This window comes from Nocardiopsis oceani (assembly GCF_054777395.1).
This window is the reverse complement of record NZ_BAAHAR010000005.1, coordinates 1-57,671: the sequence shown is the minus strand read 5'-3', so window position 1 is coordinate 57,671 and position 57,671 is coordinate 1. Positions and strand designations below refer to the sequence as shown.

Annotated in this window: 49 protein-coding genes (1 of these 49 running past the window's edge); 42 read left to right on the top strand and 7 right to left on the bottom strand. The window is 69.7% G+C overall.

Translation table 11 applies throughout. From position 1 onward, the window contains the following. Nucleotides 1-133 carry the 3' end of a hypothetical protein gene (locus ACYVDG_RS03960; protein WP_460746896.1) on the top strand. Its footprint begins 527 nt before the window's first position, so the window shows 133 of its 660 coding nt (coding positions 528-660); its start codon lies off the left edge, out of view; the stop codon is at nucleotides 131-133. A 127-nt stretch (nucleotides 134-260) separates the two neighbouring features. Continuing rightward, nucleotides 261-1,148: a hypothetical protein gene (locus tag ACYVDG_RS03955; protein WP_460746895.1), complete on the top strand. Its 888-nt coding sequence runs from the start codon at nucleotides 261-263 to the stop codon at nucleotides 1,146-1,148. Between the two features lie 70 nt (nucleotides 1,149-1,218). On the opposite strand, the gene ACYVDG_RS03950 is transcribed toward ACYVDG_RS03955, so the two are convergent. Continuing rightward, nucleotides 1,219-2,451 carry a DUF349 domain-containing protein gene (locus ACYVDG_RS03950; protein ID WP_460746894.1) on the bottom strand — a complete coding sequence of 411 codons (1,233 nt, stop codon included), beginning with the start codon at nucleotides 2,449-2,451 and terminating at the stop codon, nucleotides 1,219-1,221. Nucleotides 2,452-2,908: 457 nt separating this feature from the next. On the opposite strand from ACYVDG_RS03950, the gene ACYVDG_RS03945 reads away from it, so the two are divergent. Next, entirely contained in the window at nucleotides 2,909-3,586 is a 678-nt protein-coding gene (locus tag ACYVDG_RS03945) for an MBL fold metallo-hydrolase (protein ID WP_460746893.1), read from the top strand. Between the two features lie 264 nt (nucleotides 3,587-3,850). Then, nucleotides 3,851-5,647: an aspartate--tRNA ligase gene (gene aspS, locus ACYVDG_RS03940; protein WP_460746892.1), complete on the top strand. Its 1,797-nt coding sequence runs from the start codon at nucleotides 3,851-3,853 to the stop codon at nucleotides 5,645-5,647. 128 nt (nucleotides 5,648-5,775) lie between these two features. Here the strand turns inward: aspS and ACYVDG_RS03935 are convergent, their stop codons facing one another. Continuing rightward, entirely contained in the window at nucleotides 5,776-5,916 is a 141-nt protein-coding gene (locus ACYVDG_RS03935) for a hypothetical protein (RefSeq protein WP_460746891.1), read from the bottom strand. 573 nt (nucleotides 5,917-6,489) lie between these two features. Between ACYVDG_RS03935 and ACYVDG_RS03930 the strand changes: the two genes are divergently transcribed. Next, the gene (locus tag ACYVDG_RS03930; protein WP_460746889.1) at nucleotides 6,490-8,583 is read left to right on the top strand and encodes a SpoIIE family protein phosphatase; all 2,094 of its coding nucleotides are present in this window, start codon (nucleotides 6,490-6,492) and stop codon (nucleotides 8,581-8,583) included. A gap of 49 nt (nucleotides 8,584-8,632) precedes the next feature. Further along, nucleotides 8,633-9,967, top strand: a complete 1,335-nt coding sequence (locus ACYVDG_RS03925) for a replication-associated recombination protein A (protein ID WP_460746888.1) — start codon at nucleotides 8,633-8,635, stop codon at nucleotides 9,965-9,967. A 99-nt stretch (nucleotides 9,968-10,066) separates the two neighbouring features. On the opposite strand, the gene ACYVDG_RS03920 is transcribed toward ACYVDG_RS03925, so the two are convergent. After that, on the bottom strand, nucleotides 10,067-11,656 hold the full coding sequence (locus ACYVDG_RS03920) for a protein kinase (RefSeq protein WP_460746886.1): 1,590 nt from the start codon (nucleotides 11,654-11,656) through the stop codon (nucleotides 10,067-10,069). A gap of 407 nt (nucleotides 11,657-12,063) precedes the next feature. Between ACYVDG_RS03920 and ACYVDG_RS03915 the strand changes: the two genes are divergently transcribed. From ACYVDG_RS03915 to ACYVDG_RS03860, 12 genes are all read left to right on the top strand, one after another. Then, nucleotides 12,064-12,456, top strand: coding sequence for a DUF948 domain-containing protein (locus ACYVDG_RS03915; protein ID WP_460746884.1), 393 nt, complete (start codon nucleotides 12,064-12,066; stop codon nucleotides 12,454-12,456). Continuing rightward, nucleotides 12,453-12,731, top strand: coding sequence for a hypothetical protein (locus ACYVDG_RS03910; protein WP_460746883.1), 279 nt, complete (start codon nucleotides 12,453-12,455; stop codon nucleotides 12,729-12,731). Before ACYVDG_RS03915 ends, ACYVDG_RS03910 begins: the two co-directional genes overlap by 4 nt. A gap of 410 nt (nucleotides 12,732-13,141) precedes the next feature. Continuing rightward, nucleotides 13,142-13,600: a hypothetical protein gene (locus ACYVDG_RS03905; RefSeq protein ID WP_460746882.1), complete on the top strand. Its 459-nt coding sequence runs from the start codon at nucleotides 13,142-13,144 to the stop codon at nucleotides 13,598-13,600. 151 nt (nucleotides 13,601-13,751) lie between these two features. After that, nucleotides 13,752-14,279, top strand: a complete 528-nt coding sequence (locus ACYVDG_RS03900) for a hypothetical protein (RefSeq protein ID WP_460746881.1) — start codon at nucleotides 13,752-13,754, stop codon at nucleotides 14,277-14,279. 314 nt (nucleotides 14,280-14,593) lie between these two features. Further along, a complete protein-coding gene (gene alaS / locus ACYVDG_RS03895; RefSeq protein ID WP_460746880.1) occupies nucleotides 14,594-17,260 on the top strand; it encodes an alanine--tRNA ligase in 2,667 nt (888 codons plus the stop codon). A 650-nt stretch (nucleotides 17,261-17,910) separates the two neighbouring features. After that, nucleotides 17,911-18,399, top strand: coding sequence for a Holliday junction resolvase RuvX (ruvX, locus tag ACYVDG_RS03890; RefSeq protein WP_460746879.1), 489 nt, complete (start codon nucleotides 17,911-17,913; stop codon nucleotides 18,397-18,399). After that, a complete protein-coding gene (gene mltG / locus ACYVDG_RS03885) occupies nucleotides 18,396-20,681 on the top strand; it encodes an endolytic transglycosylase MltG (protein ID WP_460746878.1) in 2,286 nt (761 codons plus the stop codon). Before ruvX ends, mltG begins: the two co-directional genes overlap by 4 nt. Further along, nucleotides 20,678-21,514 carry a shikimate dehydrogenase gene (locus ACYVDG_RS03880; protein WP_460746876.1) on the top strand — a complete coding sequence of 279 codons (837 nt, stop codon included), beginning with the start codon at nucleotides 20,678-20,680 and terminating at the stop codon, nucleotides 21,512-21,514. The genes mltG and ACYVDG_RS03880 overlap by 4 nt, the downstream gene beginning before the upstream one ends. A gap of 396 nt (nucleotides 21,515-21,910) precedes the next feature. Beyond that, a complete protein-coding gene (gene infC, locus ACYVDG_RS03875) occupies nucleotides 21,911-22,495 on the top strand; it encodes a translation initiation factor IF-3 (protein ID WP_460747000.1) in 585 nt (194 codons plus the stop codon). Nucleotides 22,496-22,680: 185 nt separating this feature from the next. Beyond that, nucleotides 22,681-22,875 (top strand): 50S ribosomal protein L35, encoded by a 195-nt coding sequence (gene rpmI, locus ACYVDG_RS03870; protein WP_460746874.1) that lies wholly within the window; start codon nucleotides 22,681-22,683, stop codon nucleotides 22,873-22,875. A gap of 168 nt (nucleotides 22,876-23,043) precedes the next feature. After that, nucleotides 23,044-23,415 carry a 50S ribosomal protein L20 gene (gene rplT, locus ACYVDG_RS03865; RefSeq protein WP_191273595.1) on the top strand — a complete coding sequence of 124 codons (372 nt, stop codon included), beginning with the start codon at nucleotides 23,044-23,046 and terminating at the stop codon, nucleotides 23,413-23,415. A 25-nt stretch (nucleotides 23,416-23,440) separates the two neighbouring features. Next, entirely contained in the window at nucleotides 23,441-24,289 is an 849-nt protein-coding gene (locus ACYVDG_RS03860; RefSeq protein ID WP_460746872.1) for a TrmH family RNA methyltransferase, read from the top strand. A 92-nt stretch (nucleotides 24,290-24,381) separates the two neighbouring features. On the opposite strand, the gene ACYVDG_RS03855 is transcribed toward ACYVDG_RS03860, so the two are convergent. Then, nucleotides 24,382-24,843 carry a hypothetical protein gene (locus ACYVDG_RS03855; RefSeq protein ID WP_460746871.1) on the bottom strand — a complete coding sequence of 154 codons (462 nt, stop codon included), beginning with the start codon at nucleotides 24,841-24,843 and terminating at the stop codon, nucleotides 24,382-24,384. A 710-nt stretch (nucleotides 24,844-25,553) separates the two neighbouring features. Here ACYVDG_RS03855 and ACYVDG_RS03850 point away from each other — a divergent pair. From ACYVDG_RS03850 to ACYVDG_RS03740, 23 genes are all read left to right on the top strand, one after another. Further along, entirely contained in the window at nucleotides 25,554-26,792 is a 1,239-nt protein-coding gene (locus ACYVDG_RS03850) for a sensor histidine kinase (protein ID WP_460746870.1), read from the top strand. 185 nt (nucleotides 26,793-26,977) lie between these two features. After that, nucleotides 26,978-28,096: a phenylalanine--tRNA ligase subunit alpha gene (gene pheS / locus ACYVDG_RS03845; RefSeq protein ID WP_460746868.1), complete on the top strand. Its 1,119-nt coding sequence runs from the start codon at nucleotides 26,978-26,980 to the stop codon at nucleotides 28,094-28,096. After that, on the top strand, nucleotides 28,096-30,585 hold the full coding sequence (pheT, locus tag ACYVDG_RS03840) for a phenylalanine--tRNA ligase subunit beta (protein WP_460746867.1): 2,490 nt from the start codon (nucleotides 28,096-28,098) through the stop codon (nucleotides 30,583-30,585). Before pheS ends, pheT begins: the two co-directional genes overlap by 1 nt. Nucleotides 30,586-31,069: 484 nt before the next feature. Further along, entirely contained in the window at nucleotides 31,070-32,296 is a 1,227-nt protein-coding gene (locus ACYVDG_RS03835) for an aminotransferase family protein (RefSeq protein WP_460746999.1), read from the top strand. 204 nt (nucleotides 32,297-32,500) lie between these two features. Further along, nucleotides 32,501-32,995, top strand: a complete 495-nt coding sequence (locus ACYVDG_RS03830) for a MarR family winged helix-turn-helix transcriptional regulator (protein WP_460746866.1) — start codon at nucleotides 32,501-32,503, stop codon at nucleotides 32,993-32,995. 197 nt (nucleotides 32,996-33,192) lie between these two features. After that, a complete protein-coding gene (locus ACYVDG_RS03825) occupies nucleotides 33,193-34,614 on the top strand; it encodes an NAD(P)/FAD-dependent oxidoreductase (RefSeq protein WP_460746865.1) in 1,422 nt (473 codons plus the stop codon). A 158-nt stretch (nucleotides 34,615-34,772) separates the two neighbouring features. Continuing rightward, on the top strand, nucleotides 34,773-35,801 hold the full coding sequence (gene argC / locus ACYVDG_RS03820) for an N-acetyl-gamma-glutamyl-phosphate reductase (RefSeq protein ID WP_460746864.1): 1,029 nt from the start codon (nucleotides 34,773-34,775) through the stop codon (nucleotides 35,799-35,801). A 14-nt stretch (nucleotides 35,802-35,815) separates the two neighbouring features. Then, complete coding sequence (locus tag ACYVDG_RS03815) at nucleotides 35,816-36,574, top strand: bifunctional ornithine acetyltransferase/N-acetylglutamate synthase (protein WP_460746863.1); 759 nt, start codon at nucleotides 35,816-35,818, stop codon at nucleotides 36,572-36,574. A 71-nt stretch (nucleotides 36,575-36,645) separates the two neighbouring features. After that, nucleotides 36,646-37,644 carry an acetylglutamate kinase gene (gene argB, locus ACYVDG_RS03810; RefSeq protein WP_460746862.1) on the top strand — a complete coding sequence of 333 codons (999 nt, stop codon included), beginning with the start codon at nucleotides 36,646-36,648 and terminating at the stop codon, nucleotides 37,642-37,644. Next, nucleotides 37,641-38,843 (top strand): acetylornithine transaminase, encoded by a 1,203-nt coding sequence (locus ACYVDG_RS03805; protein WP_460746861.1) that lies wholly within the window; start codon nucleotides 37,641-37,643, stop codon nucleotides 38,841-38,843. Before argB ends, ACYVDG_RS03805 begins: the two co-directional genes overlap by 4 nt. Nucleotides 38,844-38,845: 2 nt before the next feature. Then, the gene (argF, locus tag ACYVDG_RS03800; RefSeq protein WP_460746860.1) at nucleotides 38,846-39,790 is read left to right on the top strand and encodes an ornithine carbamoyltransferase; all 945 of its coding nucleotides are present in this window, start codon (nucleotides 38,846-38,848) and stop codon (nucleotides 39,788-39,790) included. Then, the gene (locus tag ACYVDG_RS03795; protein WP_460746859.1) at nucleotides 39,790-40,323 is read left to right on the top strand and encodes an arginine repressor; all 534 of its coding nucleotides are present in this window, start codon (nucleotides 39,790-39,792) and stop codon (nucleotides 40,321-40,323) included. The genes argF and ACYVDG_RS03795 overlap by 1 nt, the downstream gene beginning before the upstream one ends. A gap of 83 nt (nucleotides 40,324-40,406) precedes the next feature. After that, nucleotides 40,407-41,825, top strand: a complete 1,419-nt coding sequence (gene argH / locus ACYVDG_RS03790; protein ID WP_460746858.1) for an argininosuccinate lyase — start codon at nucleotides 40,407-40,409, stop codon at nucleotides 41,823-41,825. 331 nt (nucleotides 41,826-42,156) lie between these two features. Then, nucleotides 42,157-44,703 carry a sensor histidine kinase gene (locus ACYVDG_RS03785; protein WP_460746857.1) on the top strand — a complete coding sequence of 849 codons (2,547 nt, stop codon included), beginning with the start codon at nucleotides 42,157-42,159 and terminating at the stop codon, nucleotides 44,701-44,703. Between the two features lies 1 nt (nucleotide 44,704). Beyond that, nucleotides 44,705-45,139, top strand: coding sequence for a roadblock/LC7 domain-containing protein (locus ACYVDG_RS03780; protein ID WP_460746856.1), 435 nt, complete (start codon nucleotides 44,705-44,707; stop codon nucleotides 45,137-45,139). Continuing rightward, the gene (locus ACYVDG_RS03775; RefSeq protein WP_460746855.1) at nucleotides 45,136-45,645 is read left to right on the top strand and encodes a DUF742 domain-containing protein; all 510 of its coding nucleotides are present in this window, start codon (nucleotides 45,136-45,138) and stop codon (nucleotides 45,643-45,645) included. Before ACYVDG_RS03780 ends, ACYVDG_RS03775 begins: the two co-directional genes overlap by 4 nt. Next, a complete protein-coding gene (locus tag ACYVDG_RS03770; protein WP_460746854.1) occupies nucleotides 45,626-46,228 on the top strand; it encodes a GTP-binding protein in 603 nt (200 codons plus the stop codon). Before ACYVDG_RS03775 ends, ACYVDG_RS03770 begins: the two co-directional genes overlap by 20 nt. A 148-nt stretch (nucleotides 46,229-46,376) precedes the next feature. Beyond that, a complete protein-coding gene (locus tag ACYVDG_RS03765) occupies nucleotides 46,377-47,294 on the top strand; it encodes a sirohydrochlorin chelatase (protein ID WP_460746853.1) in 918 nt (305 codons plus the stop codon). Between the two features lie 266 nt (nucleotides 47,295-47,560). Beyond that, nucleotides 47,561-49,945, top strand: a complete 2,385-nt coding sequence (locus ACYVDG_RS03760) for a sensor histidine kinase (protein WP_460746852.1) — start codon at nucleotides 47,561-47,563, stop codon at nucleotides 49,943-49,945. Continuing rightward, entirely contained in the window at nucleotides 49,935-50,387 is a 453-nt protein-coding gene (locus ACYVDG_RS03755; protein WP_460746851.1) for a DUF742 domain-containing protein, read from the top strand. The genes ACYVDG_RS03760 and ACYVDG_RS03755 overlap by 11 nt, the downstream gene beginning before the upstream one ends. Before the next feature lie 49 nt (nucleotides 50,388-50,436). Next, nucleotides 50,437-51,654, top strand: a complete 1,218-nt coding sequence (gene lhgO / locus ACYVDG_RS03750) for an L-2-hydroxyglutarate oxidase (protein ID WP_460746850.1) — start codon at nucleotides 50,437-50,439, stop codon at nucleotides 51,652-51,654. Nucleotides 51,655-51,832: 178 nt separating this feature from the next. Then, nucleotides 51,833-52,378 carry a hypothetical protein gene (locus ACYVDG_RS03745; RefSeq protein WP_460746849.1) on the top strand — a complete coding sequence of 182 codons (546 nt, stop codon included), beginning with the start codon at nucleotides 51,833-51,835 and terminating at the stop codon, nucleotides 52,376-52,378. Between the two features lie 170 nt (nucleotides 52,379-52,548). After that, complete coding sequence (locus tag ACYVDG_RS03740) at nucleotides 52,549-53,055, top strand: hypothetical protein (RefSeq protein WP_460746848.1); 507 nt, start codon at nucleotides 52,549-52,551, stop codon at nucleotides 53,053-53,055. Nucleotides 53,056-53,160: 105 nt separating this feature from the next. Here ACYVDG_RS03740 and ACYVDG_RS03735 read toward each other — a convergent pair whose 3' ends face one another. The 3 genes from ACYVDG_RS03735 to ACYVDG_RS03725 form a co-directional block, all read right to left on the bottom strand. Next, nucleotides 53,161-53,877 (bottom strand): HNH endonuclease family protein, encoded by a 717-nt coding sequence (locus ACYVDG_RS03735; RefSeq protein ID WP_460746847.1) that lies wholly within the window; start codon nucleotides 53,875-53,877, stop codon nucleotides 53,161-53,163. Between the two features lie 155 nt (nucleotides 53,878-54,032). After that, nucleotides 54,033-54,614, bottom strand: coding sequence for a TetR/AcrR family transcriptional regulator (locus ACYVDG_RS03730; protein ID WP_460746846.1), 582 nt, complete (start codon nucleotides 54,612-54,614; stop codon nucleotides 54,033-54,035). Beyond that, nucleotides 54,607-55,425: an alpha/beta fold hydrolase gene (locus ACYVDG_RS03725; RefSeq protein ID WP_460746845.1), complete on the bottom strand. Its 819-nt coding sequence runs from the start codon at nucleotides 55,423-55,425 to the stop codon at nucleotides 54,607-54,609. Before ACYVDG_RS03725 ends, ACYVDG_RS03730 begins: the two co-directional genes overlap by 8 nt. 257 nt (nucleotides 55,426-55,682) lie before the next feature. Between ACYVDG_RS03725 and tyrS the strand changes: the two genes are divergently transcribed. Further along, entirely contained in the window at nucleotides 55,683-56,981 is a 1,299-nt protein-coding gene (tyrS, locus tag ACYVDG_RS03720) for a tyrosine--tRNA ligase (protein WP_460746844.1), read from the top strand. Nucleotides 56,982-57,671 lie beyond the last annotated feature (690 nt).

The following is a 57,671-nucleotide window of genomic DNA, read 5'->3' as shown; positions in this document are numbered from 1 at the left end:
TCTGCGCTACCGGGGCACCCGAGGACCGCGGCCGGAGCCGGAGGCGCCGAGCAACCACAGCCCGGGTTCGGTGCCCAACATCCGCACCTTCCCGGGCCGGGCCCCCGTCTACCAGCTGGACGCCCACCGTTAGCACAGAGTGATGGGCCGCACTCGGGAGGGGTGCGGCCCATCACTCTGTGTCAAACATTGCCAGGCTTTTCCATGGTTGATCACATGTCAAATGTCACTCTTGGTAGTTGTCTGTGCACAATTATCGCATGAACCTTTGCTCCGGATACGCGCCCACGGCGCCCAAGTCCACCGTCACCGCACGCGGCCTGATCCGCATGGCTGCTGTCTCGGCCAGTGCCGCGATGGTCGCCCCGTTCCTCTGGGGAATGGCTCCGGCCCTGGCCGACGACGCCGATCGCGTCGGTCAGGCCCACGAGTCGATCTCTCAGCCCGTAGGCCCAGTCAGCACGGATTCCGTCAACAAGGTGGAGACCGAACTGCCGGACGTCGTCGAGGACAGACTGCCACGGCAGAGTACCGGCGAGGTCGGTATTCGAGAGGCCGAGCCCGTCGAGGAGTCCGAGGAAGCGGACGCCCGGGGAACGGGCCAGTACGACAAGGGTAAGGACGAGTACCCGAAGGATCCCGAGTACCCGAAGGATCCGAAGGACCCGAAGGACCCCAAGGATCCGAAGGACCCCAAGGATCCGAAGGACCCCAAGGATCCGAAGGACCCCAAGGACCCGAAGGACCCCAAGGACCCGAAGGACCCCAAGGATCCGAAGGACCCCAAGGACCCGAAGGACCCGAAGGACCCGAAGGACCCCAAGGACCCCAAGGACCCGAAGGACCCGAAGGACCCGAAGGACCCGAAGGACCCGAAGGACCCGAAGGACCCGAAGGACCCGAAGGACCCGAAGGACCCGAAGGACCCGAAGGACCCCAAGGACCCCAAGGACCCGAAGGACCCCAAGGACCCGAAGGACCCGAAGGACCCCAAGGACCCCAAGCCTGAGAAGCCGGTCCTGGCGCAGACGGGCGCTTCGGTCGCCCTCCCAGTGGTGGGCGGTCTCCTGACCTCTCTGGCCGGCATCGGCGCTATGCTTCTCGGCCGCCGTCGCCCGTCCGTGGAGCAGAACGACAACCAGCGCTGACGGTCGCACCAGGCTGAACGTACGTACGGGCCGCCCCCTGATGGGGGCGGCCCGTACGCGTTGGGCAGGGTCAGCTCATCTCGTTGAGGGCCTTCTCCGCCTCGGTCAGCCAGGAGCGGCGGGCCTCCAAGGCGGCCTCGTGCTCCTTGATCCGGCGAGCATCGTTATTGGCCTGGGCCTTCGCCAGCTTCGCCTCCAGGTCCGCGATAGCGGTCGAGAGCTGGTTGACGGTGTCCTTCGCTCGGGCGCGCGCCTCGGGGTTCGTACGATCCCACTCGGCGTCCTCGGCCCGGCGCACGCCCTCTTCGATCTGCCGGAAGGCACCCTCCAGCTGGTCGCGCACGTCGCGGGGCAGGTCACCGGCCTCCTCCCAGGCCTCCTGGAAGTGGCGCAGGCGGGCGCGGGCGCGTCGCGGGTCGGAGATGCTCGGGATCTCCGCCTTGGCCTCCGCCAGAATCTTCTCCTTGGCGTCCGCGTTCACCCGCAACGCGGCATCCCGCTCGGCGAAGACCGCGTTACGGGCGTCGAAGAAGGTGTCCTGGGCGGCCTTGAAGCGCGCCCACAGCTTGTCCTCGCTAGCCCGGTCGGCACGGCCACTGGCCTTCCAGCGCTGCATCAGGTCGCGGTAGGCGCGGGCGGTGGGCCCCCAGTCGGTGGAGTTCGACAGGGCCTCGGCCTCGGTAACGATGCGTTCCTTGTCGGCTCGCACGACCTCCCGCTGCTGGTCCAGGTTGGCGAAGTAGGCCTTGCGCCGCTTGGAGAAGGAATTGCGGGCCGCGGACATGCGCTTCCACAGGGCCTGTTCGGTGGGGCGGTCGGCCCGCGGGGCCTTCTTCCACTCCTCGATGAGCTGGAGCATCCGCTCGCCGCCGGACTTCCAGTGCGTGGTCTCCACCGCGACCCGCTCGGCCTCGGCGACGATCCGCTCCTTGATGTCGCGGGCCTGGCCACGGGCCTGTTCCTGAGCCTGCTTCTGCTCGACCTTGCGCTCCTCGGCCCGGTCGGTCAGCTTGTCCAAGCGCCGCATCAGCGAATCCAGGTCACCGACGGCGTTGGCGTCCGTGACCGAGGTGCGGAGCTTCTCGATGCTGGCCATCGCCGCGGAGGCGGACAGATCCGTGCTGCGCAGCCGCTTCTCCAGCAGCTCCACCTCGGTCACCAGAGAGTCGTACTTGCGCCGGAAGAAGGCCAGGGCCTCCGCCGGCGCACCCGCCTGCCACGATCCGACGACCCGTTCGCCTTCGCTTGTGCGCACATAGACCGTGCCGTCATCGTCTACGCGGCCCCAAGGGTCCGTGGTCACCGTGTCCTCCTGCTGTCATGAGCCCGGCCGGTTGGGGTCGGGTTCGGGTCGTCGCGGCGGTACCGCGCCTGTTCGTGATGGGAACCACCGTGCACAAGCACGATATCCATACGTTTCGGCGGACAACGACGCGCCGTGTTTCACCTAGCAGATCGAGAGTGCTGCTCTCGCTGTCATGCCGTCTGGCCGGGCGCGGCACCCGCTGAGAAATAGGCGCAGGTCGAGGGCTCCGGCTCACTCGACGACGGTGACCAATATGGCATTACCACGCGCTGTGGCAAAGAGCCTGGGCGCGGGCGGTGACCGAATGGTGATCAAAAGCGCTCGCTGCGGACTATTCGGTTCGCCGCCTCTCCCGAGGCTCGGTAGGCTCTGCACCTGAGGGTTTGCGTGCCCCCGCCGCGAACGGCCACGCCCTCAGTGCCAGTAGGAACCACAGGACAGGACGATATCCGCCGTGCTCATCGCCGCACTTCCCACCGGGCCCCTCGCCGCGAACTGCTATGTGCTCGCACCGGCCCCGGGCGGCGCATGCGTGATCGTCGACCCCGGGCAGGAGGCCACCCCGCAGGTGGCCAAAGCCCTTGCCGAGCACGACCTGACCCCCGCGGCGGTCCTGCTCACCCACGGACACTTCGACCACGTCTGGTCGGCGGCCGAACTCGGCGACCTCCACGACATCCCGGTGTATCTGCACGACGCGGACCGCGGCCTGCTCACCGAGCCCGCGGCCGGGGTCGACGCCGGCTTCGCCGCCCAGCTGCAGATGCTTCTGGGGCCGGGGCCCTACCCCGAGCCCGCCCAGCTGGTGGAGGTCGAGGACGGCCAGGCCCTCAGCCTCGCCGGTATGGAGTTCACGGTCGAGCACACCCCCGGCCACACCCCGGGATCGGTCGTCTACCTCACCGCGACGGAGGAGGGCGTTCCCGTCATGTTCGCCGGGGACCTGGTCTTCGCCGGATCCATCGGGCGCACCGATTTCCCCGGCGGCGACGGCACGGCCATGGCGCGCAGCCTCACCAAGACCGTGCTGGGCGGTTCCGACCAGACTCAGATCCTCCCGGGACACGGTCCCGCCACCTCGGTCGAGCGCGAGCGCGCCACCAATCCGTACCTGCGCGATATCGCCGGTTGACCCAGAGTCCGCACCGGCCCATCCCGCAGGAAGCACATGACCGTCCAGCAGTCCCCCAGCGTCGACCGACCCAGTGCGTGCACTCGGGCGCACGACGGACGAGATATCCGCACCGGGCCCGCCTAGGGCGGGTTCCGGTGGGTTCCACGCCGCCCTCCCCGGGTTCGGATCCGGGTGCGCACGGGCGGTGTGCACAGGACTGGCCCGTACCGATGCGCAGGTCGGGCACACTTGACAGGAAAAAGACGCTGAAGGAGAAGTTCGTTGATACGCACGCATGAGGCAGGTGCGTTGCGCGCCGAGCACGCTGGCGCGACCGTCGTTCTGGCCGGCTGGGTCGCCCGCCGCCGGGACCACGGCGGAGTGGTCTTCCTCGACCTGCGCGAGGCCTCCGGTGTGGCCCAGGTCGTCGTCCGCGAGGACGACCTCGCCCACGACCTGCGCGCCGAGTACTGCATCAAGGTCACCGGATCGGTCCGGGTCCGCCCGGAGGGCAACGAGAACCCCGAGATCCCCACGGGTGGCGTCGAGGTCGTCGCAGACGAGATCGAGGTGCTCAGCGAGGCGGCCCCGCTGCCCTTCCAGCTGGACAACGCAGCCGAGGTCTCCGAGGAGACCCGGCTGCGCTACCGCTACCTGGACATCCGCCGCGACGAGATGGCAGAGAACCTGCGGATCCGTTCCCAGGCGACCTACATCGCGCACGAGACCATGCGCGACCTCGGGTTCACGTACATCGAGACCCCGTACATGACCCGTTCCACGCCCGAGGGCGCCCGCGACTTCCTGGTCCCGGTCCGCCTCCAGCCGGGCCACTGGTACGCGCTTCCGCAGTCCCCGCAGCTGTTCAAGCAGCTGCTCATGGTCGGCGGCATGGAGCGCTACTACCAGCTGACCCGCTGCTTCCGCGACGAGGACCTGCGCGCCGACCGTCAGCCGGAGTTCACCCAGATCGACCTGGAGATGAGCTTCGTCGACGAGGAGGACATCTTCGCCGTCGGCGAGAAGCTCTTCACCCGCCTCCTCCGCGAGGTCAAGAACATCGAGTTGCCGGCCCAGTTCCCGCGGATGCGGTACGCGGAGGCCATGGACCGCTTCGGCTCCGACAAGCCCGACCTGCGTTTCGGCCAGGAACTCGTTGAGATGACCGAGTACTTCGCCGACACCACCTTCCGCGTGTTCAAGGCCCCCTACGTGGGGGCCGTGGTCATGCCGGGCGGTGCGGGGCAGTCCCGCAAGGAGCTCGACGCCTGGCAGGAGTGGGCGCGCTCGCGCGGGGCGAAGGGTCTGGCGTACGTGCTCGTCCAGGAGGACGGCACCCTGGGCGGCCCGGTCGCGAAGAACCTGACCGACGCCGAGCGTGACGGACTGACCGCCAAGGTCGGCGCGGAGCCGGGCGACGCGATCTTCTTCGCCGCGGGCAAGCGCACCGAGAGCCAGGAGCTGCTCGGCGCGGCCCGTCTGGAGATCGGCAAGCACGGCGGCCTGATCGACACCTCCCGCTGGGAGATCCTGTGGATCACGGACATGCCGCTCTTCGAGGAGGCCGACGAGGAGGGTGCCTGGAAGCCGGTGCACCACCCCTTCACCGCCCCCGCGGTCGCCGACGAGAACGACTTCCACGACCACCCGGGTACGACCAACTCGCGCGCGTTCGACCTCGTGCTCAACGGCTACGAGCTGGTGTCGGGTTCGATCCGTATCCACCGTGCCGAGATGCAGCAGCGCATCTTCGACACGATCGGCCTGAGCAAGGAGGAAGCGGAGTCGAAGTTCGGTTTCCTGCTGGAGGCCTTCAAATTCGGCCCGCCTCCGCACGGTGGCCTGGCCGTGGGCTGGGACCGCATCATCATGCTCCTGGCCGGTCAGCCGACCATCCGCGAGGTCATCGCCTTCCCGAAGACCGCTTCGGGCGGTGACCCGCTCACCGGTGCGCCGACGCCGATCACGGGCGAGCAGCGGGGCGAGGCGGGGATCGACGTGGACCCGTCGGCGGTGGAGGCCGAGAAGGCGGAGAAGGCCGCCAAGGCCGAAAAGGCTGCTAAGCCCGCGAAGGCTTAGCGGAGCCTACAGGGTTCAGCTTCCTGTCACGGGGCGGTACAGCGGGGCACCCGCGTACCGCCCCGTTTTCGTGTTTGGCTGGTGGGGTGCTGGGGCCTAGCTGTACTCAACCCCTGTGGTCAGTACACCTAGCGCTTGGTGGCACCGCAGCGTTGGCAGCAGATGTCCTCGTCGTCGGGGTTGCTGTGGGTACAGAGCCGACAGGTCCAGTTCCACGTGACTCCGCGGAGGAGGGTGCCTGTCGCGGGGCGGGCACGTTCAGGGGGCATCGTGAATCCTCGGGGTGTGCGGCGGGTTCTCGACTGACCAGTTCGGTGCCCGGGATGAAGGCGCTTTGAACGTGCCACATTCGGCCAGAAAGGGGAAAGTGGTGATTAACAGGTCAAATGCCCCGTCCGTAATAGTGAAGCGGACCGTTCGCGGATGCGATCGGGCCCGTCATCCCCTACCGTTGGGGGCGAATCACCCTCCCATACCGTGAATCGCACGTGTCTTGGAGTGAACACAGTGCATCAACGGGACCCGTTCCATTCCGGGTCGGGGTGGGATCGGAGTGCATTTCTGCGCAACCGAGTCACACGAGCGTAACGATTCGCGCCCTGGGGTCGGCAAGGATCTAGGAACGGATCCTGTCGGTACCCCGCCGCATTGTTGGACCATCAGTCTCCGTGTTCGACGAGGTGGCGCAGCCGACGGGGGCGGGCGCCGCAGTGCCCGCTCCGGCTTCCTACCCGGACCGGGACCGTCGCCGGACACTACAATGAGCCGAATCGGTACGTTCCAGGGGTGACCGCGCCTGTGCGCGGGTGTGACGTCCGAAACGACACGAGGATGAGTCATACGTGAACGGAAAACGCGCTTCAGGCGGTGGCTCCGCGGGCGCTCTCGCGGGGGCGTTCCGCCATGCACCCGAGCCCATGGCGGTCACGGGGGCCGATGGCGCGATCCAGCACGCCAACCACGCGTTCACCGAGCTCTTCGGCCGCGGAGCCGAGGAGCTCACCGGCAAGCCGTGGTTCGAACTCCTGGAGGCCAATGACGTCGAAACCGGATCTCGGGCCCACCGCGACGCGCTCGAAGGCCGCGGGCACCGGCGCTTCCGGCTGAGCCTGTCGGTTACCGACAAGTCATCCCGCCTGGCCGAGGTGGAACTGCGGCCGGTCGCGCCGGACCCCGAGGCGGCTGACAGTGACACGCCCGCGGACCACCACGCGCCGGAGGGACGTGCGGCTGCTGTCGTGCTGTTCCACGTGCTGTCCACCGAGGAGGCGGACCTGCGCGTCGTCGGTGATCTGCGCACCGACAACTCCGACTCCGTCCTGTGGAGCCTGGACCTCAGCAACGGCCGCCTGCGCGAGCTGTTCGGCCCGACCCCCTTGGGTTCCCTCCTCGCCGGGAACGACTGCGACCTCGAGGGCATCCTCGAGCGGATCCATCCGGACGACACCGCCCGGGTCCGCGACGCCATGTCGGCCTCCTTCTCCGGACGCGACTACGAACAGCGGTTCCGGGTCTTCGACCGCCTCGGCGACGAGCGCTCCCTGCACGTGCGCGCCCGGTACGTACCCGGCGCGCCCGACCGCCTCGTCGGGATCGTCGACGACGTCACGGAACACGTCCAACTGGTCCGCAGGCTCGCCGACCGGCGCCGAACCGAGGCTGAACACGGCCGCCTGGTTACCGAACTGTCCTCCAAACTCGTCTCGGCCACCACCGTCGACAAGGTCATGGACCTGCTCAGCGAGGAGTTCCTGCCGATCTTCGGCGGCACCCACGCCATAGCGCTGTACGTCGAGGACGGCCTGCTGCGCGCCTCGCCCAGCGCCAAGGGTCGCGGCAACGTCACCCGAATCGACGGGCGCCGCGCCGACGACACAGACTTCCCGATGGGCGCGGTCATCCAGGACAGGCAGCCCCGCTTCTTCGAGAGCCGCGCCGAGATCGTCAGCCGGTTTCCCGCCGCGGTCGACCTGATGCGCTCGGTCCGCGGCCAGGCCTGGGCCACGGTGCCGATCTTCGGCGACGGCAAGATCGCCCTCGGTGTGTGGCAGATGGTCTGGGACCGGCCCCACCACGCCAGCCGGGACGAACGCGCGCTCATGCTCACCTTCGCGGGGCTGGCCGGCCAGGCCCTCCAACGGATCAAGGCACAGCAGGCGGAGCTGGAGCTGGCCGACGCCGTCCAGCGCCGCATGCTGCCCCGGCAGGTGGCGAGCTTCCCCGACATGGACATCGCCACCAAGTACCTGCCCTCCCGAGCGGAGTGGCGGATCTGCGGCGACTTCTACGACGTCATCGAGCTGCCCGATAACAAGGTCGGGCTCTTGGTCGGCGACGTCCAGGGACACGGTGTCGAGGCGGCCGCGGCCATGGGACAGATTCGTGTGGCCTTCCGCGCCTACGCCACCAACCAGTCCGATCCCGGCGTGGTCCTGGGCGAGACCAACCGCCTGCTCACCGAGACCGGCGAGATCGTCTTCGCGACCTGCGGCTACTTGGTCGTGGACCGCGAGACCGGGGTCATGCAGGCTGCCTGGGCGGGCCAGCCGCCCGCCGTGCTCGCGGCCAAGGGCGCCTACGAGTTGTGGTCCCCCGAGACCGGCCCGCCCTTGGGGGTCCTCCCGGACACCGAGTACACCGTCACCACCCGGGTCCTGGCGCCGGGCACCACGCTGCTCCTGTGTTCGGACGGGCTCGTGGAGAGCTCCGACGTCACCATGCACGACGGTCTGGCCCAGGTGGGCGAGGCACTCGCCGAACATGGGGACACCCCCAAGGCGGCCGCGCACGTCCTCGCAGAGATGGCCCCCGCGGGACGCGGCGACGACATCGCCCTACTGGTCACCCGCATGATCCCGAGAGCGGTGCCCCCGCCGGAACAGGCCGAGAGCCCCGAGAACCTGTCCGTCGGGTCCTCCGACCGCCACGAGGGCTGACTTCGGGGCACGGTCCGCGAACGTCCCCGGTCTCGCCTACCCTGGGTGCGTGTCCGAAACACTGTTCGACGATGCCGGGGCCGAAGCCGCCAAGGGACAGGAGCCGCTGGCCGTGCGTATGCGGCCGCGCTCCCTGGACGAGGTCGTGGGCCAGAGCCACCTCCTGGGCGAGGGCAGTCCGCTGCGCCGCCTGGTCGAGGACGACGCGCCCATGTCCGTGTTCCTGTGGGGTCCCCCCGGGACGGGCAAGACCACCCTCGCCACCGTCGTCAGCCGGGTCACCCAGCGCCGGTTCGTGGAACTGTCCGCGGTCAACGCCGGGGTCAAGGACGTCCGTGCGGTCGTGGACGAGGCGAAGCGGCGCATGGGCATGAACGGCACCCGCACGCTGCTCTTCGTCGACGAGGTGCACCGCTTCAACAAGACCCAGCAGGACGCCCTGCTGCCCGCGGTGGAGAACCGCTGGGTGAGCTTCATCGGAGCCACCACTGAGAACCCGTTCTTCTCCGTGGTCAGCCCGCTCCTCTCCCGCTCCCTGCTGCTGTCGCTGGAATCCCTCGACGACAGCGACATCCACGCCTTGGTGAACCGCGCGCTGACTGAGGAACGCGGGCTGGACGGCCGCTACACCCTCACCGGGGAGGGCGCCGACCACCTCGTCCGGCTGGCCGGGGGAGACGGACGCCGTTCCCTCACCTACCTGGAAGCCGCCGCGCTCGTCTCCGGGGCTCCGGCGAAAGACCCCGTGGAGATCACCGCGGAAGACGTCGAGCGGGCGGTCGACCGCCACGCCGTGCGCTACGACCGCTCCGGCGACCAGCACTACGACGTCATCAGCGCCTTCATCAAGAGCATGCGGGGCTCGGACCCCGACGCCGCCCTGCACTACCTGGCCCGCATGGTCGAGGCGGGGGAGGATCCGCGCTTCATCGCTCGGCGCCTGGTCGTACACGCCAGCGAGGACGTCGGCATGGCCGACCCCACCGCATTGCAGACCGCCGTCGCGGCCGCGCAGGCGGTGGAGCTCATCGGTATGCCCGAGGCCCGGATCAACCTGGCGCAGGCGGTCATCCACATCAGCCTCGCCCCGAAATCCAACGCGGTGATCACCGCGATCGGCGAGGCCATGGCCGACGTGCGCGCGGGCAACGCGGGACCGGTCCCGGCACACCTGCGCGACGGCCACTACAAGGGCGCGGCCGACCTCGGGCACGGGAAGGGCTACCGCTACGCCCACGACTTCCCCGGCGGGGTCGCCCCGCAGCAGCACGCCCCCGAAGGGCTCACTGAACGCGAGTACTACCGCCCGACCCAGCACGGCACCGAGCGGCGCTTTTCCGAGGTCCTCCAGAAGATCAAGAGCGTCCTCAAGGGCGGCGGTTAGGCTCCCGCCCCTGGGGTCCCTGCACAGCCGTCACCCCGAGCCGCCCCGCTCCCAAGCGGCCCCGACATCCGGGAGCCCACCCCGCCCGCAGGGCCGGGGTCAGTCCGCGAACAGCTCGGTGACCTCCACGACCTCGCGGGGGCCTTCGTCGTCCTGGTCCTCAGCGAAGGTGATCTCGACGATCATCACCGGACCCCAGCTCAGGTAGTCGACGAAATCGCTCCCGCTCAGGTCCCAGGTACCGCGCCCGTCCTCGTCGAGGAAGACGTGCTCGGGGGCGGCGCAGAACTTGGCGCACTTCACCTCGGCGTCCGGCAGGATGACGGCCTCGGCCTCGTCGCCGTCCTCATCCCACTGTTCGGCCCAGGCATCGTGGCTGGGGATCCCTTGGTTGCGCGGGATGTCGTCGTCCCGGTCGACCGGGGTGTACACCCAGGCGCGCTCCTCCTCGTTTTCCTCGACGTCCTCCGGTTCGTCCTGCTCAGCGGGATCGAACCGCACGATCAGGGTGCTGGGCTCCTCGTCCGCCTCTTCTTCCTCGGCGGCGTCCTCGTCATCGGCGTCGTCGTCCTCCTCGGCGGCCACCGGACCGGCCTCGGCGCTGCCACCGGTGATCTGGGTGATGCCCCAGACGCCTCCGCCGATGAGCACGACCGCCATCGCGACGGCCCCCGCCACGAAGAGCGTCCGGGTGGGACGGCGGTTGGACATGCGCCCTTCCAACCGGATCACCTCGGGTACCCGGGCGGGCGGCTCCACCGCGTGCCACTCGCGTTCGAGGATCCGGCCGATCTCCTCGCGGTTACCGGACGCCGGTTCCGCGCCCTCCGCGGTGTTCTCGGCCTGCCAGACGGCGATGACGGCACCGATGACCTCGCGCAGACTCGGCCGCCGGTCCGGGTTCGGGTCCAGGGCGCGCCCCACGACGGGGCGCAGGCCCTTCGGCAGGCCGTCCAGATCGAAGTCTCCCGAGGCCACGCGTTGCGCGATCTCCTCGGGCTCTCCGGGGCCGAAGGGCAGGCGTCCGGTCCCGGCGAAGGCCACGATGGCGCCCCAGGCGAACACGTCGGCCACGGGTGTGGCGATCCCGCCCCGGTAGCGCTCCGGGCTCAACCAGGTGGCGCCTGAGCCGCGCAGCCGCTCGGAATCCCCGGCGATGGCGCAGTCCATGATGTGCGGTCCGTGCGATTCCAGGAGGATCTCGCTGGGGCGCAGCGAACCGTGCGCCACCCCGCGTGCGTGTAGGGCGGACAGCCCTTCGGCCAGCCCGGTGCTCAGCGCGATCAGCTTGCCCACACCGAGACCGCCCCGTTTGGTCACGTAGTGGGAGAGGCGCTGGCCGGCCAGGTAAGGCATGGACAGCCACGGGGGGTTGGCGTCCGCGTCGAAGGTCAGGGGGGTGACCACGCGGTGGGGGTCGACCGCGGCCAGGTTCCGGAGCCGCTGGCCGAGGGCCGGGTAGATGTCGGGTGACTCCAGCTCGGGGGACTTGAGGGTCTTCACCGCGACCAGGCGGTCCTCCGAGGTGGTGGACCCGGTGTCCACGGCCGCGTAGACGGTACCGGTGGAACCCTGGCCCAGCCGTCCGAGGACGAGGTAGGGCCCGATCCGTGCCGGGTCGTCCGGGTAGAGGGGTGCCAGGTCCGGTGGTACCAGTACGGAGATCTCTCGGGGAGAACGAGGGCTCATGGGTGTCCTGTCGGTGCTTCTGGGGCCAGCGATCGGTTTCTGGGGTCGCGGTGTCCCGACATCGTAGTGAAGATCCCGCTCTGTAGTTATTCTCGCCGAAGATCTCCGCTTTCGTCGATGCCCGGGGCCTCCACCGGCCATCACGGAATGGGGCTGTTCGGATACGTGACCGCTTCCATCCGTTGCCACACCGTGGTGTCTCCCCGCGTCCCGCCGGTGGACGCGATAGGGTCGTCCGAAACCGTCCCCCGACCCGCATGGGCGGGGTGGCGAACACGGCTCGGGAGTCCCGACCGGGCGCAGTCGCTGGCCCCCCGTACCCACTCTCGGTACCCGGTGCGTGCCCGCGCGCGCCGAGACCGTTCGTACACCCTCGAAGCAACCCTCTATCTGCCTACGGAGCCTTCATGCTGACCGGAGGAGAGGTCGCCGCGCTCGTCGCCGCGGTGGTCTGGGCGGTGCTGGCCACGTTCCTGTGCGTGGCGCTCGTCAAACTGATCAAGCTCATCAACGCGACCACCAAGGTCGTTTCAGAACTGGGGGAGCGGACCCCGCCACTGCTGGACGACGTCTCCTCCACGGTGGAGCGCACCAACACCTCGCTGGAGCGCGTCGAGGAGATCACCGCCAACGTGCAGGCCTCCTCAGAGGACGTCTCCACCATGACCGCGCTCACCCGCTCGGTGTTCACCGGGCCGCTGGTGAAGGTCGCCTCGTTCTCCTACGCGATCCGGCAGGTCTTGGGGCGCCGCAAGGCCCTGGCCGTGATGCGTGGCCGCAAGCGGAAGGCGGAGCGGTGATCGGTCGACTGTTCTACCTCGCCGCGGGCGCCGCTGTCGGCGGCTACGTGGTCCACCGCGTGAACCGGGCCCGCAACGCCCTGACCCCCGGCGGTATCGCCGACCGGGTCGAGGGCCGGGTCTCGGAGTACCGAGGCGCACTCCAAGAGCTCAACGAGGACCTCGCGGAGGCCGTCCGCCAAGAGGAGGCGGAGATGCTGCGCAACTACGCGCCCAAACACCGTGGCCTGCCCGCCGCCGGTGACGCGCCGGACGAGCTCCGGGGACGCGGGTAGCCACCCCTTTTCCGGCCCCGCGGTAGCGGCGGAGCACCGGGGGAGGGGAGCGGGAGCGGGCTGCGCGGGAAGGCTCGACTTGCCGACAGGGTAAGCCTCTGGTAAATGGGCCGCTTCTGTAGGCTGGTTGGTCCGACCACAGAGGGAGGACAGCCATGTACCCGCCTCAGCCCCCGAACGGTCCCGACGAGGGCGGACACCACCAGTACCCGTCCAGCCAGCCCGGTCCGTACGGGGAGCAGCCCTACGGTGGTCAACCAGAGCAACCCCAGCCCTACGGTGCGCCGCCCGGTCCGGTTGCGCCCTATGGTGGCCAGCCCTATGGCGGTCATCCGGATCCTTACGGTGCCCCGCCGGACCCCTACGGTGCGCCGTCCGGCCCCCAGAGCGGCTCCCAGGAACCCGCAAGGATGCCCGGTACGGCCATCGCCGTCCGGGTGCTCATGTTCATCGGCGGCGTCTTCGGGCTGCTGTTCGGCGGCCTCTTCCTGCTCTCGGGCATCTTCCTCACGGGCGACAACGAGGTCACCCGTGAGTTCGCGGAGGTGTCGTCGGAGATGGGTATGGCCGTGAGCGCGGCGGAGGTCGCCGGAGTCCTCATGGTTCTCGGGACCGTCACCTTGGCCTACGGGCTCCTCTCCACCGCGCTTGCCTCGTTCATGGGACGCCGCAGCCCGGTGGTCCTGTGGCTGATCGTCGCCTTCCACGTCCTGGCCGCCCTGACCCTGGTCTTCTCCATGGTCGGCGCGGGAGACGTCTTCTCTTCGATCCCGTTCCTCTTCGCGGTCGGCATGATCATCATGATGGTGCTCCCGGTCACGCGGGCCTACTACCAGAAACCGCCGGCCAACCCCTACGTCGCCTACTGACGGACGGGGCGCCGTAGCGCCGAGGGGCCGGACACCGACCGGCCCCTCGGCCGCGCCCGCCGGGTAGGAACAACACGGTTAGTCCCTTTTCGGGTGCTCTCTGTAGAGTCTGCGACGACAAATTCCAACACGCACCCGTGAGAGGTACGCCATGCACCCCTCTAACCAGCCCGACCCCCAGCAGGGCGGATACGGCTACCCCCAGCCCCCCGTGTCACCGGGGGGTCCACCAGCCCCGATGATGCCGCATGACGACACCGTCCCCGGTCAGGCCACCACGGTCCGGGTCCTGATGTTCATCGGTGGCCCCATCGGCATCGTGGTCGGCTTGGTCATCGGGTTCATCGCCCTGCTCGGCTTCGGTACCGGCCAGCTCGTCGAAGGGCTGAACGAGGGAGACGTCGATAGCGGCGCCTTCAGCTTCCTGGCAGGGGCCGTCGGCCTCTTCGCGTTGATCCCCTTTGTCTACGGCTTCGCCTCAACCCTGCTCGCCGCTCTCATGGGCCGCCGCAAGAAGGGGATCTACTGGGGGACCGTCGCTTTCAACATCGCGGCGGCCCTGTTCCTGGTGCTCTTCGTGATCTCCGGTGACAACCTCATGCTGGTCCCGCTGGCCTTCCACGCGACGATGGCCGCGCTGATGTTCGTCCCGAGGGTCCGGGTGTTCTACGGGGTCTGACCACCTTCGCCGCACCGGGCTGATCCGGTCAGCCCGGTGCGTGGAGGGGCCGGTCACCGACCGGCCCCTCCGCTGCGCCCGGGGCACGGCCCGCCAGCGGGGATCCGTCGGCGGCCAGCGGCGATAACCTGGGAACAACCGGGCCGCCGCCCTTGTCCCCTCCGGGAACGGGTCCTCCGGCGGCCACGACAAACCATGCGCGCAGGCGTGGCGGCTCCCTCTACGATGGGCCCCTATCGACCACGCGTGACCACGGTCCCACCCAGGGACAACCCGTCGCCCAGGGCGGCGGAGCCAAGCACAGGAGGGCATCAATGGAGACGGCAGAGATCGCGCGCCGCTTCCTCAGTTTCTTCGAGAAGAACGGACACACCGTGGTGCCCTCGGCAAGCCTGATCGCCGAGGATCCCACGCTGCTGCTGGTGCCCGCAGGCATGGTCCCCTTCAAGCCCTACTTCCTGGGTCAGCGCACGCCCGCCTACGACACCGCCACCAGCGTCCAGAAGTGCATCAGGACCAAGGACATCGAGGAGGTCGGCCAGACCTCCCGGCACCTCACCTTCTTCCAGATGCTGGGCAACTTCTCCTTCGGCGACTACTTCAAGGAGAAGGCGATCCCGCTGGCCTGGGAGCTCATCACCACCCCCGTGGAGGACGGCGGCTTCGGGATCGACCCCGAGAAACTGTGGGTGACCGTCTACCTCGACGACGACGAGGCCGCTGCCATCTGGCGGGACAAGGTCGGGGTCCGGCCCGAGCGCATCCAGCGCATGGGCATGGAGGAGAACTACTGGGACATGGGCGTGCCCGGCCCCTGCGGTCCCTGCTCCGAGATCTTCTACGACCGCGGCCCCGAGTACGGGGTGGAGGGCGGTCCCGAGGCGGACGAGAACCGCTACATCGAGATCTGGAACCTCGTCTTCATGCAGTACGAGCGGGGTGAGGGGTCGGGCAAGGACTACCCGATCCTCGGGGACCTGCCCAAGCAGAACATCGACACCGGCCTGGGCCTGGAAAGGCTGGCGGCCGTCCTGCAGGGTGTCGACAACATCTACGAGACCGACATCATCGGCCGCGTGCTGCACCGCGCCGCTGAGCTGACCGGGACCGCCTACGGTGACAGCCACGAGAACGACGTGATGCTCCGCGTGGTAGCCGACCACGTGCGCAGCGCCGTCATGCTCGTCGGCGACGGCGTCAAGCCCGGCAACGAGAAGGCCGGATACGTCCTGCGCCGCATCCTGCGCCGCTCGATCCGGAACCTGCGCCTGCTCTCGGGCACCGATGCCTTCTTCCTGCACGAGCTGACCGAGGTCAGCGTCGACGCGATGAAGGACATCTACCCGGACCTGTCGGACAAGGCCGACGTCATCCACGGCGTGATCGACAACGAGGAGCGCAACTTCGCGGACACCCTCCGGGCGGGCACCACGCTCTTCGGCCGGGCGGCCGAGCGCACGCGCGCCGCGGGCGGCACCGTCTTCTCCGGTGCGGACGCCTTCCAGCTCCACGACACCTACGGCTTCCCCATCGACCTCACCCTGGAGATGGCCGCCGAACAGGGCCTGAGCGTGGACGAGGGTTCCTTCCGCGAGCTCATGCAGCGCCAGAAGGACACGGCGAAGGCGGACGCCAAGGCCAAGAAGCTCGGCAACGCGGACCTCTCCCTCTACTCCCAGATGCAGGAGAAGGCGGGCGACACCGAGTTCCTCGGTTACACCGACTCCGAGAGCGAGTCGCACGTCAAGGGCATCGTCGTGGACGGGGCCGGTGTCCCGGCCGCGCGTGCGGGAGACCGCGTCGAGATCGTCCTGGACCGTACCCCCTTCTATGGTGAGAGCGGTGGACAGCTCGCCGACACCGGAACCCTGACCGTGGACGGGCGAGGGGTGGTGGACGTCGAGGACGTCCAGAAGCCGCTCCCGGGCCTGTTCGTGCACCGGGGCAGCGTGCGCTCGGGGGAGGTCGTGCTGGACGACGCCGTGCACGCGGAGATCGACACCGGCCGACGCCGGGCGATCGAACGGTCCCACTCGGCCACCCACCTCATCCACTCCGCGCTGCGCAACGCGATCGGCCCCTCCACGGGGCAGGCGGGTTCGGAGAACCGCCCCGGCCAGCTGCGCTTCGACTTCACCGCGGACAGCGCGCTCGGCGGTGAGCGCCTGGCCGAGGTCGAGGAGGAAGTCAACACCGTCCTCGCCGGCGACATCGCGGTCCAGACCGAGGAGAAGAGCCTGGACGAGGCGCTCCAGATGGGCGCGCTGGCCATGTTCGGGGAGAAGTACGGCGACCGTGTACGCGTTGTGGAGATGAGTGACTACTCGGTCGAACTGTGCGGTGGCACGCACGTCGGTTCCACCGCGAAGCTCGGCATCGTCAAGCTGTTGGGGGAGTCCTCCATCGGCTCCGGTGTGCGCCGTGTCGAGGCGGCCGTCGGTGCGGACGCCTTCAAGCGCCTGTCCAAAGAGTCGGCCCTGGTCGGCCAGCTCTCCGAGCAGCTCAAGACGCCCCGCGAGGAGCTCCCTGAGCGGATCGACTCCATGGTCTCCCGGCTGCGGGCCGCGGAGAAGGAGATCGAGAAGCTGCGCGCCGCACAGGTGCTCCAGGCCGCGGGCGAGATCGCTGCGGGTGCGCGCCGTCACGGCTCCGCCCTCGTGGTGGCCACCGAGGCGCCGGAGGGCGCCAGCGGAGACGATCTGCGCAAGCTGGTGCTGGACGTACGCGGGCGCTTCGGTGAGGACGAGCCCGTGGTCGTGGCGATGACCGCCGTGCCCAAGGACCGTCCCGTCGTGGTGATCGCCGCGAACAAGGCGGCGCAGAAGGAAGGGATCAAGGCCGGCGAGCTCGTGGGCGTGGCGGCCAAGGCCCTCGGAGGCGGTGGCGGCGGCAAGCCGGACATCGCCCAAGGCGGCGGCAGCGACGTGGGCAAGGTCGGCGAGGCCCTTCGCGCCGTGGAGGCACGCGTCGCGGGCGTCTAGGGGAGTCCCGTGCGGCCGGCCGGGTCACCCGCGTGTGAACCGCAGTACCGGCCCTTCCCCGCAGGGCGGCCCCTTGTGAACAGCGGTGCCCTGTCAACGGCGGGGACGGAACCGGGCAGGTTCCGCCCCCGCCGAGGCCGTGCGGTGGTACCCCTCACATTCGGCGGCCGTTTCGGTGCCTCCCGACCGCCTGGGAAGGCTCCGCTACCGCGTGGCTACCGCTTCTGTCCCGCGGTCGCGAACTGGGCTTCAGCCGCGGTGCCGTGGCCGGACGTTCCGGTGACTGGGGTGGTCCGGTGACGCGGGTGGACGAAACGGACGAAACCCTGCCTGCCCCAGGTCGTAACCTCCGTGACTTACACTCAGACGGTACGTGTTCGCCCCGGACCCCGCCGTTACAGCCCGACGTGAGGCACTGAGTCCGGTCGGAGTGGTTCAGAGGGCGACTACCAGGGGTGCGGCTGCGCATCGCCATCGAATCGGGCATACTGTGGCGCGTTGCAGCCGATTCCCCAGGCTGCCTGCGCGGCCAGTCCCGCGATCCCGCAGATGAACAGGACCACCGTGTTGAGGATTTCCCAGCAGCGGTGCTGTGCCGTCGACGGCACAGCTCGCCTGAGCACCGACCCCACCCCCGGGGAGGCGTCCTCGTGAGGCAAGGTGCACGCCTGGCGGTAGACCCGGGCAACGCGCGTATCGGGGTCGCCGCGAGCGACCCGAGCGGTATGCTCGCAAGCCCCGTCGAGACGGTCGCGCGTGGGAAGGGCGATGTCCAGCGCATCGCCCTCCTCGTCGTGGAGAAGGAGGCCCGCGAGGTCGTTGTGGGTTACCCTGCTTCACTGTCCGGCCAAGAGGGACCGGCGGCCCGGTCCGCTCGCGAGTTCGCGAACACGTTGGCCCGACACCTTGACCCCGTCCCCGTCAGGCTCGTGGACGAACGACTCACTACGGTGACCGCCCAGGGTCAGCTGCTCTCCGGCGCCTCCTTCGGGAAGAAGGGCGCCAAGGGCGGTCGGGCCCGCCGCTCCGTCATTGACCAGGCGGCGGCCACCGTGCTCTTGCAGAGTGCCTTGGACCAGGAACGGTCAACAGGCCATCCCCCGGGCGAGATCGTCCGTGCCAGCCAGGGAGATTCATGACTGACAGGGATGACTACCCCGCTAATCCCTACCGTGGACGCGCCCGCCGTGGAGGTGGTGACGACTACGATCCGCTGACCGACCCCCTGCCCGCGCAGCCGCCTTCGCGTGGCCGCCGGGCTCGTCCGGAACCGCCGACGGACCACTGGGCCGACCCTTCGGCCAGCGGCGGGTTCCGGCACACCGGGCCCTCCTCCGGTGAGTTCCGCACACCCCGGTACGCCTCCCCGGCGGCGGGGGACTACAGCGAGCTCTACCCGTCCGATCCCCAGCCCAGGCCCCAGCCCGGGCGCCGTCGCAGGGCGCAGCCGCCCGAGGATGAGGCCCCGTGGAGCGGCGAGCAGCCGACGGCACCGCCCCGACGCTTCGGAGTCGTCGACGCCGTGCGTGGCAGCCGGGCCGCCCGCGGCGGCGGAGACCAGGGTTACGAGCCGGGATTCCCGTCGGACACCGGGAGCCACCAGCGCCCCGCGGAGGACCCGACCCAGGACGCCCTCGCCGCCTTGGCCGACTTGGGCGGCTCTCCCGGCGGACCCGCCGACCCCGGGGACCGGGGAGGCCCCGGGCACGGTCCCGTCGACGCGGTGCCTCCTGAAGAACCGCCGCGCAGGCCCCGGCGTGCGCGCGCCGAGGAGCCCGAGCAGGCGCGGTCGCCCTTCTGGGGCGATGACCTCGGTGAGCCCACACCCGCCTTCCTCGCCGACACTCCCGACGACGAGCCCAAGGGCCGCCGGGCCCGGCGCAAGCGTGCGAAGCAGGCGGAGGCGGAGGCCGCCCGCGACACGGGCTCCTTCGCGGCCCCGGAGCAGGAGGAGCCGGGCGGTCGCCGCGGCCGTCGCCGGGCTCGCCGCGCTGCCGAGGACGAGCCCCGTGACACCGGGGCCTTCGCCGCTGCTCCCGCGGGTCTGCCGGAGGAGGGGGCCGCTGGCAGCGGAGCGTTCGCGCTTCCCGAGGACGACGAGCCCGTGGGCCGACGCAGCCGTCGACGCAGCCGTCGTGCCGAACCCGAGCCCGAGCCGGAGCCCGAGGTCGAGGACACCGTCGACGAGGGCTCCGAAGGGGACGGTGAAGACGAGGACGACTACGAGGAAGAGCGGCTCGAGGACATCGCGGCCGCCTACGGCAACAGCCGCGCCAACCGCAAGCGGGCCAAGAAGGCGAAGGCCGCGCAGGCCGCCCGCCGCTCGGGGGGAAGGTCCAAGAAGCGCAAGCGCAAGGGCCCGATGATCCTGCTCGCCTTGGTCCTGATGCTGGTGGTCGCCGGCGGCGGCTTCGGCGTCATGCGCACCTTCGTGTTCCCTCCGGACTTCGACGGCGAGGGGGAGGGCGAGGTCGTCGTCACCATCGAAGAGGGCCAGAGCGGCACCGCCGTCGCCCAGAGCCTCGTCGACGAGGGCGTGGTGGCCAGCGTCCGCTCCTTCACCAACGCGCTCAGCGCACTGCCCGACGAGGAGGAGGGCGACGGGCTGGTGCCCGGCACTTACTCCCTCGCCGAGGGCATGAGCGGTGAGCACGCCGTCGCCGCGCTCTTCGACTCGGACAACCGCCTTGGGGGCCGGGTCACCCTCCGCGAGGGCCTGCGCGGCTCCCAGATCCTCCAGGAACTGGCCGACAGCACGGGCGTCCCCGTCGAGGAGTTCCAGGAGGCCTACGGGGAGACGGACGATCTCGGCCTGCCCGACTACGCGACCGAAGGCCCGGAGGGATACCTCTTCCCGGCCACGTACAGCTTCGAGCCCGACACCGAGCCCATCGCCATGCTGCGGACGATGGTCACCCAGTACGACCAGATCGCGGAGGAGGCCGACCTCGAGGGCCGGGCCGCCGAACTCGGCTACGACCCCAACGAGGCCATGGCGATCGCCTCCATCATCCAGGCCGAGAGCGGTGACGTCGACGACATGGCCAAGGTGTCCCGGGTGGTCCACAACCGCCTGGACATCGACATGCCGCTCCAGATGGACAGCACCTGCTTCTACGCCATCGGGGAGTACGGCATCGCGCTCGACAACGACCAGTTGGCCGCCTGCGAGGAGGACGAGAGCGGGTTCGACACCTACCACCAGACCGGTCTCATCCCCGGGCCGTTCGTGGCCCCTGGCGAGGACGCCATCGAGGCTGCCCTTGACCCTGAGGAAGGCGACTGGCTGTACTTCGTGGCCACCGACCCGGAGAACGGCGTCACCGAGTTCACCGACAACCACGACGAGTTCGAGATCCTCAAGGAGCGCTTCCAGGAGAACTGGGGCGGCGGAGAGGGAGCCGAGGAGGGCGGCGAATGACGCGTGCCGCGGTCCTGGGCTCGCCGGTGGCCCACTCCCTCTCACCGGTCCTGCACTCCGCCGCCTATGCTGCGATGGGGCTGGAGGGCTGGTCCTACGACCGGTTCGAGTGCGAGGAGGAAGGGCTCGCTCCCTTCCTCGGCGAGTTGGCCGCCGACTGGGCGGGGCTGTCCCTGACAATGCCGCTCAAGCGCCGGGCCATGGAACTGGCGGACGAGGTCACCGACCTGGCTGTCGCGGTCGGCGGGGCCAACACCCTGGTCCGCAGCGGCACGGGCTGGGCCGCGCACAACACGGACGTGGCCGGGATCGCCAGGGCTCTGACCGAGGCGGGGATCGGTGCCCCGCGCAGCGCGGCGGTGCTCGGCGCGGGGGCCACGGCCGCCTCCGCCCTGGCCGCCCTACGGGAGCTGGGTACGGTCTCCCCGGTCACCGTTCTGGCACGGAACACCGCGCGCACGGGTGACGTCTCGGCGGCGGCAGAACGCATGGGCCACCCCCTCGTGGTGGCCCCCTTGGAGGAGGCCGACCACTACCTGGACGTGGACTTGCTGGTCTCCACCCTGCCCTCGGGGGCCGCGGACGGGCTCGCGGACCGGCTCGCGGCCTCCCGGGCCGACCTGTTCGACGTGATCTACGCCCCATGGCCGACCCGGGCGGCCGAGGCCGTCGCGGCCAGGGGAGGGCGCGTGGTCGGCGGCTTCCCGATGCTGCTGCACCAGGCTGTCGCCCAGGTCAGGCTGATGACGGGGGTCGAGGACGTCCCCGTTGGAGCCATGCGGGCCGCGGGTGAGGCCGAGCTCGCCCGGCGTTCCGCCTCGACCGGGGTCTGACCCTGAGGCCTCGGTGGTTCGACGACCGCCGGGCCCTGCTATATTGGACGTAATCGACTTGGTCCGGTGTGTACGATACACCGGAGCCGCAAGCGGAGATGATCCTCCCACCTACCGGGCCTCGCCCGCGTGGGTTCCGGTCAGACGATGGGCCTGCCGCGCCCGTGTTCGTCGGACACCCGTGTACGGGTTGCCCGGCGCCGCGCGCGGACACGCTGTCGTGAACATCCGGTCGGATCGCCCCGCTTGCACACGCTGGCGGGGTTTTCGCTTTTTGGTGGGACCCCGAAGCGGGCGGGTGGCCTGAACAAGCACGGGCGACCCGGTCGAACAGGCCGCCCACCATACGGTGGGTGACCGGTCCCAGGTAATCCGAGAAAGCTAGGGAGGGGTCTCATCAGCGCCGAGCCCCGCATCAATGACCGTATCCGGGTGCCCGAGGTCCGACTTGTCGGACCCGACGGTGAGCAGGTCGGAATCGTCTCTGTGCAGGACGCACTGCGTCTGGCACGGGAGGCAGACCTCGACCTTGTCGAGGTCGCGCCGACCGCGCGCCCGCCGGTCGCCAGGCTGATGGACTACGGCAAGTTCAAGTACGAGTCCGCGGTCAAGGCCCGTGAGTCGCGCAAGAACCAGTCGAACACGATCATCAAGGAGATCAAGCTCCGCCCGAAGATCGATCCGCACGACTACGAGACCAAGAAGGGTCACGTCGTTCGGTTCCTCAAGAGCGGGGACAAGGTCAAGGTGACGATCATGTTCCGTGGTCGCGAGCAGTCCCGCCCCGAACTCGGGCGTCGGCTGCTGGCGCGTCTGGCCGAGGACGTTCAGGACCTTGGCGCGGTCGAGTCCCAGCCCAAGCAGGACGGCCGCAACATGGTCATGGTGATCGGCCCGCACAAGCGGCGTTCCGAGCACAAGGCCGAGGCCCGTGCCGCGGCGGGGGACAAGTCCCGCCGTGCAGAGCGCGACCAGGCGTAGGGCGCCAGGGGAAGTCCCCCACCGCCCGGCCGCGCCGAAGATGCGAACCGGGCGGTGGGGTGGGCTGTGCGCGAACGGTCCGTGATGCACCGGCGTGCAACGCAGATCCCCGCCGTAGCGGCGGAACAACCGCGGTATCCGTCCAGTACGGGTGCCGCGCCGACGGAGTAGGAGACGACGGCGACATGCCGAAGAACAAGTCCCACAGTGGAGCCAAGGACCGTTTCAAGGTCACCGGTTCCGGCAAGATCATGCGCCGCCGTGCCAACAAGAACCACATCCTTGAGCACAAGACCTCGAGGCGTAAGCGCAGGCTGAGCAACGAGGCCGAGCTCTCTCCGGCTGACACCAAGAACATCAAGAAGCTCCTGGGCAACTAGCACCAGAGAGACTTCCCGTCCTCCCCGGCCCGCCCGTGCGCCCGACCAGGTCGGCGCGCTGAGGCGCCCGGAGGACACCCACCTGAAGCGAACACGGACCGCCGGGCCAGTCCTGGTCGGACCGGTCGGCGCGCCGTGCGCGCCGGAAGAACCAACGAGGGAGTCACTGTGGCACGCGTGAAGCGGGCTCTCAACGCCAAGAAGAAGCGCAAGGTCGTTCTCGACCGGGCCAGTGGTTACCGCGGGCAGCGCTCGCGTCTGTACCGCAAGGCCAAGGAGCAGATGCTCCACTCGATGACCTACTCCTACCGGGACCGCAAGGACCGGAAGGGGCAGTTCCGTCGCCTGTGGATCCAGCGCATCAACGCCGCCTCCCGCGCTCACGGCCTGACCTACAACCGTCTCATCCAGGGTCTGAAGCTGGCTGAGATCGAGGTCGACCGTCGCATGCTGGCCGAGCTGGCCGTCAACGACGAGGCCGCGTTCGCCGCGCTCGTGGAGAAGGCCAAGCAGGCCCTCCCCACCTCCGCCGCGGCCTAGCAGGCAGAGACACAGACAGGTAGCGATGGCGAGCCACGAGTTCACGAGTGTCCGGTCACCCAGGATCAAGGGGGTTCGGCGGCTCGCCAAGCGCACCTTCCGTCAGCGTGAGCGGCGCTTCCTCGCGGAGGGGCCGCAGGCTGTGCGGGAGGCACTGGCCGCCGTCAACGGCGGCGATGGGCGGTCCCCCTATGGCGGGGCCGCCCACGGTGTTGTCGAGGTCTACGCCACGGCGGAGGCCATGCAGCGGCACATCGACCTGATGGACGCCGCCCACACAGCGGGCGTGCCCACCCACCGGGTCAGCCTCGACGTCATGTCCGAACTGGCACAGACCATCACCCCGCAGGGGGTCATCGCGGTCTGCGAGTTCGTCGACGTGCCCTTGGAGAGCGTGAACGACGTGCGTCTGGCCGTCATCCTCTCCCACGTGCGCGACCCCGGCAACGCCGGAACGGTCATGCGCACTGCCGACGCGGCCGGTGCCGACGTCGTCATCTTCACTGACGCCTCGGTGGACCCCTACAACGGCAAGTGCGTGCGGGCCTCCGCCGGAAGCCTGTTCCACCTGCCGGTGGTGGTGGGCGCTCCTGTCTCCCGCGCGGTGGACTTCCTGCAGGGGACCGGCGCCCGGGTCTGGGCGGCCGACGGCGGCGGCGACCGCGATCTGCACCAGGTAGCCGACGACGGCGGTCTGGACGGCCCGGTCGGCTGGGTCTTCGGCAACGAAGCCTGGGGGCTGCCGGAGGAGATCGTCCGGCTCACTGACGGCGCGGTCAGTGTTCCCATCTACGGAGGGGCCGAAAGCCTGAATCTGGCTACCGCCGCGGCGGTCTGCCTGTACACGACCGCGCGGCAGCAGCGCAGTACCTGACGGTAACCCTCCAGGCTGACGTCAGTTCGTCCGTGGGGCACGGAAAAACACCGGTTCCGCGGATCCGTTCCTATCGGGCCGGGCCGAGGGGGTCAGGAATTGGCGTTGTAGTAGATGTGTCCTTGCTGCGTCGTCCCCTGATAGACGTAGGCTGCGACGGTGACTTCTGTGTTTTCCGCGATGTTGTTGGTGGCGCGGTCGGTGTAGGGGGCGGAGCGGCCGACGGTAGAAGCGGAAACGACGGTGCCGCGGCCACTGCCGTCGGAGTAGTTCACGCGGCCGTAAATGCTGTATCCGTCAGCCCGGTCGTCGGACACATAGAGCGTGTCGCCCTTCCAGCCTCCGGCCTTGGGATCCGCGCTCCACTGCACCCGGCCCGCGTTGTGGCCGTTGATCTCGATGTGGATGTGGCGGGATCCGTCGGCCAGCCTTCCATCGCTGGAGAAGGTCACGTTGGCCGCCTCCGCGGTGTCTTCGGAGGAGACCGCGGAAATGGTGGACATTGACACCGCGGCCGCCATTACCACTGCCAGGCGGCGCGCAAAAGTCTTCATCAAGGACCTCATATGGGTATTTGCCGGTTATGCCGGGGTCACCCTACTGATGGGTATTGCGGATTTCAAAACGCCGTCAAACGATCTACGGCGGGGCCGAAAGCCTGAATTTGGCCACGGCTGCGGGGGGCTGTCCGTACACGACGGCGCGGCAGCAGCGCAGTGCCGGACGGCCGCCCTGGCCCCGGTCACGCGTGGCTGGGCCAGGTCGTGATTCTCACCGCCGGTAATTGAACTACCCTTGAGCGGGGGTGCAGGATCGGCCGGTCTGTACGCGCGGTAACAGGTTGTCTGAACCATCCAAAATGCACGTGCACGGGCCCCGAGTGTCGGTAGGGTCGGGCCATCACCACGGTGGTTCATGCGCATCCCGCTAGGCCATCCCCAGGCGACCCGCGTCACGGGTAGGAGGGTGCGCGTGGCCCTGGGGCACGGCAAGCTTGGCCACACGAGTACGCGAAGCTCGAAGCTCCGGTGGGCGGGCCCCGGCGCTGACGGATGCCGGGCGGCCTCCGCGCGGGTGACGGGCACGGTGACCGCCGACTCGTCCCCCGGGTGGCGCCATATCCCAAGTCAGGAGGCGTACCAGGTGGGAGTGCAGGGTAGATCTGCGGTGGTGTCCAGGGGAGAGCACGACGGACACGACCGGTCAGCGATCCCGACCCAGGAGTCCTGGTGTCGCGGAGCTTCGGAGGGGAGCGGGGAGAGGCGTGGGCAGCGGCCGGCAGGTGGACCAACCGGCGGAGGATTCCGAAGGTGCGACAGCGCGCTCCTCGGAGGATCCCGCTCCAGGGCCTGAACCCACTACCGGCATTCCCGCTGAAACGGATCATAAGCCGGAACCGGACATTCGATCCGGGGTTCGGCGGGGATCCGCACCCGCCCTATGGGACGTCGAGACCGCCTCCGCCAATCCGGGCAGCAGCTCTCTGGGCGCGGACGACCTGCCCGACGGCGTGGTTGTCGCCGACGCCCGCGGAAGGGTCGTCCTCTTCAACCTCCAGGCCGCGCAGCTCACCGGGGTCCCCGTCGAGTCGGCGCTGGGCCGCGACTACCGCGCGGTCTTGTCCCTGACCGGGCTCGACGGCCATGACTGGTGGGAGGCCAGCGACCCCTACGGGGGCGACCGCGACCGCACCCGCCAGTCCGAACGTGTCCTGTGCCTGCCCGACGACCGCGAGATCCTCGTCGCGGCCCGCTACGTGCGGGCCCGGCCCGGCGGCGCGCTCGTGCGCCTCGTCGTCACGCTCCGAGATGCCTCCGTGCGGGCCGAACGCTCCCGGGCCGACCTCGTGTCCGAGGTCGCGCACGAACTGCGTTCCCCGCTGACCAGCGTCAAGGGCTTCACCTCCACCTTGCTCAACAAGTGGGAACGGCTCACCGACAAACAGAAGCTGTTCATGCTCGAGACGGTCAACGCCGACGCGGACCGCGTCACGCGCCTCATCCACGACCTGCTCGACGTCTCCCGCATCGAATCCGGGCGCCTGGAGGTCCGCCGTCAGGTGATCGACCTCAACACCGCCGTGCGCCGCGTCGTGGCCAGCCGCGTCGCGTCAGGCGAGTCGGAGGACCGCTTCCGAGTCGAGACGCGGGGCGAACTCCCGCAGATGTGGCTGGACGCCGACAAGCTCGAACAGATCCTCGTCAACCTCGTGGAAAACGGACTGCGGCACGGCGCTGGTACTGTCAGTGTTGTGATCGAGCCGTGTGAAGGAGGAGCAGCGGTGTCGGTGCGCGACGAAGGCCAGGGCATTGCACCCGAGACCATTCCGCGCGTCTTCCGCCAGTTCTGGCGCAGCAAGCGCCGTGGCGGGACCGGCCTCGGACTGTTCATCGTGAAGGGTCTCGTAGAGGCCCACGGCGGCACGATCACCGTCGGACGCGCCCCCAACGGCGGCGCCGAGTTCCGATTTACCATGCCCGCCGGGACGCCCGAGTTCGTCTGAGCCCTCAGACCCTTCGGCCTCCACGGCGGGCTTCACGGCATGTCCCGGACCCCGCAACGGACCTTTCCCGGGCTGCCCGAAAACCGCCTGTGCTTTTCCTGTCGGCTTCGTCCGCATCGCGCGGACCGTGACTGCTGTCCCGCCCCCTTATCCGTGGGGGAGCGGTGACGGCGAGGCAACCAACCATGTCAGCACCGAACAATTCCTTCGACCCGGTCGAGGTGACCCCCCTGCACCCCGACGAGGTCGCCCGTATGCGCGAGGAGGCCCTGGCCGCCATCGAGGCCGCCGCCGACCTCGCCGAACTCAAGGAGGTCCGGCTCGCGCACGCCTCCGACCGCTCCCCGCTGGCCCTGGCCAACCGGGAGATCGGCGCGCTGCCCCCGGCCGCCAAGGCCGACGCCGGAAAGCGCGTCGGCGGCGCCCGGCGCGACGTCGGGCAGGCGCTCAAGGCGCGCCAGGAAACCCTGGAAGCCGAGCGCGACGAGCGCGTCCTGGTCGAGGAGCGCGTCGACGTCACCCTCCCCTGGGACCGCACGCCCCGTGGTTCCCGCCACCCCCTGACCACCGTCGCCGAGCGCATGACCGACGTCTTCGTCGGCATGGGCTTCGAGGTTGCCGAAGGGCCGGAGGTCGAGGCGGAGTGGTTCAACTTCGACGCCCTCAACTTCCAGCCCGACCACCCGGCCCGCACTATGCAGGACACCTTCTTCGTGGAGGGCCCTGAGGGGGGCGAGGCCGGCCTGGTCATGCGCACCCACACCTCACCGGTCCAGGTCCGCGCGCTGCTCTCGCGGGAACTGCCGGTCTACGTGGTCGCGCCCGGAAAGACCTTCCGCACAGACGAGCTGGACGCCACGCACAGTCCGGTCTTCCACCAGCTGGAGGGCCTGGTCGTCGACAAGGGCATCACCCTGGCGCACCTGCGCGGCGCCATCGACGCCTTCGTCGAGTCCGTCTTCGGTGCGGGCCTGCGGACCCGGTTCCGGGCCTCCTACTTCCCGTTCACCGAGCCGTCCGCCGAGGTGGACATGGAGTGCTTCGTGTGCCGTGGCACGTCCGTGGGCAACCCGGACGAGCCCTGCCGCACCTGCTCCAGCGAGGGGTGGATCGAGATCGGCGGCTGCGGCGTGGTCAACCCGCGCGTGCTCACGGCCGCGGGGGTGGACCCGCAGGTCTACAGCGGCTGGGCCTTCGGCCTCGGAATCGAACGGACACTGATGTTCGCGCACGGTGTGCGCGACATGCACGACATGGTCGAGGGCGACATCCGCTTCACCTCGGCCTTCGGGAGTGAGAACTGATGCGCGTCCCCCTGACCTGGCTGCGTGAGTACGTCGACCTGCCGACCGACGTCTCCGCCCGTGACCTCGCCTCCCGCCTGACCCTCGCCGGTCTGGAGGTCGAGACCGTCGACGAGCTCGGCTCCGACCTGACCGGGCCCGTCGTCTTCGGCCGTGTACTGGAGATCGAGGAGCTCGCCGGCTTCAAGAAGCCCATCCGCTACTGCAAGGTGGACGTGGACCGGGCTAACGGGACCGGTGAGCCGCAGGAGATCGTCTGCGGAGCCCGGAACTTCTCCGAGGGCGACCTCGTCATCGTCGTCCTGCCCGGCGCCGAGCTGCCCGGGGGTTTCCGGATCGGTGCCCGCAAGACTTACGGGAAGATGTCGGCGGGCATGATCTGCTCGGCCACCGAACTGGGCCTGTGGGAGGACCACAGCGGCATCGTGGTGCTGCCCGAGGGCTTCGGCGAGGTCGGTGCCGACGCCGTCGAGGCACTCGGTCTGCGCGAGGACGTCCTCGACATCGCCGTCACCCCGGACCGGGGCTACGCCCTGTCGATGCGGGGCGTGGCGCGCGACACCGCCGCGCTGTACGGCGCGGAGTTCCGCGACCCCGCCCGGATCGACGTCCCCGCGCCGACCGGGCCCGGCCACCCGGGCACCGTAGAGGACCCCAAGCGCTGCGACCGCCTGGTGTTGCGCGGCGCCACGGGCTTCGACCCGGAGGCCCCCACGCCGCTGTGGATGAAGCGCCGCCTGCACCAGAGCGGGATCCGCCCCATCTCCCTGGCGGTCGACGTCACCAACTACGTGATGCTCGAACTCGGCCAGCCCCTGCACGCCTGGGATCGCGAGAAGGTCAACGGCACGATCCGCGTCCGCCAGGCCGAGGCGGGGGAGAAGCTGGAGACCCTGGACCACGTCCAGCGCTCCCTGGACACCGACGACATCGTCATCGCCGACGACTCCGGGGCCCAGGCGATCGCCGGGGTCATGGGTGGGCTGCACACCGAGATCGGGCTGTCCTCCACGCAGGTTTTGGTCGAGGCCGCGCACTTCGACGCCATGAGCATCGCGCGCGCCTCCCGTCGGCACCAGCTGTCCTCGGAGGCCTCCCGCCGGTTCGAGCGCGGCATCGACGCCGCGGAGCAGCTGGCCGCGGCCACCCGCGCGGTCGAGCTGCTGGCCGAGCTCGGCGGCGCCTCGGTGGACACGGCCTACACGGTCGTCGACGAGTCCGCTCCGCGGGAACCCATCGCTGTCACGGCGTCGCACGCGGGCGATGTGGCCGGGGTCGGCTACCCCGAGGGCACCAGCGAGCGGTGGCTGCGCGCCGTCGGCTGCGCGGTCGAGGCCGACGGGGACGTTCTGCGGGTCACGCCGCCCACCTGGCGGCCCGATCTCACCGACCCCAACGACCTCGCCGAGGAGATCATCCGCTTCGAGGGGTACGAGAACATCCCCTCGATCCGGCCCCGGGGCTCCGGACGGGGGCTGACCTCCGGCCAGCGCCTGCGGCGCGCGGTCGGGCGGATCCTGGCTGACACCGGGTACAACGAGGTGCTGAGCTTCCCGTTCCTCAGCGAGCGCGACCTCGACGGCCTCCAGCTCACGGCGGACGACCGGCGCAGGAGCACCCTGAGGCTGGCCAACCCGCTCAACGACGAGGAGCCGCTGCTGCGCACCACGCTGCTGCCGGGCCTGTTCAAGGCCCTGGCTCGCAACGTGGGCCGCGGCGCCACCGACGTGGCGCTGTTCGAGGCCGGTCTGGTCTACCTGCCCAAGCCCGGTGCCGGCCGTGCGCCGCTCCTGCCGGTCGACCGCGGGCCCAGCACCGAGGAACTCGCCCAAATCGAGGCCGCCCTGCCCCGGCAACCGCGCCGAGCGGCCGTCGTGCTCGCCGGCGACGCTGAGCGGGACGGCTGGTGGGGGAAGGGTCGACCGGCCTCGTGGGCCGACGCGATCCAGGCCGCCCGGGACATCGCTCGTGTGGCCGGTGTGGAGCTGGAGGTCGAGGCCGACAAGCGGGAACCGTGGCACCCCGGCCGCTGCGCCGCACTGTACGCCCGGGTATCGGGTGAGCGCACGCTCATCGGTCACGCCGGTGAGCTGCACCCGCGCACGATCAAGGCGTACGGCCTGCCCGAGCGCGGTGCGGCCATGGAAATCGACCTCGACCTGGTCGAGCGGGCCCGTACCGAGAGCACGGCCCCCGAGGTGTCCACCTACCCGGTGGCGACCCAGGACGTGGCCTTGGCCGTCGACGAGTCAGTGCCGGTCGGGGCGGTCAGCGCCGCCTTGGCCGAGGGCGCGGGCGAGCTCCTGGAGAGCGTGCGCCTCTTCGACGTCTACACCGGTGAGCAGGTGGGCGAGGGCCGCAAGTCCGTCGCCTTCGCCCTGCGGTTCCGCGCCGCCGACCGGACGCTGACTGCTGAAGAGGCCGGTGCCGCGCGCGACGCGGCCGTTGCTCTGGCCACCGAGCGCACGGGCGCCGTACTTCGCGGCTGACCTCAGGATACACACCGTTAACACGCTGAGGCGGGGCGGGTCCTCCGGAAGGGGAGACCCGCCCCGCCTTCGTGTGCTTGAGTGTGTTCCACGGTGCCGGGCGCCTCGTGCAGAGGGGATCCAGGAGGCCCGGTGTGTTGCGAAACGGCTGACAGGCGAGGCCCGATCTCAAAAAAATTATAGGGCTGTTTTTCCTGCGCAGTAGGGGTTTTGGGGCTGTTTGCCGAGGGTAGCCGGAATGAAGTTTGGGTTTCGGGGCATGAAAGCTCGTTTTGGCTCTTGCTGTGGGGCGGTCTCCCCGCTTAGCCTGCAATCACCTGCCACAACCTGGGCGCCCGGGTAAGGGGTCAGATCCGTTTTCCGCTGCGCACTCTCGCGCATGTCACGGCTCGGAGGTCGCCATATGACCGAAACGGTTGTCTCGTCCGCGCTCACTCCCAGGGAACACCGGGAGCCCAGCCGTCTCTGGCATACCTTCTGCGATATGAACGCCGTGGCCAAGGGCCCGGAGTTCGTGGTGGCCAGCGCCGAGGGCGCGTGGCTCTGGGACCGGTTCGGCGATCGTTACCTCGACGGCACCGCAAGCCTCTGGTACTGCAACGTCGGCCACGGCCGTGCCGAGATCGCCGACGCAGTCCACCGGCAGATGAGCACCCTGGAGGCCTACACCGTCTACGGTGACTTCGCCAACGTCCCGGCCATGGAGCTCAGCGAGCGGCTGGCGCAGCACGCGCCGGTCGAGGACGCGAGGGTCATCCTCACCTCCGGGGGCGGGGAGTCGATCGACACCGCGGCCAAGCTGGCGCGGCGGTACTGGTCGGTGAAGGGGCAGCCCGAACGCACCCACCTCATCAGCCGGACCGGTGGTTACCACGGCCTCAACGGGTTCGGCACGAGCATCATCGGGATGGAGCGCTTCCGTACCGGCTACGGCAAGCTCATCGAGGAGACCTCCGTGGTCCCGCACGACTCGGCAGCAGCACTGGAGGCCGAGATCCTGCGGGTCGGGCCGGAGCGGGTGGCCGCCTACTTCGCCGAACCGGTCATCGGCGCCGGCGGCGTTTTCATCCCGCCGGAGCACTACTTCACGGACGTGGCGCGGATCTGCCAGAAGTACGGGGTGCTGTTCATCGTGGACAGCGTGATCTGCGGCTTCGCCCGGATGGGGAACTGGTTCGGGATCGAGCGCTTCGGTGTGAACGCGGACATGATCGTCTTCGCCAAGGGCGTCTCCAGCGGTTACCTGCCGCTCGGCGGCGTCGTGGTCAGCGGTCCGGTGGCGGACCCGTTCTGGAACGAGTCGGGAAACCCGTTCCTGCACGGCACCACCTACGCCGGGCACCCGACCGCCTGCGCGGCGGCCATGGCCAACCTGGACATCCTGGAGCGTGAAGACCTGTTCACCGTCTCCCGTGAGGTGGAGACCCACCTGGACGTCGCGCTCCGCGGCCTGGCCGACCACCCGCTGGTAGCGGAGGTCCGATCCGGTACGGGGGTGATGGGCGCCGTTGAACTCACGGAGGAGGCGCTCGTGGACCGGGGGATCACCACCGCTGAGGTCTTCGCGGAGGCGCGGACCCGCGGGGTCATCGTCCGCCCCGTACCCAAGGCCCTGCTCGTCTCACCGCCTCTGATCGTCACCTGGGAGCAGATCGACCACCTTGCTTCCACACTGTCGGCGGCTCTGGACGCGGTGATGGCCCGTCATTGAGGGTGGGAGCCCGGAGAGCCGGGCTCCACACCCGAAACGGACCCTGTAGGACCCGCCGGTGGCGAACGTCGCGCCGGTGGGTTATTTATTTTCCTAGGAAAACTCTGTCTCGGATTGCTATTCTGGAGTAATATTTACTAGGAAGATACTTCTCCGGTGTGAGGTTGCGGTCGGCCTCCCCGGTGGCACGACAGGGGGAAGCGCATGACGGTACAGCCGACCGAAGCCGAACCGGGCTCGCAGCGGGGCGCCGGGCCGAGCGACGACGACCTGATCACCGCGTGGGGCCTGGTGGCGGAGGCGATGAACGCGATACAGCCGAAGCTGCTGAGCGGGATCACTCCGGACGGCCGTGACATGGCGGGCCCGTGGTTCGAGGTGCTCATCCGCCTCCAGCGCACCCCCGGCTACCAGTTGCCGATGAGCTCCCTGGCCCGCGAGGTGAGTCTCAGTACGGGCGGTTTCACCAAGCTGGCCGACCGTTTGGAGAGGGAGGGCTACCTGGAGCGGCACAACTGTGCCAGCGACCGCAGAGTCGTCTACGCGACCCTCACCGAACAGGGGCTCGCCTTCATCGAGGTGGCCAGGGCCAGACATCTCGAACGGCTCCGGGAACACGTGCTCACCCCGCTCGGAGGCGGCGGGGTTCGACAACTCGCCACGCTCGCGCGTACTCTCCGTGACAGCTCCTGTGATTGACCGGAGCTGTGCACCGGAACTCTCCGTAGTCGAATTCCCGCCGTACGTGGGTGGGGACCTTCGCGAAAGTGCAGAAAACATCCCACGCGCCTTCGTTCCCATGTAGGTTGGGCCCAGTTCGGGGACCCAACTCGGGGTGGGTCGGGAGCACTGAGGTTCCGGGGGGAATGATGAGACTGTTCGCCACTGCTGCCCAGATGAGGCCGATTCCCCGATCCTCTCGCTTCGCCAACGGCGGAGTCTCCTTCTGGTTCTGCGAGACCGGCTTGCCTGAGCGCAGGGCCCCCCTTCCCGGTGATGCGGAGTATGACGTCTGCGTCGTCGGGGCCGGGTACACGGGCCTGTGGACCGCCTACTACCTCAAGAAGGACCAGCCTGACCTGCGGGTCGCGGTGGTCGAACGCGAGTTCGTCGGCTTCGGCGCCTCCGGCCGTAACGGAGGGTGGCTTTCCGCTGACTTTGGGGGCTCCCGGGAGGATTACGCACGGTCACACGGCAAGGCGGCCATGGTGGCTTTGCAGCGCGCACTGATGAACACCGTGGACGAGGTGGTCTCGGTCGCCGCGGCCGAGGAGATCGACGCCGACATCGTCAAGGGCGGCATGCGCCTGATCGCCAGCAACGCGGCTCAGCGCGAGCGGCTCGAGCAGCACATCGAGTACCTGCAGGACTGGGGGTACTGGCCCGACGACATCCACATGGTGGACGCCGATCGCGAACCCCGGCTCACGGTGCACGGCGCGGTGGCCTCCGGCTATTCTCCGCACGCCGCGCGGCTCCACCCCGCCAAGCTGGTCACCGGCCTGGCCTCGGTGGTCGAGGCGCTGGGCGTGGAGATCTTCGAGGGGACCCCCGTCACGGAGATCCGGCCCCGCGCGGGAAGCGGAACCCCGAGCGTGGTCACCGAGCACGGCACCGTCTCCGCCGACCACGTCGTCCGGGCCACCGAGGGCTTCACCTCCAAGCTGCGCGGCCAGCGCCGCCGGTGGCGCCCGATGTACTCCTCGATGATCGCCACCGAGCCGATCGCCCCTGAGCTCTGGGAGAAGATCGGCTGGGAGGGGAGAGAGGTCCTGGGGGACACGGCGCACTCCTACGTCTACGCACAGCGCACCGCCGACGACCGCATAGCGATCGGGGGCCGCGGAGTTCCGCAAGGTATCGGCTCCCCGCAGGGCAACGACGGCGCTACCCAGCCGCAGGCCATCGCCGAACTCTGGCGTTCACTCACGGGGATGTTCCCCGACGTCGCGGACGTTCCCATCGAACACGCTTGGTCGGGGGTCCTCGGTGTGCCCAGGGACTGGTCTCCGACCGTGAACCTGGACACCGAGTCCGGCCTCGGATGGGCGGGCGGCTACGCGAGCAGCGGTGTGTCCACGAGCAACCTGGCCGGGCGCACCCTGCGCGATCTGATCCTGGGCCGCAACACCGACCTGACCCGGCTGCCGTGGGTCGGGCACGAGGTGCGCGGCTGGGAGCCCGAGCCACTGCGCTGGATGGGAACGCAGGTAGTGCGTGGCCTGTACCGCACGGCTGACCGGCGCGAGTCCAGGACCGAAGGCAAGGGACACACCTCACGTCTGGCCGACCTGGCGACCCGGATACCGGGCAACTAGGCGGTCATCCGGTCGGTCGGCTGGCCTCCCACCCCCCCGGTTCCGAGTCCGTGCCCGGGGCGAATACCCGATCCGGGACGGTGTGACCCGCCCCTGCTTGCATAAACTTGCAGTACCATGCATGATGGTTCAGTCGAACTCGATCAGGGGGTCTCAGTATGGGATACACAGCGGCCATCGCCGGAGCCAGCGGTTACGCCGGAGGCGAGCTGCTGCGCCTGCTCCTTGGGCACCCGGAGATCGAGATCGGCACCGTCACCGCGGGCAGCAACGCCGGTACCCCCCTGATCCAGCACCAGCCGCACCTGCTGCCACTGGCCGACCGGATCCTCGCGCCCACCACCGTCAAGGAGCTGCGCGGCCACGACGTCGTCTTCCTGGCCCTGCCGCACGGCCAGTCCGCGGACATCGCCCAGCAGCTCGGCGACGATGTCCTGGTGGTCGACTGCGGCGCGGACTTCCGCCTCAGCGACCCGGACGCCTGGGAACGCTTCTACGGCACACCACATGCCGGGACCTGGCCCTATGGTCTCCCGGAGCTCCCCGGGCAGCGCGAGCGGCTCGCCGGGGCGAGCCGGGTCGCCGTCCCCGGCTGCCACGTCACGGTCGCCACCCTCGGGCTCTTTCCCGGCCTGGCCCAGCAGCTGGTCGAGACCGACCTCACCGTCGTCGCCGTCACCGGAGCCTCCGGCGCGGGCAAGTCACCCAAGCCCCACCTGGTCGGCAGCGAACTCATGGGCGCGCTCAGCCCCTACGGCGTCGGCGGCGCGCACCGGCACAACCCGGAGATCGTCCAGAACCTCACCGCCGTCACCGGCGAACAGGTCCAGCTCTCCTTCACCCCGGTCCTCGCACCCCTGCCCCGCGGCATCCTCGCCACCTGCACCGCGCCCCTCAAGCCGGGCGTGACCGCGGACCAGGTCCGCGCCGCCTACGAGACCACCTACGCCGACGAACCCTTCGTCCACCTGCTCCCCGAGGGCACCTGGCCCAACACCGCCATGACGGTGGCCGCCAACACCACTCTCGTGCAGGTCACCGTCGACGCCGACGCGGGCCGCATGGTCGCCGTCGCCGCCCTGGACAACCTGACCAAGGGCACCGCGGGCGGCGCGATCCAGAGCACCAACATCGCCCTGGGCCTGCCCGAGGACACCGGCCTCCCGCTCGCCGCGGTCGCACCCTAGGAAGAGGGCCCGACGTGAGCGTCACAGCACCCCAGGGCTTCCGCGCCGCGGGCGTGGCCGCCGGCCTCAGGACCGACGGCGCCCGGGACGTCGCCGTCGTCGTCAACGACGGCCCTGACCGCGCGGCCGGAGCGGCCTTCACTGAACACCCCGACCCGGCCGCACCGGTCCTGTGGTCCCGGCAGGTCGTCTCGGGCGGACGCGTGCGCGCGGCCGTCCTCAACTCCGGCTGCGCCAACGCGGGCAGGGGCCCCTCGGGTTTCCAAGGCGTCCACTCCGCGGCCGAGAACGCCGGCGCACTGCTCGATGATTCCGCGGCCGAGATCGTGCTCTGCTCCGCCGGCCCCGTCGGCACACCCCTGCCCGTGGAAACCCTGAACGCCGGGGTCGGAGCTGCGCTCGCCGAGGCGGAGCGGGGCGGAGGGCTACCCGCCGCCGACGCCATCCGGACCGACGACACCGTGGCCAAGATCGCCTTCCGACGCGGCGGGGGCGTCACCGTGGGCGGTATGGCCAAGGGGCCGGACAGCTCGCTCGGGGCCGTCCTGTGCGTCCTGACCACCGACGCCGTCCTCAGCGACACGCTGTGCCAGCGCCTGGTCGCCACCGCGACCGCGAAGACTTTTGCTCCGCTCACCGGTACCAACGACACCGTGTTGCTCATGGCCAGCGGCGCCGGCGAGACCACCCCTGACGAAGAAGGCGTCTCCGCGCTGCTCACCCAGGTGTGCGAGGAGCTCGCGGCACAGGTGGGGGCAGACGTCTCCGACTGAACAGGCGTTTCCGAGCGGGTGCAAGCCCCCGTTACCCCAGACCAGCAGCACGAGGACAAGCAGGCAGGTTGATGAACTCGCGTCCCTCCGACGACCCCACACAGGACCAGGTCCAGGCCATGGACAAGGCCGCCAACCTCATCGAGGCGCTGCCCTGGCTCTCCCGCTTCCACGGCCGCACCGTCGTGGTCAAGTACGGCGGCAACGCCATGATCAGTGAGGAACTGCGGGTCCGCTTCGCCGAGTCCATCGTCTTCCTCCACTACGCGGGCCTGCGCCCGGTCGTCGTCCACGGCGGCGGGCCGCAGATCAGCGCCATGCTCGACCGCTCCGGCGTGGAGTCCACCTTCACCGCCGGGCTCCGGGTGACCACCGACGAGGCCATGGACATCGTCCGTATGGTCCTCACCGGACAGGTCAACCGGGAGATCGTCGGCCTGATCAACCAGCACGGGCCCTTCGCCGTCGGCATGTCCGGAGAGGACGCCAACCTCCTGTACGCCGAGCGCAAGAGCGTCGAGGTGAACGGATCGACCGTCGACATCGGCCGGGTCGGCGAGGTCAGCGGGGTCAACCCGGGCGCGGTGTCCGCGCTCATTGCGGACGGGCGCATCCCCGTGGTCTCCAGCGTCGCCCGTGCAGACGACGGCGGCGTGTACAACATCAACGCCGACACCGCGGCCTCGGCGCTCGCGGTCGCCCTGGGCGCGAGCAAGCTCATCATGCTCACCGACGTCGAAGGGCTGTTCGCCGACTTCCCGGACAACACCGACCTGATCAGCCGACTCAACGTGGACGAGCTGCGTGCGCTCCTGCCCTCCCTCTCCTCGGGCATGGTCCCCAAGATGGAGGCCTGCCTGAAGGCGGTCGAGGGCGGCGTGCCCCAGGCCCACATCATCGACGGCCGGGTCCCGCACTCACTGCTCCTCGAGGTCTTCACCGACCAAGGGGTCGGCACCATGGTCGCCGACGAGGAGTTGGAGGCCGAACTCCTGAGCGGTAACGGCCACTACCCGCGCCCCTGGCGCCCCACCGACAACACCACCAAGCAGCCAGGAGGCGCACAGTGACCAGCAGTGACCTGAGGGACCGGTTCGCCGCCTCGCTCATGCCGAACTACGGTGTCCCGCCCGTCGCACTCTCCCTCGGCCGGGGCTGTGAGGCCTATGACGCCGACGGCCGCCAGTACCTCGACCTCATCGCGGGGATCGCCGTCTCCAGCCTCGGTCACGGACACCCCGCCCTGGTCAAGGCGGTTGCCCACCAAGCGGCCACCCTCGCCCACACCAGCAACCTCTTCGTGCACGAGCGCGAGGTCGAGCTGGCCGAACGCCTGGTCGAACTGGTCGGAGGCGACGCCAAGGTCTTCTTCGCCAACTCCGGAACCGAGGCCAACGAAGCCGCCCTGAAACTGGTCAAGCGGGCCGCGGCTCCGGGCCGCCACTACTTCGTCGCCACGGACCAGGGGTTCCACGGCCGCTCCTCCGGTGCCCTGGCCCTGACCGGCAAGGAATCCATCCGGGAACCCTTCGGTCCCTTCGGCATGGACGTGCGCTTCGTGCCCCACGGCGACCTCGACGCCCTGACCGAGGCGGTCGACGATCAGTGCGTCGCGGTGTTCGTCGAACCCACCCAAGGCGAGGCCGGAGTCGTCCCCGCCCCGGAGGGCTACCTTGCCGGTGTTCGCGCGCTGTGCGACCAGACCGGCGCCGCCTTCGTCCTGGACGAGATCCAGAGCGGCATCGGCCGCACCGGCCAGTGGTTCGCCCACCAGGAGGAGGGCGTGCGACCCGACGTCCTCACCCTGGCCAAGGGCTTGGGCGGCGGGCTCCCCATCGGAGCGTGCGTCGGCTTCGGCGCTTTCGCTGACGCCTTCCAGAAGGGCGACCACGGATCCACCTTCGGCGGTAACCCGGTGGCGTGCGCGGCCGCCCTCGCCGTGATCGACACGATCGAGAACGAGGGCCTGCTCGCCCACACCTCGGTCATGGGCAACCTTCTCTCCGAACAGATCGAGGGTGTCGACCACCCCCTACTCGCGGGCCAGCGCGGGAGCGGACTCTGGCGCGCCATCGAACTCACCGGGCCGTACGCGGCCCACGTCCAGGAACAGGCGATGGTCCGCGGCTTCCTCGTCAACGCCGTCACGGCCGACACGATCCGGCTGGCCCCGCCCCTGGTCATCACACCCGAGCAGATCGGCGTGTTCATCGAGGCCCTGGCGACCATCCTGGACGCTGCCGAGGCCGCCGCGACGAAGGAGCAGTAGACATGGCCCGCCACTTCCTGCGAGACGACGACCTCACACCGGAGGAGCAGGCCCGCGTCCTCGACCTGGCCGACGAGATGAAGCGGGACCGCTTCGGGTTCCGCCCGCTGTCCGGGCCGCGCTCCGTAGCGCTCATGTTCGACAAGCCCTCGACCCGGACCCGCCTGTCCTTCTCCGTCGGCATCGCCGATCTGGGCGGCAACCCCCTCGTCCTGGACAGCGGAACCACCCAGATGGGACGGGGCGAGCCCTTGGAGGACACCGCGCGGGTTCTGGAACGCCAGGTCGGCGCGGTGGTCTGGCGCACCTTCGCCCAGGCCGACATGGAGAATCTGGCCCGGCACATCGCCGTTCCGGTGGTCAACGCCCTCACCGACGAGTTCCACCCGTGCCAGGTCCTCGCCGACCTCCAGACGGTCCGCGAGTACAAGGGCACACTGGCCGGGCTCACCCTCGCCTACCTAGGCGACGGAGCCAACAACATGGCCCACTCCTACCTGCTGGGCGGCGCCACCGCCGGGATGCACGTGCGGATCGGCGCCCCGGAGGGCTACCACCCCGACCCCGTCGTCCTCACCCGCGCCGCCGAGATCGCGGCGGACACCGGTGGATCGGTCACCGTCACCACGAACCCCCGCGAGGCCGTCGAAGGCGCCGACGCGGTGGCCACCGACGCGTGGGTCTCCATGGGACAGGAGGCGGAGAAGGCGGACCGTGAGGCGCCCTTCCGCGCCTACGCCGTCGACGAGGAGCTCATGACCGCGGCCGCCCCCGAGGCGCTCGTCCTGCACTGCCTGCCCGCCTACCGCGGCAAGGAGATCACCGCCGGGGTCATCGACGGCCCCCAGAGCGTGGTCTGGGACGAAGCCGAGAACCGCCGCCACGCGCAGAAGGCACTCCTGGCCTTCCTCCTCGACTGCAGCGACACCCCCCAGGCTGACGCGTGATGACCAACGACCACAGCGGCACGACGGTGCCGATGACCAAGGCCGCAAGACACGCGCGCATCACCGATGTCCTCACCCGTGAGGACGTCCGGTCGCAAGGAGAACTGGCCAGGCGTCTTTCGGAGGCGGGTGTCCAGGTTACCCAGGCCACCCTGTCCAGGGACCTGGACGAACTGGGCGCGGTCAAACTGCGCACGGCCGACGGTTATCTGGCCTACGTGCTGCCGGGGGAGGGCGGCGAACGCCTGCAGCGCACCCGCCCCGACAGCCTCGGCCTCGAACAGGTCTCGGGCGCCCGGCTCACCCGGTTGGCGGAGGACCTGCTCGTCTCAGCCGAGGCCTCCGCCAACATGATCATCGTCCGCACCCCGCCGGGCGCGGCCCAGTATCTCGCCTCGGCCATCGACCACACCGACTTCCACGCCATCTTGGGGACCATCGCCGGGGACGACACCATCTTGGTGATCTCACGCGACCCTGCGGGCGGCGAGGAGCTGGCCGCCGCCCTTCTGCGGTTGGCCGACCGCCGCTAGGACGGCCCCCGGTAGGACGGCCCCCGGTAGGACGGCCCGAACGGGACCCGTACCCCGTACACCTGAACGTTAAGGAGACCACGATGGCCGACCAGCCCGAGGCCCTGCGCCTGTGGGGCGGCCGCTTCGAAGGCGGCCCGGACCAGGCCCTGGCCCGCCTGTCACTGAGCACCCACTTCGACTGGCGCCTCGCCCGCCACGACATCGCGGGCTCGCGCGCCCACGCCCGCGCCCTGCACCGCGCCGGGCTGCTCAGCGCGGACGAGCTCGACCGGATGCTCGAAGGGCTCGACCGGTTGGAGGCCGACGTGGCCTCGGGGGACTTCACCCCCGTCCTGGAAGACGAGGACGTGCACACCGCGCTGGAGCGCGGCTTCCTCGAGCGGGTCGGCTCCGAGCTCGGCGGGCGGCTGCGCGCCGGACGCTCACGCAACGACCAGATCGCCACCCTGGTGAGGATGTACCTGCGGGAGGAGGCCCGGTCCATCGCCGACCAGCTCCTCGACCTCGTGCGCGCCCTCGCCGACCAGGCCGGCACCCACCCCGGCGCAGCGATGCCGGGCCGCACCCACCTGCAGCACGCCCAGCCGGTCCTGCTCGCCCACCAGCTGATGGCGCACGCGTGGCCCCTGCTCCGCGACGTAGAGCGGCTCCGCGACTGGGACCGCCGCGCCGCGGTGTCCCCCTACGGCTCCGGGGCCCTGGCCGGATCCTCCCTGGGCCTGGACCCTGAGGCGGTCGCCGCCGAGCTCGGCTTCCCGGCTTCCTCGGAGAACTCCATCGACGGCACCGCCGCGCGTGACGTCGTCGCAGAGTTCTCCTTCGTGACCGCCATGATCGGCGTGGACCTGTCCCGCCTGTCCGAGGAGATCATCGTGTGGGCGACGAAGGAGTTCTCCTTCATCACCCTCGACGACGCCTTCTCCACCGGCTCGTCGATCATGCCGCAGAAGAAGAACCCCGACGTCGCTGAACTCGCCCGAGGCAAGTCGGGCCGCCTGATCGGCGACCTCACCGGTCTGCTCACGACCCTGAAGGGGCTCCCGCTGGCCTACAACCGGGACCTCCAGGAGGACAAGGAGCCGGTCTTCGACGCCGTGGACAGCCTGCACTTGCTGCTGCCCGCCATGACCGGCATGGTCGCCACCCTGACCTTCCACACCGACCGCATGGCCGAACTGGCCCCGCAGGGCTTCTCCTTGGCCACCGACATCGCCGAGTGGCTGGTCCGTGAGCGCGTGCCGTTCCGGGAGGCCCACGAGATCGCCGGCTCCTGTGTGCGGGTGTGCGAGGAGCGGGGCATCGACCTGCCCGACCTGACTGACGCCGACTTCGCGGAGATCTCCGAGCACCTCACCCCGGGGGTCCGCGAGGTCCTCACCGTGCCGGGGTCACTGGCTTCCCGTGCGGGCAAGGGCGGAACCGCTCCCGTCCAGGTCAGCGACCAGCTCGCCCGGCTCCGCTCCGATGTCGAGGAGCACCGCAAGGCCTTCGTGCCCTAGGGATCCCGTACCCCAAGACCAGGGCACGGAGCAACGGGGGTGCTCCGGAACGCAGCGCCGGTCCGATCCGCATCCGGGCGCGCGCCACACTGTGGCGCGCGCCCGGATGCGTTGGGGCGGGCTCTTTACACGAACGGGTTGGCCGAGGCAGGCCGCTTCCAGCAAGCATTATGGAATTCCCCTCTCACGCCCTCGGAGAGTGCGATAGCGTCCTGGGACTGCGGGCACCACACGTGTTTCCCTCTGTGCGCAAAGTGATGAAGCGTGTGGGGAAACCGGCGCGCACAACGCGTGGCGTCCGGTGCCCGCGCAGAGTCCGGGGAGGGGCGCAGTGGGGCAGCCAGGGGGCGCGGAACGCGGGATCAGGACGCAGCTCAATCGGATGGTGCTGATCCCGAGCGTCACCTTCCTCGTGCTCTTCGTCGTCCTCAGCGCCACCACCCTCGCCCAGGCCGTCTCCTTGCGCTCGTCGGTCACCGACGGACGGGCCGGGGTCGAACTCGCCGAAGCCGTCACCCAACTCCAGGACGAGCGCCGACTCAGCGTCGAGTACCTGGGTGACCCCGGCGGGGCCACCCGCCAAGCGTTCGTCGACGTCGCAGACCGCACCGACGGGGCGCTCGCCCAGGTCCATGACTCATGGGACACCCTCGAGGGCTCCACGCAGACACAGGAGCGCCTCGCAGAGGAGTTCCACGAGTCGCTCGCGGCGGTCGAGAGCATGCGCGCGGACACTCTCGCCGACCCCGGTACGGGCGGAGCCGACGAGTTCGGTGCGGTGTTGGAGACCTACACCGTCGCCATTCACCAAGGCATCCGGCTCTACACGGAAACGGTCAAGGGCCTCGACGACGGTCCGGCCTCCGACGAGGCCAGGGCGGCCACCGATCTGATGTGGGCCCAGGAGAGCTTCGGCAACGCCGACGCAGTCATCACCTCGGTCCTCTCCGAAGACGAGCTCACCCTGGCCCAGCAATCCGAGGTCGCGACCCTGAGGGGTGACGCACGCAGCCGACTCGATACCGGGGTCCCGGTCGACGACGGAGCCGCCGAAGGGGACCTGTCAACGGCGGAGCGGCTGATCCGGAGCGAGCCCTGGGTGGAGGCCATGGAGATCGTCGACACCGTCGTCCGCCACGAGGCCGCCGTCGACGTCGATCCCTTCACCAACGAACAGACCCGCGATGCCGCGCCCCCGTCCGGCCTGGACGGTTGGCGTGCGGCGGCGGACGAGGTCAACGCCGCTCTGGTCGAGGCCGGGTCCGCCCGGGTGGACGCGGTGGTCGAATCGACGGAGGCGGCCAGTTCCTGGATGTTCTCCCTCGCTGTGGGGGGAGGGATCACGTCCATGTTCGCGGGCACCGTCGCCTACGGGATCGCCGCTCGGTCCGCGGCCCGCCTCACCTATCGCCTGGCCAGGCTCAAGGCCCAGACACTCGGGATCGCCCGCAGCGACCTGCCCAGGATCGTGCGCCGCTTGGAGGCGGGCGAGAGCGTCGACCTGGACACCGAGATGAAGCAGCTCGACCACGGCACCGACGAGATCGGCCAGGTGGCCGACGCCTTCGACACCGCCCAGCGCACCGCGGTCAGCGCCGCCGTGAAACAGGCCGATATCCGGTCCGGGGTCAGCAGGGTCTTCCTCGCCATCGCGCACCGCAACCAGTCGCTCGTGCAGCGACAGCTCCAGCTCCTGGACCGGGTGGAGCGTGAGGAAGAGGACCCGGACCTGTTGGAGAGCCTCTTCCAGCTCGACCACCTGGCCACGCGCGGCCGCCGCCACGCCGAGAACCTCATCATCCTGGGCGGGGCCCAACCCGGCCGCCGCTGGCGCCACCCCGTCCCGCTCGTCGACATCCTTCGGGGCGCCATCTCCGAGACCGACGAGTACGCGCGGGTCGAACTCGTCACCGTCCCGGACCTGTCGCTTTCCGGCGCGGTCGTCGCGGACGTCATCCACATGCTCGCGGAGCTGGTCGAGAACGCCACCGCCTACTCCCCGCCGCACACCGACGTCACCATCGCAACGGAGAACGTCCCCAAGGGCGTGGCGATCGAGATCGAGGACCGCGGCCTCGGCATGACGGAGGAGGACCTCGTCAACTCGAACGGCACGCTCAGTGACGCACCCGAGTTCGACGTCATGACCCCCGGTACCGACGGGCGCCTCGGACTGTTCGTCGTGGCCAGGCTCGCGCAGAAACACGACATCCGGGTGCAGCTGCGGCCGTCTCCCTACGGGGGCACCCGAGCTGTTGTGCTCATCCCCGGAACACTGGTCGCCTCCTCCGCCGGCACCGGTGCCGACTGGCCCAGGACAGCCGCGCTCGCACGGATGGAGGAGGGAGGCCAGGGGACGGTACGCACCGCCGCCGACCGGGGCGACCAGGCCGACCTGCTCTCCGCGGAAGCGGGACACCGGCAGACCCGCCCGGTACTGCGCTCGGTCCCGGAACACACCGAAGGTGGCGTAGGGACGGAGGAACTCGCGCGGGAGAACCCGGTGCTCCGGCAGGTGCCGGACCTGTACCCCGAGTCGCCGGAACCGGTGCGGGGGAGCGGGCCGCAACCCTTGCCCAAGCGGGTGGTCGGTGCCGGTCGGGTGGGTGTCGGACCGGGCCGGGCGGGACTGCCCAGACGGAACAGGCAGGCCCACCTCGCACCGCAGCTCCGCGACGATCCCGTTTCCGTCCCGGCCGCTGAGGAACCGGATCCGACACCGCAGCGGAGTCCGGAGCAGGCGCGCCGGATGATGGACGCCTTCAGCGCGGGGACACGGCGGGGTCGAGCCGAGGAACTCGAACACCACGGCCCCGGCCACAGCAGTGATGACCAGGTCGGTGCGGGAGCCGACGACCACACGGGAGAGAGCGACTGAGATGGTGGGCAAGAGTAAGGCTGCGGACAACCTCGACTGGCTCCTCGACGACCTGGTCGACCGCGTCGTCGGCGCCGACCACGCGATCGTGCTGTCGGCCGACGGGCTGCTGCTCGGGCGCTCCCGAGGGCTGCAACCGGAGGACGCGGAGCACCTTTCGGCGCTGGCGTCTGCGTTCCAGAGCCTGTCCCGGGGGACCGGACGGCACTTCGGCGGCGGTGACGTGCGCCAGACCGTCGTGGAGATGGAGCACTCATACCTGTTCGTCACCGCCGCGGGCGCGGGTGCCTGCCTGGCGGTCCTGGCGACCGAAGACGCCGATGTGGGCCTGGTGGCCTACGAGATGAACCTGAGGGTCAAGCGGGTGGGCCAGTTCCTCACCGCCGCGCCCCGGCTGCCGGGCGAACTCACGCCCATGGGTGGTGGGGGTTCGTGAGTACGTCCGGTGACCGGGGCGGTGCCCCGCTGTCGAGCGCGGCGGCCGCCGCGGGGGAGCCGGGCGGATGTTCCGCCACCCGCCGAGAGACCCAGACCTGGCGCAGGGGCGGGGGGCGCCCGACCTCTGAGGGGCCTTCAGCGGGGGTCAACCCCGGTGACGCGCCGGCCAGTCCCTTGGTCCGGCCCTACACGATGACCAAGGGCCGGACCAGGCCGACCACAGAAGCCCGCGGCCTGGACATGATCACGATCGTGATGGCAGCGCGGGACCGGAGAGAGTCCGCGCGCGGCCCCGAGCTCCAGGCGATCCTGGAGCTCTGTCGCAGGCCCATATCGGTCGCGGAGATCTCCGCCCGCCTGGACATGCCACTGACCGTGGTCAAAGTCCTCCTGGGCGACCTCGTGGCCGAGGGCGATGTGCGCACCCGGGCAGCGATGCCCGTGACCCAGCTTCCCGAGAAGAAAGTACTTCAGGCGGTACTCGATGGCATCCGCAGACTCTGAGACCCGGCCGGGAGCGCGGGAGACGATCCCCCAGGCCGTGAAGATCATCGTTGCCGGGGGTTTCGGCGCGGGCAAGACCACCATGGTGGGCTCCGTCAGCGAGATCACCCCCCTGAGCACTGAGGAGGTCATGACCGAAGCCAGTTACGGCGTTGACGACCTGGGCGGTGTGGAGAACAAGACCTCCACTACGGTCGCCCTGGATTTCGGTCGCATCACCATCAACGACGACATCTTGCTGTACCTGTTCGGCACACCCGGACAGGACCGCTTCTGGTTCATGTGGGACGAGCTGGCGGAGGGGGCGTTGGGGGCCGTGATCCTGGCCGACACCCGGCGCCTGGACACCTGCTTCCACGCGGTGGACTTCTTCGAGCGCCGCGGGCTCCCGTTCGTTGTCGCGGTGAACCGCTTCGACGGGTCCACCGACTACGAGGCGGAAGAGGTGCGCGAAGCCCTCGACATTCCTGCTGAGGTGCCCGTGCTGATGACGGACGCGCGAGAACGCGGGTCCGCGAAGGAGGTGCTCGTCCAGCTCGTCAGCCACGTGATCAACAGCCGCCGCCCGGCGCTGAGTGGTTGATGGAGCGGTACTACCCGTGGGAGCGCGGCGTCGGTCCGGTATACGTTCAGGAGAAACGCCCCTGAATGTGGCGTTGAACGCTACAATGTCGCGGCAGTGTCCACCGCTTTGACAGCGCACCCCATCCGCCACTCGTCTGAATCCTGGTATGCGAAACTCTGACCGACTTCCCCCACGCGAACTGCCCAAGCGGCGTTCCGGACGCCACCGCAACCCGCTGTCCTTCGACAACTGGTTCGGTACCCCCGCCCTGATCATGGCGGTCCCGGGCACGGCCGAACAGGCCAGGGACGCCGACGGTGAGTCGATCGGTTCCCGAATGGCCGACCTCGTCCGGGCCTACCGCCCCGAGGTCACCATCCGTTTCGGGCACACCGAGGGCCGGGAGCAGAGCCTCGTCGAGGCGCTGGCCGGTCTGGAACACTCCGATGACCGTCCACTCGCCGGGGTCGTGGTTCCCCTGGTCACGGCCCCGCACGCGGAGACCACCGCCGCGATCGAGGCAGCCATCGCCGAGTCCGGCGCCGACGTCCGCGTCACCGAGGGCCTGGGCCCGCACCCGATGCTCGCCGAGGTGCTGCACCTGCGCCTGGCCGAGGCCGGGCTCGTTCGGGCTGATCGTATGCGGCTGATCAGCGTCACCGCCCGCAACACCACCATGGCCGACGGCGTGATCGTCGGCGCCGTCGGTGGGGAGGGCGCTGTGGGGGCCGCGGGTGTGACCGCGGTCCTGCTCGCCGCTCGTCTCGGCCTGACCGTGCTTCCTGCGGACCTGGAGGACGAGGCCTCACTCGAGCAGGTCAGTGCCCAACTCCACCAGGGTGGTAGCCAGCGCCCCGTCATCGCGCCCAGCGCAGTAGGCCCGGAGCTGCCCGAGGAGGGCCTCTCCGCGCTCGCCGAGCGCTTCGGTGCCCAGGCGTGTGCACCGCTCGGCGCGGACAGCCTTCTGGGTAAGATCGCGGCGCTGCGCTACGCCGAGGTGCTGAACTCACTCGGGGTGGAGCAGCCGCCGACGGCTGAGGAGCTGCCCGCACCGGTGGGGTCCCGGCACCGCCCGGAGAGCTGACCCCGAGATCTGCTTCGCGGAAACCTCGTACAGGGCCGCCCGGACCTCCGGGTGGCCCTGAGGCGTTGAGTGGGGCTTGACCTGCGCCTTCGTCCCGCTTCCGCCCCCCTTAACACTGGGTTGGCCGGAGGTCTTGGCACGATGGATAACTATTCGTGATTATTTGACAACGCACGGCAATGATTTTTCGATAGCCTCGGCAGGACCGAAAGCAGCCGTGGCGCCACTCCCGGTAGCCTCGGCACCCGCTCGGGCCGGAGGGGGCCATGCGCAGAACCCACGCGTCCACCCGGACGATCCGCGGGCAGCTCACCCGCATAGTGCTCATCCCGAGTCTGTGCTTCCTCGCGCTCTGGCTCATCGTGGCCACGCTTGGCACAGCTCAGGCAGCACAACTCATGAGCGACGTCAACCAAGCCAGTGAGGGCACGGAGGTCCTCTCCCGGGCAGCGGCCGAACTCCGTGCGGAACGCCGCCTCTCACTGGTCCACCTCGGTGAACAGGACAGCGGCGGCTCCTCCACGGTGCTGGACGAACTGGCCGAGCAACGGGAGGGTACGGACGGCGCATTCGGCGGTGCGGTCGACCATGCCGCGCAGCTGAGCGAGGGCGGTGACGAAGAGGTGGGCCGGAGCGCCGCCGTCGTGGCCGAAGGCGAAGAGGAGCTGACGGCACTGCGGACGGCGGTCGACGACCGCACCGCGAACCGGGAGGAGGCCCTCGCCCGCTACGGGGACCTCCTGGAGTCCCTCCTCGACACCACTACGGCTCTTCTGCACACGACGGAAGGCGGCGAGAACCTCACCGACGCCGTCCTCACCCGACAGCTGCTGACCGCGCGCGAGGACTACGCGGCGGCGGACGCCCTGCTTGCCGGGGTCATCGCCACCGGTCGGATGACCTATGAGGAGACCGCGCACTTCACGTTCCTCACCGCTTCCTACCGGGGCACGCTGGACACCGCCAGCCACGCCATGCACCCGAGCGTGCAGGCCGAGTACGAGACCCTGACGGCGGAGGAGGAGTGGACCGCGGCCGAAGGCCTCAGCCGGAGCGTCGTCACTCGGCCACCGGTCGCGGAGGCCCCCGACGACGGCGGGGAGGAGGTCCTGAGCGAGTGGAACTCGACCATCGACGTCGAGGCGGCCGATTGGGACGCGTCCTCGTACCCCACTGCCCTTGCCTTGGACGGCCTCGCCGAGACCCAGGCCGAACGCGCCGTCGACCTCGCGTGGAGCGCTGCACTCCTGAGGGTCTCCCTCGGTGTCGCCGCCGCGGCCGTCACCCTGGTCGGCGGGGTGTTCGCCATCGCCCTCGTGAGCCGCTCGTCACGCCGCCTCACGGAGCGCCTCGACTGCCTGCGGGAGCAGATCCTGCACCGGGATGCGGACCTGCCCGACATCATCGACCGGGCGCAGAGGGGGACCAAGGTCGATGTCGTGGATGAGCTCCCGCCGCTCGACGAGGAGGGTGAGGACGAGATCGGGCAGGTCGCCGACGCCTTCGACAGCGCGCAGATCACCGCGGTGGAGGCCGCCGTCCGGCAGGCCGAGATCCGCCGCGGGGCCAACCGCGCCTTCCTCGGAATCGCCTTCCGCAACCAGACCCTCGTCCAGCGCCAGCTGCGCCTGCTCGACGAGATCGAGTACCGGGAACAGGACCCAGACGCGCTCCGACGGCTCTTCCGGCTGGATCACCTGGCCACGCGGGCGCGCCGTTACGCCGACAACCTCATCATCCTCGGCGGTGGCCAGTCCGTCCGACGTTGGCGCCAGCCCCGGCCCCTCGTGGACGTTCTGCGCGCGTCGATCGCGGAGACCGAGGACTTCGACCGGGTCCGGCTGACCTCCGCGCCCCGGGTGCTCATGCACGGCCAGGTCGTGGCCGACATCGTTCACCTGCTCGCGGAGCTCGTGGAGAACGCCACGCAGTTCTCACCCGCGGGCACCCCCGTCGACGTCGGCTGCGCGTCGGTCGCCGGCGGACTCTTGGTGGAGATCGAGGACCGGGGCCTCGGCATGTCCGAGCAGGGGTACGCGGCCGCTGAGCGCACGCTCACCCGTCCACCCGAATTCGACGTGATGGCTCTGCCGGACGACCCGCGCCTGGGTCTGTTCGTCGTGGCCCGGCTCGCCGAGCGCCACGGTGTCCGGGTGTGGCTCCACCCGTCTCCGTACGGCGGGACCCGGGCCACCGCCCTCATCCCGGACAGTCTCCTGGAACCCGTGGACAACCCGCTCGCGACCAGCGGCGCCCCCATCGGGGCCCCGCACTTCCCGGGAGCGCTGAGCCACGCGGGAACGTACGTTCCCTCAGGGCCGCAGAGCGTGGGGTCGCCCTCAGGCCCGCAGGGGCCGTACGGATGGCCGTGGCAGGGGGCGAACGGCCATCCCGGTCCCCACGGCGGCCCCGCCCCCGGGGCCGGAGCCGGATCCCAGACCGGCCCTCATCCTCAGGTCCATCCGCAGGACCAGTCCGGTCCCCAACCCCAGGCCCGGCCACAGCCTCAGAACCCGCCCCAGGACCAACCCCAGACCCGGTCACAACCCCAAGCGGGGCACTCCGGGGCGCAGGGGGCCGTCTCCCCTTGGCCCCGATCCGACACCACACCCTTCCCGACCCCGCCAAGAGGAGGACCCAGTGAGCGCTGAGGGCCGCCACGCCCGTCGCCTGGCGGGCTGTGGCGCGGCCGACCGTCCCGACGGGAACGGACCCAGACCCTCCGAGGAGGGAGAGGCCGCGGAGAACGAACGGTTCCTGCGCCCTTACGCCGTCGACGCCGGGAACGTTGAGCGGGCCGCGCCGCCCACCACCACGACCCTGGACATCGACCTGCTCACCCTCGTCGTGGCGGCCCGGACCCCCGGCCGTCACGAGTGGCTGCGGCCGGAGCGGGAGACCATCCTCCACTACGCCCTGAGGGCCCGGACCGTCGCAGAGCTGGCCGCCGAGGTCGGTCTGCCCACCGGCCAGGTCCGGATCATGGTCGCCGACATGGTCTCGGACGGATCACTCCAGCGCTGCGGTCCCTCCAGGCCCCTCGGCCGGGAGGACATCCTGCACGCGGTCCTCGTCGGCCTACGCTCCCTTTGAACCCGGCCCGCACACCTGCCGTGCGGAGCCGGATTGCTAGCGTTCTCCCATGCGCAGCACCGAACACATCGGCATCATCGGAGCGGGGATCGTCGGTCTGGCCCTGGCCCGCCACATCACCCTCCACCGCCCCGGCACCCGCGTCACCGTCATGGAGAAGGAGAAACGGGTCGCCGCGCACCAGACCGGCCACAACAGCGGAGTCGTCCACGCCGGGCTCTACTATCGGCCAGGGTCGCTCAAGGCCACGCTGTGCCGCCGAGGAGTAGGGCTGCTCAGGGACTACTGTGCCGAGAACTTCCTGCCCTACGAGGAAGCGGGCAAGCTCCTCGTCGCCGTGGACGGCGAAGACGAGGCGCGCCTGGACGACATCGAGCGCCGCGCCAAGGAGAACGGTGTTCCCGGCGTGACCCGTTTGGGTCCGGAGGGGATCCGGGAGGTCGAACCCCATGCGGCGGGGACCGCAGGTCTGCACTCGCCCACCACCGCCATCACCGATTTCGTCGCGGTCGCGGAGCAACTCGCTGACGACGTGCGCCGCTCCGGAGGCAGGGTTCTGCTCAACACCCCCGTCATCGACCTGCGCCAGAACCACGACTGCGCGGAGGTCCTGACCGGAGACCCCAAGGGGGAGCGGACCGTCCACCGCTTCGACCGCCTGATCCTCTGCGGCGGGCTACAGAGCGACCATCTCGCGGGATTGGCGGGAGGGCCCTCCGACCCCCGCGTCGTCCCCTTCCGCGGCCATTACCACGAGCTCGTCCCCGAACGCCGGGACCTGGTACACGGTCTCCTCTACCCGGTCCCCGACCCCCGCTATCCGTTCCTGGGCGTGCACCTGACGCGCCACATCGGCGGAGAGGTGATGGCCGGACCCAACGCCATCCTCGCCACCGCCCGCGAGGGGTACAGTGCCCGGGACGTGCGCCCTGCTGAACTCGCCCAGACCCTCGCCTGGCCCGGTTTCTGGCGACTGGCACGCAGGCACTGGTCCGTGGGAGCGAGGGAGACCCTGGTGTCGGCCTCCCGGGCGGTGTTCGCCGGCCAGGCCCGCCGCCTGCTTCCCGAGATCACCGCGGCCGACCTGCGCCCAGCACCGGCCGGTGTACGCGCTCAGGCACTGGCCCGCGACGGCTCCCTGCTGGACGACTTCCATGTGGACACCCACGGCCGCGTGGTGTGCGTGCGCAACGCCCCCTCACCCGCGGCCACCTCTTCCCTGGCCATCGCCGAGTTCCTGTACGACCGGTTCGTCGACGGGTACTGACTCCCGGTGTGTCGGAACGGGGTTGTGAGCTGTTCGGGGTTCCTTCAGCAACCATCCACCCCGGTCAACACACAGCACGACGACCGCAGGCCGCCGTTGAAGAGCCAGGAACTCGGACCGGTTCGCGCCGGGGGCCGGGGCCGAGCAGCGGTTGCGCTCGCACTGCGGAGCCGCCCGGGTGAGCTTCAACTGGGCACGCAACCACGTCCTGGCCAACTGGGACCAGCGCGCGGCCGAGGCCTCCTACGGGATTCCTGATTCTGAGCGCACCCCGTGGCGGTCTTGGTCGCTGCCCAGCCTGTGGCGGGCGTTCAACGCCACCAAGAGGGGTGATCCCCGGTTCGCCTCCTGGTGGGCGGACAACTCCAAGGAGGCCTACAACACCGGCCTAGCAGGCGCCGCCGCTGCCTTTGACTGCTACTCCGCCTCCAAACGCGGCGATCGCAGAGGTCCGAAGGTGGGGGTGCCGCGGCCCAAGTCCAAGCACCGGGCCCCGCTCTCCTGCCGCTTCACCACCGGCACCATCCGGTGCGAGGACTCCCGGCGCCACGTGAGGCTGCTGGTGGTGGGGCGGGTGCGCACCCATGAGTCCACCCGCAAACTCCACCGCCGCCTGGCCAATGGGACCGCGCGGGGCGTGCGGGGCGGGCCGGTGGCGCAAGGCCGCGTAAGCGGACAGAAGCTCCGGCACCGTCGTCAGGACACCCAACCCCGGTTGTGGTGACACCGTCACGGACCTTGCGTGCAGAAACGCACGGGATGCCGATGGTTGCTTAAGACATCAGCAACGGTTATCCACAGGTTCAGGGACACCCTGGTGCTGGTCACCGTCCCGGCCGACCATGGAAAAACCGGCGGTCCGGGAGGGTCCCGCGGTCCCCGGTGGAGGTGACCATGTCCCTGACCAGGTGCGTCTCGGTGGCCCTCGCCACCATGCTCGCGCTCGTTCTCACGGCGGCCGCGCCCGCTGCCGACCCACGAGGAGGACCCTTGGACGGATTCACGATCGGCCATCTGCCCGCACCGGTCGACGAGGAGACCTCGGTCTCGGACTTCCCCTACGAATGGGAGGACGTCTCCTTCACCTCCCGGATGTGGGAACAGGCCAAGGAGGGCGGGGGTTTCCAGGTGGTGCTCCAGGTCCTGGTGCTGCGCGGGGAGAAGCTCACCGACCTGGCGGCGGTCCGTGCCTTCCTCGCCCATTACCACGAGAACGACCCGGCCACCTGGGACCTCGCGGAATTCGACAACAACGGCACCGTCGGCCTGTACGGCGCGTCCGAGGCCTTCTGGAGTGCGGGGGGAAGGGTCGCGGTCGAGGTCCGCGACCCCTCCGGCCTCCTTGGAAAGGAGGAAATCCTCGCCACGGCACGGGGCATCGGCACGGAGGACGCGCCCTAGCCTAGGCACGTGCCCCGGACGCACGCCCCGGATACGCGTGTCCGTATTGGCGGGGGCTGCCGACCGCGGCCTTCGGTCAGCAGCCCCCTCGGGGGACTCAGGGACTCAGCAGCCCTCGAGAACCTCGTGCAGGGCGGTTTCCTCGTCCGGGTCGACACTTAGGTCCCACTCGTGCTTGACCTCGATCCAGGAGACCACGTAGTCGCAGTGCGCGGACTCCTGCGGGGGGAGCCAGTCGGCGGGGTCGGAGTCGCCCTTGGCGCGGTTGGAAGTGGCGCTCACGGCCCACAGCTGGGTGGATTCGAGATCGTTGGCGAACTGCTGGCGCCGCTCGGTCGGCCACTCGTGGGCCCCCGACCGCCAGGCCTCCTTGAGCGCCACCATGTGGTCGATGTCGATGTCCTGTGCGTCCGTCAGGGTCTCCCCGTCGTACGGGCTGTACCAGGAACCGGACACCGGCTGGCAGTTGTCGTCGGTCTCCACGTCCTCGCCGTCGCGGAGCAGGACGACCTGCCGGGTGGTGCAGTTGTCCTCGACCCCGGAGTCCCAGTGCGGGAAGAGCGCCCGGTCGTACCCGGGCGGGTCCTCCTCGTCCTCGACCCGGAGTTCCGCCAGCTGTTGTCCTGCATGCTCCACATCGTCGGAGGAGGCGGCACCGGGGGAGCTCTGCGGCTCAGCGCCGGGGGTTCCGGTCTCCAGGTCGAGCAGGCCGAGCTGCTGGAGTACGACGGCGGCGATCACCAGGGCGCCGATCACCGTGCCGATGATCGCCGCGGGCCCTGACTTGGACTTGCCACGCTTCGCGGAGGATCTCTTGGCCATCGGGGGACTCCCACACTGTCTCGCTTCCCGGGACGGGCGGGTCGACCGTCCCGACCCTCAAGCCTGGCCCATCAGGCAGCCCACCCGGAACGGTGGGTTGCGGACCCGCTGCTCCGGACGCCTGAGCACTGCGGCGCCTGCGGTCCGCCGAGGTGTCAGTCTGCCGGCTCCCGCAGCTGCCCGTTCTCCAGTGCCCGGACGAACCCCTCGACCAGGACGGTGTAACTCTCGTCGATGTCCTCAGGCATCCTGAACCCGCCCTGTGCCTCGAGGTCGACGAAACCGTGCACGGCGCTGCGCAGCGCCCGGATCGTGTGGACCAGCTGCTCCTCGGGGATCCCGAAGCCGCGCAGGACCGCCGCGATCACCTCGACGGGCTTGGCGAAGGTCGCGTACGCCTCGGGGTCCGACGGTGCGGGTCCCCGCTGGGTCGCCGCGTAGCGGCCCGGGTGTTCGTGCGCGTAGCTCCGGTAGGCCCTGAAGATCGCACGGACGGCGTCGGAACCGGACCGCCCCACCGCGGCACCCTGGATCCGGTCACCCAGTTCGGTCACGGCGAGGAGAGCTACCCCGCGCCGCAGCCCGGACAGCCCGTCGACGTGCTTGTACAGGCTCGGTGTCGCCACGCCGAACTTCTTGGCCAGCGCCGAGAGCGACAGTGCGTCGAATCCCTGTTCATCGCTGAGCACCGCGGCCTCGGCAACGACCAGCTGCGGAGTGAGGCCGACCCTAGGCACCGGCGTTCACCTTCTCGATGAGGTCGACGAGGGCGGGCACCGTGACGTCGGGCCGCTGCGACTGCGCGTAGTGACCGCAGTCGGGAACCATCACCACGCTGCCGCGTACCACGGAGGCAACCCAGTCGGCCTCGGCCCGGGGATCCTTCCAGTCCGGGTCCTGGTCACCCATGATCACCACGGCCTCGGCGGCAGGAGGCTCGGCCCCCTCGATCCACTCGATCGTCCTCTTCGGGCCGTTGATGGTCTCCCGGACCACCCGGTAGCGGTCGGCGGGGCGGAGCATGTGGCGGATGCGCGCCAACTGCTCGTCGTGTCCTTCGGGGGTCCGCCCGGCGTGGAGGCTGTCGTAGAAGCGGGTCAGCGCTCGCGGCGCCCAGGGGCGGGCGAGCAGAACCCTGAGCATGGCCCTCTTCGCCCAGCTGGTCTTGGGGACCCGCAGGAAGGGACCGAGGAGAGCGATCCCCGCAACCAGGTCGGGGCGGTCCAGGGCGGCGATGGTCACCGCGCCGGCCCCCATCGAGTTCCCGACCATGACGACCTGGCCCCCGCCCAGTTCCTCAGCCAGGGCGGTTGCGTCGGTGGCGGCGGCGAGGTCGGTGTGGTCGCTGAAAGTGATGTCGCTGTCGCCGTGTCCGCGCAGGTCCATGACGGCCACCCGGTGGCCGGCAGCGGCGAGGGCCTCTCCCACGAAACGGAAGGAGGCCCGGTGGTCGAACATGCCGGGAACGCAGATCACGAGCGTTCCGGAGTTTCCGCTCCCGTACAGGTCGTAGGCGATCCGTCCCTCGGGGCGTCGGAGGTGGTGCATGACAGTGCTCCCTCGTCCGTGGTTCTGGACTCCCTGGCTTATATCCATAGCTATAAAGCTAATGGCATTAGTCAAGCGGGTCAAGGGCGCAGGCAGGGCTTCGGACGAGAAGGTGGGGAACGCCGAATGACCTGCGGTGGTAGTCGGCCGATAGCGTGGTCGTGTGAGGGATATCCGGGTGACCCACCGGTGCACCCGACCTACACTGCTAGGCAGATCGGGCCGCAGGGCCCGCCTACACAACAGAGAGCTACACAGTGATCGACATCATCGACGAACTCCAGTGGCGCGGCCTCATCGCGCAGACGACCGACCTTGACGCACTCCGCAAGGCGCTGGCCGATGGTCCGATCACCCTCTATTGCGGGTTCGACCCGACGGCGGGCAGCCTCCACGTCGGCCACCTGACCCAGGCGCTCACCCTGGCCCGCTTCCAGCAGGCCGGGCACCGTCCGATCGCCCTCGTGGGCGGCGGCACGGGCCTCATCGGTGACCCGAAGCCCAACGCCGAGCGTCAGATGAACTCGGCGGAGACGGTGCAGGGCTGGGTCGGCAACCTGGCCGGGCAGCTCTCGTCCTTCCTGAGGTTCACCCCCGAAGGCGAGCAGGCCGGTCCCACCGACGCGATCCTCGCCAACAACGGGGACTGGCTGGGCGAGATCAACGCGATCGAGTTGCTCCGCGACGTGGGCAAGCACTTCAGCATCAACCAGATGCTGGCCCGCGAGACGGTCAAGAGCCGCCTCGACGGCGAGGGCATGAGCTACACCGAGTTCAGCTACGTGCTCCTCCAGTCCTACGACTACGTCGAGCTTTACCGGCGCCACGGCTGCACCCTGCAGATCGGTGGTTCCGACCAGTGGGGCAACATCACCGCTGGCCTGGACCTGGTCCGCCGGATCGACGGCAACGAACCGCACGGCCAGGCACACGGCCTGACCACGAACCTGCTGACCAAGGCCGACGGCACCAAGTTCGGAAAGACCGAGTCGGGAACCATCTGGCTCGACCCGGAGCAGACGTCGCCGTACGCCTTTTACCAGTTCTGGTTCAACGCCGACGACCGTGACGTCATCCGCTACCTCAAGGTGTTCAGCTTCCTGTCCCAGGACGAGATCGCCGACCTGGAGCGCCAGACCGAGGAGCGTCCGCAGGCCCGTGCCGCTCAGCGCGTACTGGCGGAGACGCTGACGACACTGGTCCACGGCGAGGAGGAGACCCGCAAGGTCAAGGCGGCCAGTCTGGCGCTGTTCGGTCGTGCAGACCTGGCCGAGCTGGACGCCCGCACCCTCGACGCGGCCCTGTCCGAGGTGCCCAAGGTCGAGGTCGAGGGCCCGGTCGAGGAACTGCTCGTCAGCGACCTGTTCGCCCAGAGCGGCCTGGCGCCGAGCAAGTCCGCGGCCCGCCGTGCCATCCAGGAGGGCGGCGCTTACGTGAACAACGTGAAGGTGACCGACGTGGAAGCCAAGCTCGCTGCCACGGACGTACTCCAGGGCCGCTTCGTCGTACTGCGCAAGGGCAAGCGCAATATCGGCGGCGCCGTCCTGAAGGGTTAGGGCGCCAGGGCTCCCAGCAGAGTTGAGCGGCTTAGGAGCGGGCCGTTCAGCGCTGGAAGGTTCCGGGTTGCGTGGCCGTGCCAACCAGAGCGTGGGCCGGTTTCCCACCGGGGAAGCCGGCCCACCCTGTGCCCGGGAACAGATCCGGACACCAAGTCCAGGTTTGGCTCCGTCATCATCGGGGCAAGATGCCCGATGTCTAACAAAAGCCGACGTAACCGAGCGAGCTTGGTGTGAAGCTCGCGCACGTCAGGGGCCTTGAGTAACCGCCCAAACCGGGGCGATCGAGGCCCGGATCGCCTGCAGGGCAACGGATCCGGGTCTTGATTTGACGTCCCCCTCCGGCATCCCTACACTCGAAAGAGTCGCTGCGGGACGGCGAGCGGATCCCCTGGGGGTCTGGCTCAGCACCGGGCCGCGATCACAGACACACTCTTTCTCCGCTGAGCCGAGATGGTTCGGGCACTGCCCGGAGCATGTAAGCTCGGAGAGTTGCTTCAGACGCCGGGCGGAAACGCAGGTCGAAAGAAGCGAAACGGGCTTTACCCCGATCTCGTTCTTCAAAACCGCCGATTTGGCGGGGTGCGGAACACCTGATAAAGTAAAGAACACAACAAGCGGAAACGCAGACGCCTTCCACGGAAGAGCAGCCAGGGCGAGAGTCCGGGCGCTTGTACGGGAAGAGTGATT

Excerpts from the sequence above, each read along its gene's own strand:
- ACYVDG_RS03955 (WP_460746895.1), top strand. The coding sequence starts at position 261 with ATGAACCTTTGCTCCGGATACGCGCCCACGGCGCCCAAGTCCACCGTC.
- ACYVDG_RS03880 (WP_460746876.1), top strand. The coding sequence starts at position 20,678 with ATGACGCGTGCCGCGGTCCTGGGCTCGCCGGTGGCCCACTCCCTCTCA.
- ACYVDG_RS03835 (WP_460746999.1), top strand. The coding sequence starts at position 31,070 with ATGAACGCCGTGGCCAAGGGCCCGGAGTTCGTGGTGGCCAGCGCCGAG.
- ACYVDG_RS03915 (WP_460746884.1), top strand. The coding sequence starts at position 12,064 with ATGCTGACCGGAGGAGAGGTCGCCGCGCTCGTCGCCGCGGTGGTCTGG.
- ACYVDG_RS03860 (WP_460746872.1), top strand. The coding sequence starts at position 23,441 with ATGGCGAGCCACGAGTTCACGAGTGTCCGGTCACCCAGGATCAAGGGG.
- pheT (WP_460746867.1), top strand. The coding sequence starts at position 28,096 with ATGCGCGTCCCCCTGACCTGGCTGCGTGAGTACGTCGACCTGCCGACC.
- alaS (WP_460746880.1), top strand. The coding sequence starts at position 14,594 with ATGGAGACGGCAGAGATCGCGCGCCGCTTCCTCAGTTTCTTCGAGAAG.
- argF (WP_460746860.1), top strand. The coding sequence starts at position 38,846 with ATGGCCCGCCACTTCCTGCGAGACGACGACCTCACACCGGAGGAGCAG.
- mltG (WP_460746878.1), top strand. The coding sequence starts at position 18,396 with ATGACTGACAGGGATGACTACCCCGCTAATCCCTACCGTGGACGCGCC.
- argH (WP_460746858.1), top strand. The coding sequence starts at position 40,407 with ATGGCCGACCAGCCCGAGGCCCTGCGCCTGTGGGGCGGCCGCTTCGAA.
- ACYVDG_RS03905 (WP_460746882.1), top strand. The coding sequence starts at position 13,142 with ATGCCCGGTACGGCCATCGCCGTCCGGGTGCTCATGTTCATCGGCGGC.
- ACYVDG_RS03760 (WP_460746852.1), top strand. The coding sequence starts at position 47,561 with ATGCGCAGAACCCACGCGTCCACCCGGACGATCCGCGGGCAGCTCACC.
- ACYVDG_RS03825 (WP_460746865.1), top strand. The coding sequence starts at position 33,193 with ATGAGGCCGATTCCCCGATCCTCTCGCTTCGCCAACGGCGGAGTCTCC.
- ACYVDG_RS03735 (WP_460746847.1), bottom strand. The coding sequence starts at position 53,877 with ATGGCCAAGAGATCCTCCGCGAAGCGTGGCAAGTCCAAGTCAGGGCCC.
- ACYVDG_RS03900 (WP_460746881.1), top strand. The coding sequence starts at position 13,752 with ATGCACCCCTCTAACCAGCCCGACCCCCAGCAGGGCGGATACGGCTAC.
- argC (WP_460746864.1), top strand. The coding sequence starts at position 34,773 with ATGGGATACACAGCGGCCATCGCCGGAGCCAGCGGTTACGCCGGAGGC.
- pheS (WP_460746868.1), top strand. The coding sequence starts at position 26,978 with ATGTCAGCACCGAACAATTCCTTCGACCCGGTCGAGGTGACCCCCCTG.
- lhgO (WP_460746850.1), top strand. The coding sequence starts at position 50,437 with ATGCGCAGCACCGAACACATCGGCATCATCGGAGCGGGGATCGTCGGT.
- ACYVDG_RS03765 (WP_460746853.1), top strand. The coding sequence starts at position 46,377 with ATGCGAAACTCTGACCGACTTCCCCCACGCGAACTGCCCAAGCGGCGT.
- ACYVDG_RS03740 (WP_460746848.1), top strand. The coding sequence starts at position 52,549 with ATGTCCCTGACCAGGTGCGTCTCGGTGGCCCTCGCCACCATGCTCGCG.
- ACYVDG_RS03770 (WP_460746854.1), top strand. The coding sequence starts at position 45,626 with ATGGCATCCGCAGACTCTGAGACCCGGCCGGGAGCGCGGGAGACGATC.
- rpmI (WP_460746874.1), top strand. The coding sequence starts at position 22,681 with ATGCCGAAGAACAAGTCCCACAGTGGAGCCAAGGACCGTTTCAAGGTC.
- argB (WP_460746862.1), top strand. The coding sequence starts at position 36,646 with ATGAACTCGCGTCCCTCCGACGACCCCACACAGGACCAGGTCCAGGCC.
- ACYVDG_RS03920 (WP_460746886.1), bottom strand. The coding sequence starts at position 11,656 with ATGAGCCCTCGTTCTCCCCGAGAGATCTCCGTACTGGTACCACCGGAC.
- ACYVDG_RS03855 (WP_460746871.1), bottom strand. The coding sequence starts at position 24,843 with ATGAAGACTTTTGCGCGCCGCCTGGCAGTGGTAATGGCGGCCGCGGTG.
- ACYVDG_RS03725 (WP_460746845.1), bottom strand. The coding sequence starts at position 55,425 with ATGCACCACCTCCGACGCCCCGAGGGACGGATCGCCTACGACCTGTAC.
- ACYVDG_RS03830 (WP_460746866.1), top strand. The coding sequence starts at position 32,501 with ATGACGGTACAGCCGACCGAAGCCGAACCGGGCTCGCAGCGGGGCGCC.
- ACYVDG_RS03780 (WP_460746856.1), top strand. The coding sequence starts at position 44,705 with ATGGTGGGCAAGAGTAAGGCTGCGGACAACCTCGACTGGCTCCTCGAC.
- ACYVDG_RS03935 (WP_460746891.1), bottom strand. The coding sequence starts at position 5,916 with ATGCCCCCTGAACGTGCCCGCCCCGCGACAGGCACCCTCCTCCGCGGA.
- ACYVDG_RS03795 (WP_460746859.1), top strand. The coding sequence starts at position 39,790 with ATGACCAACGACCACAGCGGCACGACGGTGCCGATGACCAAGGCCGCA.